The sequence below is a fragment of the Shewanella schlegeliana genome, from assembly GCF_016765635.1.
GTDB classification, from domain to species: domain Bacteria; phylum Pseudomonadota; class Gammaproteobacteria; order Enterobacterales; family Shewanellaceae; genus Shewanella; species Shewanella schlegeliana.
The window spans coordinates 57672-115342 of record NZ_JAESVD010000004.1 but is presented as its reverse complement, the minus strand read 5'-3'; the positions used below and the strand labels follow the sequence as shown (position 1 = coordinate 115342).

The window sequence follows — 57671 nt, the reverse complement described above, 5'->3', positions numbered from 1 at the left end:
TCCAAGGGCGTAAGGTCGGTTATCAAGGCGTGCTGTCTGTCGGGCGGGTGCAAACTCCGGTACTGGGATTAGTGGTGCGCCGCGACGCCGAAATTGCAGAGTTTGTCTCTAAACCTTTCTATGAGGTGTTAGCGCACCTCGCCACCGATAATCAAGAACGTTTTAGCGCAAAATGGCAACCGAGCGAAGCCTGCCAGCCCTATATGGATGAAGAGGGGCGAGTGCTGTCGAAAGGGTTAGCGCAGAACGTCGTCGGCCGTATTAGCGGTCAAGGCGCAAGGGTGGAAAAAGTGGTTGCGCAAGACAAGAAACAGAATGCGCCTTTGCCCTATAGCTTATCGGCACTACAGATCGACGCGGCCAAGCGCTTTGGTATGAGTGCTAAATCTGTGCTCGATACCTGTCAGTCGTTATATGAGAAGCACAAACTTATCACCTATCCCCGCTCAGATAGCCGTTATCTTCCGGTTGAGCAACACGGGTTAGCACCGAGTGTTATTCGTGCGGTGCTGAGTGGTGCGAGCGAATTGGTGTCTGGTTGTGAGCAGCCTAATGCCAAGCTTAAATCTAAGGCGTGGAACGACAAAAAGGTCGATGCGCACCACGCGATCGTCCCCACCGAGAAAACCGCTAATTTATCTAACCTTAGCCAGGCCGAAAAGCAGCTTTATCTGCAGATCGCACGTCAGTACCTGATGCAGTTTTATCCCGCTTATCTTTATAAAGAGACCCAAGTAGAAATCATTATCGCTGGTGGTTTATTTAAGACTAAGGCCAAGCAAGAGGTAGCGTTGGGGTGGAAGCAACTGCTTAAGCAACCAACTAAAGCAGACCAAGAAAAAAGCCAAACATCGCAGTCACAATCCGATGACGATGAACATTTGGCCAATATTCCCGCTCTAATAAAGGGCCAAGTATTGCTCTGCGAGCGAGGAGAACTACTGGAAAAGCAGACTCAGCCACCTAAGCATTTTACCGATGCCACCTTGCTCAGTGCCATGACAGGCATTAGTCGCTATGTTACCGACAGTGAAATCCGAAAAATCTTAAAAGAGACGGATGGCTTAGGCACAGAGGCAACTAGGGCTGGGATCATAGAGCTGCTGTTTAAACGTAACTACTTAACTCGCCAAGGGAAGTCTATTTTGGCCACCGAGGTGGGCAAAGGCTTAATAAACAGCTTACCTCAAAGTGCGACCACCCCCGATATGACTGCACTGTGGGAAAATAACCTCGATGCCATAAGCCGTAAAGAGGCAAAGTATCAAAGTTTTATGGAGCCTTTATTGGCATCACTTCAGCAGTTAATTACACAGGCTGGAGCGCAGTTACCGACGTCGCTACAGGGAGTTAAAGTGCCTGATGGCGGTTTTAAAAAGCGTCGCTATTCGGGCAAGAAGGGGACGTCAGCAACTAATAAAGCATCAACAACTAAAAGAGCAGCCACAGCGAAGAAGCCCGCGGTGCGGAAAAAGGCGAGCGGATAGCGATTCCCATAAACTCAAGCTTAATTCTTGTTTAGTAACTTTCAATTGTTTAACTAAACCCTATGGGGTAGCTTGATACCTAACAGTAGCCATGGGGTTAGACAGATGTTTGAATGGGTTGAGAAAATCTCCTTTAATGAAGCCAGTCCATTGGCCGTACAAGCTCAAGATACTCAGTTTGGCTTTCATCGTAAAAAACCGGCGGTCATGCCCCATAGCCACTGGCACGGGCATATAGAGATTAATTACCTCTTCGACTGCTCGGCAGACTATTTGATTAATGGTCAAGAGATCACCGTGCCAGAGGGGCGGATGATTATCTTCTGGGCCTCCTTTCCCCATCAAATGACGGCTTCCCGTGGTGACGGTGAACTGGTTAATATCTATATCCCGCTGCAATCATTTTTAACTTGGATGTTGCCAAGTCACTTTGTGAGCCAGTTACTGCACGGTGAGGTTATCGTCTCTGACAGTTTATACGCTTGTGATAAAGAGCTGACACAGATCTGGGAAAGCGATATTAAGCGTCAAGCCCCCTTACTAACGAGTCAGGTTATTAATGAGATCCGTGGCCGGATCCGGCGCATGTCCATTGAGGATTACAGTACTTTCGAGTTAGCCAAGCCTGTGACTAAACAAGGAGAGCTACAGGACGATAAGCAGGTCTTCGGTGGCTTAAACCATATTCAAACCATGCTGCGTTATATTGCCGATAATTACGATCAAAAAATCACAATTGAAAATGTTTCAAGCTCAACGGGCTTACATAAAAACTATGCCATGAAGTTATTTAATCGGGTGATGAAGGTGTCGATCAAACAGTACATTAATCAGCTAAGGCTGCAACATGCTCAGGCGCTACTCATTGATACTCAAAGCCCTGTACTCAATATTGCCCTTGAAGCTGGCTTTGGCTCTGTGAGTCGATTTTACGATATTTTTCAGCGTGAATTTTCCATGTCACCACTGGAGTTTAGGCGCAAGGTGATTGGTTAAGGTGATTTTTTAGGAAGGCTTCACGGCTTTTTAGTAAGAGTGCTCGTGACTGTTCATGCTTCAATCAGTTTTAACAACTTTTTGATTAGTTTTAATAACCTGCGAGGACAGTTCTGGGTTATTAGCTAAATAGCTGACTTGAATATCGCCCTATATCACGAGATAACTATGAGAAAACTATTTGCCACCTCGGCCTGTGCCATTGCCATTGCCATTTTATCCGCTTGTTCAAATGACCCCCAAATTGAAAACCAGCTAACTAGTGATGCAGCCCAAGCACAAGAAAATAGCCAGTATTTAAACGGTTTAGCCGATACGCTTAACGACCGTTGGCTGCTTACCGATAACGGTCTAGTTTGGGATGTGAACGATAGCCACCAAGATCATATCGAAATGAGTGGTGAGCAAGCCTCAGCCATTATCTATTATGGTAGCGATGCGGATGGCTCACTTACCCTAAATAGAAAGCTGGTGTGGCCCATGCTGCGCACCATACCTAATGATACTCACGCCAGCCTTATCCATGACTTCCCGCTTTCGGTATCGCCGCGTATTGCTATCAATGGTCAAGCTGTAGAGCAAGAGCTGCTTAAACAGGCGAGTATTGATGGTCGTCTTACGCTGACGAGCCAAATTGGGCAAGGCATTACACTCACGCGCTTGTTATCTGCTAGCACTAGGCAGCCTGTGATGGTTGAGGCACTGACCTTTAGTAATGCTAGTGACAAAACTGTGGCGTTGAGTATAGATGCGCTTGATTACCGCATCGATATCCCAGCCGAGGAAGGGGTATATGGCAGTTATCGAATCGAAGCCAGCAGTGATAAGGTGGGCGAATTTAATCTCGAACCCGATGACAGCCTAACCATCTATGTGGACTTTAAGGCCACTAAAGCGGGCCAGAATCGACAATTTGATGGGGCGAAAGAGATTATACTGCGTGATGAGTATGTGGCGACCCTGAATCAAAATCTACAGCTGATCACGCCCGATGAGAACATCAATAAGATGTTTGAATTTGCCAAGTTACGCAGCGCGGAATCGATTTTTAGAACTAAAGGCGGCTTAATGCATGCTCCGGGCGGCGGACGTTATTACGCTGCTATCTGGGCCAACGATCAGGCGGAATATATCAACCCCTTCTTTCCGTTTCTCGGCAATGATGTTGGTAACGAGTCGGCGATTAATAGTTTCGAACACTTTGCTCGCTTTATGAATGATGAGGGCAAGGCGATTCCATCTTCAATCATCGCCGAAGGCGATGATATCTGGAACGGTGCAGGCGATAGAGGCGACTGCGCGATGATAGCCTATGGCGCTAGCCGTTTTGCACTGGCCTATGGCGATGAAGAGCAGGCGAAGGCGTTATTGCCTTTAATCGATTGGTGTATCGATTTTAGTTACGCCAAGCAAACGGATGAGGGAGTTATTGCATCGGACAGTGATGAGCTGGAGGGACGTTTTCCTGCGGGGGATGTCAACTTAAGCACTAACATGCTGACCTATGGCGCCTTGATCTCGGCGAGCCATTTAAATAACGAGCTTGGGCGTAGTGAGTTAGCTAGAGACTATCAACAGCGCGCCAAGAAGCTGGCTAAAGATATCGAGGCCTATTTTGGTGCCAATGTGCAAGGCTTTGATACCTATCAGTACTATGAAGGGAACGATAAGCTAAGGGCCTGGATTGCGCTGCCATTTTCCTTTGGCGTGTTTGACCGTAAAGATCAAACCCTTGCCGCCGTCCTATCTGAGCATTTATGGAGTGCCGATGGGATCTACAGTGAAGCGGGTAATAAAACCTTTTGGGACCGAGCAACACTGTATGCTTTTAGAGGCATTTTTGCAGCCCAAGAGACAGATACTGCGATGCGTTACTTTAAGTACTACTCTCGTAAGCGTCTGCTAGGTGAGCATGTGCCTTACGCTGTCGAGGCGTGGCCTGAAGGCGATCAGCGTCACCTGTCAGCCGAGAGCGCCCTTTATGCTCGCGTGGTGACCGAAGGCATTTTTGGTATTGAGCCAACGGGCTTCAAGCGTTTCGAGCTGGCGCCCTATCTGCCAGCGACTTGGGACAATATGTGCTTGAAGCATATTCGAGCCTTCGAGAGTAACTTCGATGTTTGTGTGAGCCGCGTAGAAGGCAGTGAGCAGGGTTTTAATGTCACCATAGAACAGGAGCTGGGCGAGCTGCAGCAGTTTAGCTGGGACGGTCAGGCTCCTATCAGTGTCAGCCTTTAAGGTTTGGTAATCGAAGCAGGTTAAGTGGCATTCACTTAACCTGTTTTTTTATGGCTTTGACAGTTAATAGCGGCTTTGCTTGCTCAAGATTGGCTAGGGAAATCAATGAAGACATTATCTTTTAAATCTTTAACACTGGGCTGGATTACTAGGGGCTTAGCTGCTGGTTTAGTTGGTCGTTTAGTTAGTCGTTTAGTTAGCCGCTTCGCTAACGGTTTAGCGTTCGGTTTATTGCTAAGCGCTATTGGAGCCGCCAACGCAGCTGAAATCCAAGGGCCCTATAGCTTAACCTCACCTAATGGAGAGTTAAGCTTAACTGTCAGCGCTCCTGCAGAAAAAGGCGTCCGTTATTCGCTTACCGTATCGGGTAAGCCTGTGCTGAAAGAGTCCGTTGCTGACATCGTGCTTCAAGCTATGAAGTCCAGCTTAAGTGAGGCTAAGGTCATTGATGTTAAACACCTTACTGTTAACCGTGAACTGCAGCCCCATGTTCAGCAAAAATCCAAGCGAGTCCAAGAGCACTATAACCAGCTCACGCTGAGTTTTGATAATCAGCTTGCGCTTAGTTTTAGGCTGTTCGATCAGGGATTAGCCTACCGCTTTACCACCGAGCAAGGCGGCGCATTAGTGGTTAGCAGTGAAACGGTTGCGTTGAACTTTGATGGCGATCATCGGGTGCTCTTTCCCGAAGAAACAAGCTTTATTAGCCATAACGAGCGTCTTTATCTTCCTAAGCGATTAACTGAAATCAGCTCAGAGCAGTTTGCTAGCTTGCCGCTATTAGTGGATGTCGATGATATTAAGTTGGTTATTACTGAGACAGGCTTAAGAGACTATCCCGGCCTCTGGCTTGAGGGCAGTGGTAAGCAAGGATTTAACGCCCGCTTTCCTGCGGTTGTACTCAAGAGCGAGCTTAAGCAAGACTCTGATAGAAATGAGCATATTATTCAGCGCGCCGATTATATTGCCAGCAGAGAGACGATAAGCACATCACCAGCCTCGGCTCTGTTTCCTTGGCGCGTCTTTGCCATCGCGCAAAATGATGCAGAGCTGCTCACCAATGAGTTGTCATATTTGTTGGCCGATGAACTGGCCATCGATGCAAGCTGGGTCAAGCCAGGTCAAGTGGCTTGGGATTGGTGGAATGCTAACAATGTATTTGGGGTCGACTTTAACGCTGGGCTCAACACTCAAACCTATAAGTATTACATCGATTTTGCGGCTAAGTTTGGCATCGAGTACATAGTGTTAGATGAAGGCTGGCATCATTTAGACAGTGTGCTCAATGTTGTTGATGAGATCGATGTAGAGGAGATCATCGCTTATGGTAAGAGCAAAAATGTCGATGTGATCCTCTGGGTGATCTGGAAGACGCTGGATAATGAACTTGAAGTGGCGCTCGACAGGTTTGAGCAGTGGGGCGCTGCAGGGATAAAAGTCGACTTTATGCAGCGAGACGATCAGGCCATGGTCAATTATTACTGGAAGATCGCCAAACTGGCAGCACAGCGTAAACTCTTGGTGGACTTTCATGGCTCATATAAGCCTGCGGGTCTGCGCCGCGCTTACCCTAATGTGATCACTCGAGAAGGTGTGCGGGGGCTTGAGCATAATAAATGGGGTGACTATATCACTGCCGAGCATAACTTAACTCTGCCGTTTATTCGCCAGCTTGCAGGCCCGATGGATTACACCCCAGGCGCCATGGTGAATGCTCAACCTGAGAACTTTAATATTAACTTTAACCGTCCGATGAGCAAGACCACTCGGGCTCACCAACTTGCTATGTATGTGGTGTTTGAAAGCCCACTGCAGATGCTTGCCGACACGCCATCACACTATCTGCGTGAGCATGAGAGCACAGAGTTCATCACCCGTGTGCCAACGGTATGGGATGAGACTCAGGTGCTGTCAGCTAAGATTAGTGACCATATAATGATTGCGAGACGTTCAGGCAATCAATGGTTTATCGGGGTGATGGGTAACTCAAAGCAAAGGGAGTTCACCCTAGATTTGAGTTTTCTTGGCAGCGATAACAAGCTGTATCAGATGCACAGTATTACTGATGGGCCGAATGCACATCGCTATGGCAGTGATTATGCGTCGAAGAGTGAAGTGGTAACGGCTCAAAGCCTGATTAAAATCCAGCTTGCACCAAGCGGTGGTTGGGTGGCACGTTTGAGTCCACACTAACCCCTAAATAGTGCTATGTTAAATAAGAAAGGCAAGCCAATAGGCTTGCCTTTTTACTGCTGGTATCACTACAAGATAAAGGTCTCGACCTTATTATTGAGATTATCGGCTCTATCTTTAAGGATTTGAGCTTGGTTTAAATGCTCCATCGATGATTCGGTGATGTCATCGGTTACATCTTTAATCGCAACGGTATTTTGAGTGATCTCGTTCGTAACTTGTGTCTGTTCCTCGGCTGCAGTGGCAATTTGGCTCGCCATATCCGAAATAACATTCACCGCTTGAGTGATCTCCTCAAGTGCTTGAGCTGCCGCGTTCACATCGACCACGCTGTTACTGGCTAGACCTTGGCTGCTTTGCATCAATAGCACCGCTTTTTGAGTGGTGTTTTGTAGGGTCTCAATCGTGGTATAGATCTCTTGTGTCGAGTCTTGTGTACGACGAGATAGGACTCTCACCTCATCGGCGACCACGGCAAACCCTCGGCCTTGCTCACCAGCGCGAGCCGCTTCGATTGCTGCGTTTAATGCCAACAAATTGGTTTGCTCTGCGATACCTTGAATAGTGGTCAAAATACCTGAAATTGCTTGAGCATGCAGGTTTAGCTCTCCGATGACATCGGTCGCTTCACCGACCTCATTGGCGAGTGAGTTAATGGTGTTACGAGTCTTATCAACCAAGCCTTTGCCCGCTTCGCTACTGGTGGCCGATTGTTGAGCGGCTATCGCGGTATTCTCAGCATTGGCGGCGATCTCATGGGTTGCACTTGCCATCTCGGTAACGGCTGTCGCAACCATAGTCACCTCTTGCTGTTGGCGCTGCAGTTCATTAACCGTGTTTTGGTTAGTGAGTAAACTTTGCTGGGCATCGGCCTCTAGCTCACTGGCCAGTTGACGGATATGGCTGATCAATTGGTGTTGGCTAGCGACAAAGCGATTAAAGCTGCTCGCCAATACACCGACTTCATCATGGCTATCGATTTCAATGCGCTGGGTGAGATCGCCATTTCCATCGGCAATATGAGCTAGTGCTTGGGATACACGGCCAAGTGGGGCTAACAACACCGTTAAGAACCATGAGATGGCTAATATGCTAATGACTAGAGCTAAAGTCGCGAGGCCAACCTGAGTTAGTAATAAGGTAGTTAGCGGCGCCTCAAGGGCGTCTTTATCTAGAACAAAAATGAGCTCCCAGTCGGTATTTGGGATCTCTGTTCCCCACACTAGCTTATCTCGGCCCTCGCTTTGAAAATACAGCGGTAATAGACTTCCTGATTGGCGACTCTTCGTTGCAACCTGAGCATTCAGCTGTGGGTCGATATTTTGAATTGGCCCCATCGACTTAGCGTGATCTTTATAGGCGATAACGGTGCCATCTTTGTGCATCATGATGGCGTAACCCTTCGCCGGTAGCTGCATACTGTTTACACTATCGACAAGACTCGAAATAGATAGATCGCCACCAACGACACCACCCGGGGCGGGCTGCGCCATAGAAACGACTAAAATATCATAGGCAACATCGATATATGGCTTAGTCAAAATTGGACCTTGTTTTGCCATCGCTTGCTGATACCAAGTACGGCTGCGAGGGTCATATCCTGTGCGATCAATACTCGGGTCTGAGTCTAGCATTTGACCAGTTTGAGAACCGAAATAGGATAGCTCAAAAGGCCCAGATAGCTGTGCTTGCTGTAATACATTTAAACTATCGCCATCTATTTTTGCGGCGCTAGCGGCAACAATTCCTTGTCGATCTGCTAACCACTCATCTATTCGTTTAGCTTGTTGTTCACCAAGTTGACGCACCTGATCGACACTGCTTTGCAGTAACAGCTGCTTTTGGCTGGAAAAACTTTGCCATGATAGCAGTCCGATCACGACTGAAAAGGCGAGCACAACGGAGAGAAGAATTTTTTTCTTGAGCGAATATGAATTCATTTGATGTCTTATTTTTTTACAAGTAAGTGATGTTTCGGCTTGTAGGAACGATAGCGACTGTTATTAGATGGGTTAAACTGAAAGTTAACCACTTGTTTGGTGCTATTTTCGCACACTAATTGCTGTTCAAAAAGTGAATAACTCAACAATGTGTAAATAAATTACACATTTAAGCCTGTTAGACGGTTTTTGGACAATAATTAACCAGAGTTAATCGCAGTTACTTAGACAGTGTTTTAACAGTTTCTTTAATATTTGGTAGCGTGTCGGTAATTGGCGGTTACGCTTATGAACTAAGTAAACTTGCTCGGTAACCGCAGTCTTTGGCATGTGAACACTGAGTCTCTCTTTATGGAAAAAACTATCGAATGCGCTCTTAGGAAGGACGGTAAAGCCGAGCCCCATGGAAACGGGCAGCAGAATTTGACTGAGCTGATTAACGTAGCTAGCTGTGGGTAAGGTTTCAATATTTAGCCCGATAAATTCTGGGCTTTCACATTGATCAAAGTACAGCGACAAATAATGGTCAGCGTCAGGGTGTTTGACGATGCCACATCGATTCAGGACATTCGAATCGAGCGGTTTATCTTCATAGTCTTTTGGAAAAATAAGACATAACGGCTCAAGTCCTATCGGTATGCTATGGAATTGGTTGATATTGGGTTTGTGGGTGACCAATCCAAGATCAATTTTGCCATCGGCTATCTCTTCTAAGATCTTATGGTTGGGTGCCGCTTCTAAATGAATTGAAAGTGCAGGGTGGCGTTGTTGTAATTTAAGTAATTCAGGGTAGTACAGCAGTGCTAATGCGCCAGAGCAGGACAGGCTGCATAATCCCGAGTAGGGGTCATCAAAATTTAAATTTTCTATCAGCTTGGCTTCATTGCTTGCAGACTCGATAGCGTACTGATAGACCTGCCGACCTTGCTCGGTAATTTCAAACTGCTTGTTGAATCTTTTAATCAACTCATGACCGCAAGCTTGCTCTAGCTTCTTCACCTGTTGGCTCACGCCGGGTTGAGTCATATGTAACTTTTCAGCGGTTTGGGTAAAGTGCCCGGTATCAATAAGGGTTTTAAAGGTATGTAACCAAATAGGATTGAGCATTGTAGTTCCTTGGATTGACTACCTAAGTTGTTTTAACACCGTGGTGAAGTCCACGATTGGAGATGAACGATTACTCCGTTTAACCTCTTGTCGTGCACTTCAACAATGATAACTGAAAATTATCATAATAAGAAAAATCAATAATTCCTATTTCAGCTTCTCGCTGAGAGTGTTAATACTATCGACAATAAGCCTTTCTTCATCAACAACATATAAGGTCAGTGATGTTACAGTTAACTCCAGCAGCAGACTAAACAGCAATGCTTTAGCCAAGCACCTTTTGTTAAGAAACTTAACTGGATAAGGGAGGCAATTTAGTAAGAATAGTGTTTTTATAGGAGTTAAAAGCACCTTTTCAGGAATGACTCTCGGGCTTAACTAGACGAGCATACGGGTACTCTCCTATGGCTTGAAAATCTTGCTCATGACGCAAAAAATTGACCCAGAGTTTGACCCCAGTGAACATTCTCATCGTAGATATAATCCTCTGACTTCTGAGTGGGTTCTTTTGGCACCTCATCGCGCTAAGCGACCTTGGCTTGGGCAGGTGGAGGCTGCTGAAGCTGCCTCTTCGCCCTCCTATGATGAGGGCTGTTTCTTGTGCGCCGGTAACACTCGCGCCAATGGTGAGGTTAACCCTGATTATCAAGGAACCTTTGTATTTCAAAATGATTTCTCCGCCTTAGTTCCTGATGTCCCAGAGGCCAGCGATAGCGATCCGCTATTTCGTTTTAGCACTGAACGAGGAGAGAGCCGGGTGATCTGTTTTTCTGCCGATCACGCCAAGACGCTGCCTGAGTTGTCTACCACTCAAATTGAGCAAGTGATCAGCACTTGGCGCGATCAGAGTGAAGAGTTAGCCAAGCAGTATGCTTGGGTGCAGATCTTTGAAAATAAGGGCGCAACCATGGGCTGCTCAAATCCTCACCCCCATGGACAAATCTGGGCCCAGAGCCAGTTACCCAGTTTAGTGGCGAAAAAGCAGCAAAACTTGCAGGCATATAGCACACAATACGGAGGCAATCTGCTGGCCGATTACGTGGAAAAGGAGTTCGAGCGTCAGGAGCGCGTAGTGGTCTACAACGATGATTGGCTGGTGGTCGTGCCCTATTGGGCAGGGTGGCCATTTGAGACTCTGTTATTACCACGGTTTGAGATCAAGCGTATGACAGAGCTTAGTGAAGCACAGCAGGTGTCACTGGCAGAGATCTTAAAACAGCTCACAACGTGTTATGACAATCTATTTAACTGCTCTTTTCCCTATTCTATGGGGTGGCAAGGCGCGCCATATGATGCTCTAGAGCACAGTGAATGGCGCTTACATGCTCATTTCTATCCACCATTACTGCGAAGTGCCAGCGTTAAGAAGTTTATGGTGGGCTATGAAATGTTGGCTGAAGCTCAGCGAGATCTCACTCCTGAGCAGGCGGCAGAGCGTCTACGAGGCGCCTGTGGCGCGCACTACAAGCTATTAGAACAGAGACAGGATTAACGGATAAGTACACTGTCAGTAAGGTGTTTAATCGGCCTTGTAAAAGAGGCGACTTTAAACAGCTTTAAGCAAACAGGAATATAAAATAGAGATGTATGTTTGCTTGGTAAAAACAGGCGTTTTTAGTGAGAGGCTTTGCTGCTTTAGTGCGTATCGGTTAGCGCGGCTTATATTGGTTGCAGCTAGGGTCATACTCAAATCCGCTTGCAGCCAACTTTTGTTCTAATAGCTCACTCTCGATATCAAGATCATAAAATAGCGCCTGCCGATCTTTACAGTTTAAACGTAGGTGTTCGTTGGCGATACCGACTAAGATCTCCGCCGGTAGTGTGGCAAGTTTGTCGCTGTTCATAAATGTCCCCTTAAGCTGGCATGGTCATAAAATTCGGCTCGGGTCTAACCTTAGATAACGAATCGATATTAAAAAAGTATGTGCGCTAAACCGAGGAATTTCCAATGTTAGAAGGGAAGGCATTTTAAGACAAAAAAAAGCAAGCCTTAAAAAGGCTTGCGAAAGTGATACAGGTGAGGAACAGATTACATAATGTCCTATCAAGCTTAAGTGTTTCTTAATTAACGTAGCTTTTCCCCGCGATTAATTGTAATTAATCTATCGAGAATATGCTCGCCATCCATACGAATGCCGTTGTGCTCATACTCAGAGGTTAGCCAATACTTTAAGTTACCGACGTTCGCTGCGGTTTCTAGGCTGTACTGCATCTCAACAAACATATCTTCACTGTATATGGCTGCGGCAACTGGGACCCGATTATTAGCAAGTTTGTCGACTTGATATAGGCTTGGCCAGTCCTGTTTCTGAGCAAGGTTCTGAGCTGCTTGCTGCAACGGCTTTAGGTTATTAAACTGCTCGAACATCCATGGGTAGATCATCTCACCCGTGAAAAGAAATGGCTTATCGGCGCTGAAGTTAAATTCTGGATACCGATCTCTCACGCGATGGGCTGCCCAGTTAGATGCCGTTTGTTGACAGTAGATAGACTCATGTAGCAAGGCAAAAATCGGGTTAGTGTTGAAATCAAGTAGTTGACAGAAATGTGCCAAGAAAAGTGGATTAACTTGGATTCCAGATGCCGTTTCGATCAATGCCTGCTCGAGTAGGTAATAGACACTTTCAGGGCCTTGTTCCATACCGATATTAATACCAAGCAATTGCAGCATCTCAACCGTTAGGCGCTCACCTGTGGCAAGGATCACCTCGTTGGCTTGAATATGCTTCACAAGGGAGTCAATTAACTCCCGCGCATCGCTAAAACGGTTAAAGAAGTCGTGGTTTTTCGTGAGTACACGTTTATAAGTCGCTTGATAGACTTCATCGGCGGTGCGAGTCAGCGATGGAATACCGCCAGTGATATAGGCTTCAGCCAAACCTTGTGGGGCATCGTTTAGGTATTTGAGCACGCAGAAGCCGCCAAAACTTTGCCCAAGGATGGTCCATTTCTCATCTTTGGTGAGTTGCTTACGAATAGACTCTGCATCACGAATGATATTGTCGGCCCTAAAGTGACTTAAATATTGAGCCTGCTCTGAGGCCGAAAGGTGCGCCAGGCTGGCATAGCTCACAGGTGTAGAAAGCCCTGTGCCGCGTTGATCGAGTAGTAATACTCGATACTCTTTGAGTGCACGCTTTACCCAGCCGCCACTTGCTGCAGGACGGATGGCACCAAACCCTGGGCCACCTTGGAAAAAAACGATAAAGGGCAGGCTCTTGTCTTGATGTTCAGGGCTTGATAGCTCTCGAGCGAAAACCGTAATCTGCTCGCCATCGGGAGCTTGATAATCCAGCGGTAAGCGAAATTGATGTTTACGGCTCACCATGCCAGCAAATGTCTGTTGGGCTGAGAATTCATAAGTCATTAAGTTGGCCTTTTTTTGATGAGTATGATTTTATTATTAAGTGTTTACTTGAGCAGGGAGTCCTTGTTGCAAGCAAATCAAATTGATTGTATACCAAAAAATATGACCAATGCAGTGTTTATGCTATTGGCAAGATCTCGCTACAGTTCAAGCTTGCTCAGTTGCCAAAATAGTGCAGCTTTTGTGAGCTTTGGGGCAAATTATTGCCAATAATTATTAGTCGAAAGGGTCAACTTCGCGTAGTCTTTAGCTATTCACAGCGTAATATAGAGTCTTAGGTGATTATCGATGAAGTATCAGTTAATACCCGTCACCCCATTTCAGCAAAATTGTAGTTTAATCTGGTGCGAAGAGACCATGAAGGCGGCCGTGGTCGACCCTGGTGGCAACGTTGAGCGGATCCTTGAGCAGGCCAGTAAAAATAACCTGATCATTGAAAAAGTATTACTGACCCACGGCCATATTGACCATGTCGGCGGCGCGAAATTATTAGCCGAACAACTTAATGTGCCGATCGTCGGCCCCCACAAAGCGGATGATTACTGGCTAGATAGCTTGCCAAAACAGAGTCAACACTTTGGTTTTGTTCATTGTGATGCTTTTACGCCGACTCAGTACCTCGAAGAGGGCGATGAAGTGAGCGTGGGTAACCTCGTCTTAAAAGTACTACATTGTCCGGGTCACACCCCTGGTCATGTGGTATTTTTTGCCGAATCGGATAAATTAGCCTGGGTTGGTGATGTGCTGTTTAGAGGCTCTATTGGCAGAACAGATTTCCCACTCTCGAATCATCAAGATTTAATTGACTCGATCACTAAAAAGCTTTGGCCATTAGGTAACGATGTGCAGTTTATCCCTGGTCATGGCCCACTATCGACTTTTGGTGATGAGCGCATACAGAACCCATTTGTTGCCGATCAGTTATTTAGCTAGTCATTACAAAACGGGTCGAGTTCGTTTGAAAATCTAACTTGCAGCACCGCACTTAACGATTGGGCTTAACGATAGCGCTTTATGACAGAAAGTGCGGTGCTGTTTTGTTTTTGAATATGCCACATATTTAAATATGTCACTATATAAGAAAAGAGGTAGTGGCAGTTAAGGTGTGACTTATTTTAGTGGCTTATCTCAGAGACTTTTCTCAGAGACTTAGCACTGTTGATTAACAGCGAAACATTAATTGAAACGTAAACTGCCCACCTGAACTAGATGTCCCTGTACTGAATATCTCATACTAAAGTATATTTTATATCCATCGACTACTTTACTTGTCGTTAGCGATTAATCAGTTTTTTTACTACAAAATTGGCGTTTTTGTGCGCTTTATCGCCAATTGACGTGGATAGTTGGGTATAGATCGTGTTTTTTTACATATAAAAAAGGTAATTTAGCTCACCTGATACTAATTGGCTCACTTCGAGCTGATTGAACGTAAAGAGGTTGGCTATGGAAAATCGTTGGCAGATTGCTATTTCGGCAGGGTTACTTGCAGCTGTATGGGCTGGTGTTGCCGATGCACTTCATCTTGTAACTTGGATAGGCTTTCTAAGCTGTAGCACTTTCTTTGCTCAAACCCACTCGGGTGTAAAGGGTATGCTGATGGCCATGGCAACGAATCTGTCAGGCGTATTCTGGGGCTGGTTAATCATATCCGGTAGTGGCTTCTTCGTGTCACCTTTGATGGGGTACACCTTTACTGGGATCGCAACAGCAGCCATGTGCTTACAAGCGAGCCACCAAAAGTTGGCATTCATTCCCGGTGCCTTTATCGGTTGTTGTATTACTTTTGCCATGGGCGCTGATATCGCAGCGATTATTCCGCCGCTATTGCTGGGTGCCGTGCTGGGCTACAGTATGAGCTTGCTAACAGGGCAACTTATCAATTTAACTCAAAGAATGCAGGGTGCGTCGGTCGCTGAGATAAAAGAATCTTAGTTGCTACGGCTGCTCTGAGTTATTATTAAAAATTATAAAAAATAGCTACCTATGCCCTCAATTTAGCTCTTCATTTAGCCCTCTAGGGGGGGATTTGAGCGGTATGCGTAAGGCCTAAGCCAAGGAAAGATCATAATGAAACAGATTAGTTTTCGTAAAGTCGATGCCGTACTAATCAAACTTAGCTTGAACGGTAAGTTCTGGGTGATTTGTACCATGGTGACACTGATCACTGCTGCTATCGCCACGTTCAATTACAACAATAGCAAATCCCTAATCGAATCTTCCTCTCTAAATCGTGCGCAATCGAGTATTGATGCCTATGCCGCTATCGCGAATGCTCAAGCACTGACAGGAACAGAGCTTGTAGAATTTGCTCAGCATGCAGGACTTAGCGTTACCCAGGGCCCAGTGACTGAAAGGCGCAATAATTCTCTCACAGTGAGCGCTCGAGTTGGTGATAAGGTGCTAACTGCTCAAGTCGATGTAGTCAGTTGGGAGCAAGCAGCGCTCGCCGATGCCAATAAGATGTTGCTACTAGCCTTTATCGGCTTATTACCTCTGTTCCTGCTCAGTTACTGGGTATCGACCTCTCTAGGTGGTGGTCTATGGGACATGTATATGGCCATTAAACGTTTAGCCGATGGTGATTTGAGCCAAAGGCTTAACTTCTTTGGAAAAGATGATTTCAGTCTCATCGCTCGTGAGATTGACCGTAGTGCCGATAATATGAGTGAGATGGTACAAGCCATTTCGCACAATGCGCAAACGCTTAATGAAGCGGCTGATGAGTTTACTCAGCAAGCGGGACGCAGTGAAGAACTCACCGATAATCAACATCAATTTTTGGATACGGTTGCCGTAGCTATGTCGCAAATGACCGCTGCTGTGGAGGAAGTTTCACATAGCGCTGCGAACACCTCTGAACAAACTCAACAAAATGCGACTCAGGCAGCAAATAGCCAGGAGTTAATCGGTGTAGCGATAGAGCGTATCGGTGTGTTGACGGGGAAAATTTCTGAAGCCTCGGTATCGGTTGAAGACTTGTCTCATGCGGCAACGGATATCGGCGCCGTGGTGACGACGATTAATAGTATTTCCGAGCAGACAAATCTATTAGCACTTAACGCGGCAATTGAAGCTGCGAGAGCGGGTGAGCAGGGTAGAGGCTTTGCGGTTGTTGCCGATGAAGTGAGAACACTTGCTAGCCGTACCCAGCTGGCAACGGTTGAGATCCAATCGATGATCGAGGGGCTACAAACGGGCACAGGAAAACTGTCTAATATTACTAATGATATCGTGTCTGAGGCAGACAAAGGGCGAGTAGCGATTGAGTCGGTGGGCCAAGACGTTGCCAGCATGGCACAGTCCATCAGCATCGTATTCGATATGAGCTCGCAAATTGCAGCGTCATCTGAGGAGCAAAGTGTCGCTTCACGTGAAATTGCCACTCAGTTGAATGATATCCGAATTCAGGCTGAAACTATTAAAGAAACCGCGCAGAACTCGGTGAGCTTAGCGGCGAACTTAGCCGGTTCCTCTCAAGGCTTAGAGCAGATCTTAGCTCAATACAAGGTCAGCTAACTTTACACCGAACTTCGGCTTAAGCTCCCGGCTGATTTTCGAGTTAAGTCGATAATAAAAATGCCAGCAATTGCTGGCATTTTTTGTGGCTAACAGTTTCTATTTAGCTAAGCGTGCACCAGTATAAAGGATTGCATGGGCTAGCAAGTTAGTTGAATGTGCTCCAGATCGGTGCATGATCTGACGGTTTTTCGATACCACGCAGATCATAATCTACATCAGATTCAACAAGACGCTCAGCTAATGACTTAGTTGCCAATATCACATCGATGCGCAGACCGCGGTTATCGACAAAGCCTTTACTGCGATAATCAAACCAAGAATAGCGCTCACTACGCTCAGGATGAAGCTCACGGAAAGTGTCGACTAATCCCCAGTCCATCAGGGTTTTTAACCACTCACGCTCTTCCGGTTGGAAGCTACACTTACCGGTTTTAAGCCAGCGTTTAGCATTCGGCTCGCCAATACCGATATCAAGGTCCACTGGAGAGATATTAATATCGCCAATAATCGCGATATCTTCTTCACTGCTGTGATACTCGTTTAGGTATAACATCAAGTCTTTGTAGAACTTGCGCTTAGCAGGATACTTGGTTTCATGGCTGATATTCTCACCCTGAGGGAAATAACCATTAACTACCGTTAGTGTGCGACCATTTTCCTGCATGAAGCTGCCCATGATCATACGACGCTGAGCGTCTTCTTCATCAGTTGGGAAGCCTTTTTGTACCTTGATAGGTTCAGATTTTGATAGCATAGCAACACCATAATGTGCCTTGCCACCATGGTAATGTACCTTATAACCCATAGCTTCAACATCGGCGACTGGGAAGGCTTCATCGTGAACCTTAGTTTCTTGCAGGCCGATAATATCTGGCTGATGGCTATCGATCAGGGCTTGTAGTTGGTGTAGCCTAGCTCGCAATCCGTTGATATTAAATGAAACAATCTTCATTTTTTGGTCCTTTAAAATTTACGGCAATACTAACTTGTAAGGCTTAACGATAACGCTCTCGTACACGCCAGCAGCAATATAAGGGTCTGCATCGGCCCAACACTGAGCGTCTTCAAGCGATGGAAAGTCGGCAACCACTAAAGAGCCGGTAAAGCCCGCTTCACCAGGATTTTCACTGTCAATAGCTGGATGTGGGCCTGCAATTAATAGGCGGCCTTCATCGGCTAAAAGTTGCAGGCGCGCTAGGTGATCTGCACGAACGGATAGACGTTTCTCTAAGCTATTTTCAATATCTTGCGATGAAATCATGTACCACATTATTTTAGCTCCTTACGATCTTCTTCAGACATGTTTTTAAACAGGTAAACCACAGTTAACACGGTATTGACAAGCGTTAGAGCTGTTAAGCCAAATACCTTAAAGTTAACCCAAGTTTCTTGAGATAAACTAAAGGCGACATAGATATTCACTAGGCCGCAGACTACAAAAAAAATGACCCAATACCAGGTGACCCTTGCCCATACTCTATCTTCAACGACAAGCTCTTTGCCTAGCATGCTTTTTAGTAGCGGCTTATTCATTATTTGGCTAACACCGAGGGCAATAGCAAATAGGGCGTAGACGATAGTAACTTTCCACTTAATGAATGAGTCGTCATGTAAGATAAGGGTTAATGAACCAAATACCGTCACCATCACAAAGGTGATGAGGTGCATTTTTTCTAGTTTTTTATAAAGCATGTAGCTAATAACGAGCTGTAGGGCAGTAGCGGCAATTAACGCACCACTAGCAACATAGATATCGAAAAACTTATAGACGGCAAAAAAGATAATCAGAGGCAAAAAGTCGAGCAACTGTTTCATAGGGTCGTGTCAGTTTCAAATTCAAAAAGTGGGGCCGAGTGTAGCATGCAAGCTGAGCTGGCAAAAGTGATAGCCGATGACGGTGACTTGAATCTATAACTGGGTTATGAGGTTTGGTTTGTTGTTAATTTATAGATGCGGCTCTACGTATGTTTTACTTCAAACAGAGAGGTGAATCGCCCTGTATCGCTGAGTATTCAGGGCATGTTGCTTAGTCTGCTAGCCAGTTGTCGATTGCTTGGCGTTTTTGTTGTTTTAGATCCTTTCTTACCTTGTCGGTAATCTCGTCTCTCGGATCCAGCTTATCTTTTGTTTTGTTAAATTTTTTTACGGCATTACCTTCTATTTTCTGTAATCGTTTGTTGGCGTAGTGTCCCTCTTTAACAGAGTCAATATTAGCTTGAGCCTTATCAAGTTTACGCTTGGTTTTTTTGACCTGTTTATTGTATTGCTTCTCTGCTTTATTGATATCCCTATTGAGACGCACCGCGTCCTTAAGTACATTCTGAGCGACAGCGGGTGTGGTGATAGCGATTAGCAACGCTATGATTAGGGTAATGAGTTTATTCATAAAAAAGTATTGGATACCATTGAGTGTGGCGGTGCATTATGGAGTTTGGGTGTAGGCGATTGAATGCACAATTACTCATAGTGATTATAAGCTGTGCGCATGTAACCGGTGAGCTGTACTGATAAATTGCTAAAAACCGGATTAAAATCACCTTTAGTCGGTAAACTCAAGTATCATATGCCCATGAACGATGAAAATATTACAGACGTTAAACTGGTTGACTTGCATAGCCATACGACCGCATCAGATGGTCAATTGACCCCGTCACAACTGATTGAGCGCGCAATAAGCAAAGGCGTGCAAATGTTTGCTATTACCGACCATGACACCATCGACGGTTTAAATGAGGCACATGAGTTTAATCAAGCCCATCAAACGCCGCTCGAGTTGATTAATGGTATTGAGGTCTCTACTCGTTGGAACAATTTCGATATTCATATCGTTGCCCTTAATCTTGATATCAATAATGTCGGCTTGGCCTCATTTTTAGTGAATCAACGTGAGTTACGATCGAGTCGAGCCAAACAGATTGGCGAGCGGCTTGCGAAGGCTGGTATTGAAGGTGCCTATGAAGGGGCAAAAACGTTTGCCGCTGGTGCCGCTATTAGTCGAGGCCACTATGCACGTTGGTTAGCTGAGCAAGGCTACGCGACCACTACAGCCAATGTGTTTAAAAAATATTTAGCTCGAGGTAAGACAGGTTATGTTCCTAATAATTGGGGAGATATGGCCAGCGCTATCGAGGTTATTCATCAAGCGGGTGGAGTCGCAGTGTTAGCGCACCCAAGCGGTTATAAACTCTCTGCCAAGTGGCTCAAACGTTTGGTACGTGAATTTAAAGAGGCTGGCGGTGATGCGATGGAAGTGGTTCTTGGTCAGCAGACTATCGACGATCGGAATAATTTGATCGCCCTAAGTATTAATAATGGGCTGACATGCTCGTTAGGTAGCGATTTTCATTTCCCGAGTAGTTGGATTGAGATCGGTAAAAATATGTTCCAACCCCAAGGAGTGGATTGGGTTTGGCAGTCAGATAAATGGAAGGTAGTACAATGAGTCAGTTCTTTTATGTGCATGAGGAAAACCCTCAAGCACGCTTAATTAGCCAAGCCGTAAATGTGATAAAAAGTGGTGGTGTGATTGTTTATCCTACCGATTCGGGTTATGCGTTAGGCTGCCTGATTGGTGATAAAAATGCCATGAGCAAAATTGCTCGCATCAGACAGATTGAAAATGATCATAACTTTTCGTTGATGTGCCGCGATCAGTCAGAGTTAGCAACTTATGCTCGTGTTGATAATCAAGCCTACCGCTTACTTAAGCAAAATACGCCCGGGCCTTATACTTTTATCTTTATGGCATCGAAAGAGGTACCTAAACGTCTTCAAAATCCGAAGAAGAAGACCATAGGTATTCGTGTTCCTGACAATGTTATCGCACTCGCGCTACTCGAAGCGTTAGGTGAGCCATTGATGTCAACCAGTCTGATTTTACCGGGGCAGGATTTCACCGAATCTGATCCTGAGCATATTCGTGACATCCTAGAGCATCAAGTCGACTTAATTATTCACGGCGGTTATTTAGGTGAAAAGCCAACCACTGTGATTGACTTATCGGATGGCGAGATTGAAGTGATCCGTGAAGGTGCTGGCGATGTAACGCCATTCCTTTAAAGGTTATGGGGTTGTTCAAAATCGTCACAGTTGTCTTTGTTCAAGTCAAATAGTAACGGTAACAGCTTTAGTCGGGCAGCATTGGTACCTAAGTCGCCTCGACTTGCCTTACGCAGCTCAGAAACGAGTGGCTTGAGGTAGCTTAGGTATACGGGTATAATCGCGCGTTTGCGAAAATAGAGGGTATTACGGATGGAGGGCGTTCAGCAAAAATTGCCTTTAGCCGTTGTTCGCGGCGAACCGTTTAAGGTGATGCCGAAAGACCTTTTTATTCCTCCTGAAGCGCTGGAGGTTTTTCTCGAGTCTTTTGAAGGGCCGTTAGATCTTCTCCTTTATTTAATCCGCAAACAGAAACTTGATGTTGTTGACTTACCGATATTTTCTGTGACGCAGCAGTACCTTGAATACGTTAATTTGCTGCAGGGGGCGAAAGTCGAACTTGCCGCAGATTATCTGGTGATGGCAGCCACCTTGGCCGAGATTAAGTCTCGGCTATTACTGCCAAGGCCCGAGGTTGAGCATGAAGATGAAGAAGATCCGCGAGCACAGCTGATCCGTCAGTTGAAAGCTTACGAGGTGATTAAAGAGGCACAGGAAAAGCTGGATGAATTGCCTAGAATGGAGCGTGATCTGTTTCAGGCTAAAGCCATTCCTGCTGATAACATTAAGCCTGAGTTACTGCCTCCAGAGGTATCGCTTACCGAGATTGCTCGAGCATTTTCATCAGTATTAAAGCGTATTGAAGCAACGGAAAATCACCATGTGGTGCGTGAAGTGTTATCGACGCGCGAACGCATGGCACAGATTTTAGCTAGGCTCAATGCCGAGACCTACTTACCGTTTGAAGCTCTGTTTGATTTTGAAGAGGGGCGAAGTGGGGTGGTAGTGAGTTTCTTGGCCTTGATGGAGCTAGTCAAGGAGTTACTGGTTGAGCTTGTACAAGCTGAGCCGTTTTCAACTATACATGTTAGGGCGTACTGATTGTCTCAGATAAATCCAGATCAGCTTAAACAGTTAATTGAGGCTAGCCTATTTGTGTTAGCCAAGCCGATGACGATAAAAGCATTGAAAGAGACGGTTTTGTCTAACTTTAATGTGTCACGGGCTAAGATTAAGGCATGTATTGAAGAGTTACAGCTCGATTATGAAAACCGAGGTGTACAATTAGTTAAAGTGGCGGGGGGCTATCGATTTCAGACATTGGCTGAATTGAGTCCGTTTTTACAACCGCTATGGCAGGAGAAAGCACCGAAATATTCGCGTGCGACTCTAGAAACCCTGGCGGTGATTGCCTACCGCCAACCAGTCACCCGAGGTGACATTGAGTTTGTTCGTGGGGTTGCGATTAGCAGCCACATTATTAAGAGTTTAAACGATAGAAACTGGATTAAAGTGGTTGGGCATAAAGAGGTTCCGGGTAGACCGGCGCTTTATGCGACCACTAACGAGTTTCTAGCTTATTTTGGTATTGATAGCATTGCGGACCTTCCGCCTCTTTCCGATGCCAAATCATTGGATGCGTTGTTCCGCGTTGAGAGCGGCGTGACCGAAAAAACAGAAGAGTCTACTAATGAGTGAAAAATTGCAGAAAGTCTTGGCCCGTGCAGGCCATGGCTCCCGTCGTGAGATGGAGGCATGGATTGCTGCAGGCCGAGTTAGTGTTGACGGTGAAATTGCAAGCTTAGGCGATCGTGTCGAGACTGACGCTAAAATTCGTATTGATGGGCGTGCAGTTTCTATTCGTTCTGAAGAAGAAGTGGTTTGTCGAGTGATCGCCTACCATAAGCCAGAGGGTGAGATCTGTAGTCGTAAAGACCCAGAAGGACGTCCAACGGTATTTGACCGTCTACCTAAGACTCGCGATTCTCGCTGGGTTGCCGTAGGACGATTGGATATTAACACCTCTGGTCTATTACTATTTACCTCTGACGGTGAATTAGCAAACCGCTTGATGCATCCATCAAATGAAGTTGAGCGTGAATACGCGGTACGTACGTTTGGTGAAGTGACTGATGGCTGTATTCAACGTTTACGTATGGGTGTGACCCTAGAAGACGGTCCAGCGCACTTTGATAAAGTTAAAGCTGCGGGTGGCGAAGGTATGAACAAATGGTGGCACGTCAGCTTAGCTGAAGGTCGTAACCGTGAAGTTCGCCGTCTTTGGGAATCTCAAGAAGTACAAGTAAGCCGCCTTATCCGTATTCGTTACGGTATGATTGAGCTACCTAAATCTCTGCCCCGTGGTGGTTGGATTGAGCTGCCAATTGAGCAGGTTAACTACTTACGTCAAACTGCTGGTATGGATGAGGAGACTCGTTCTCTTCTTGGCACTGACAAACACAGTGTTGCTCGTAATAAAGTACGTAGCGCAAAGATTAAGCGTGCTGTACATAAGCATAAAGTTGCTTCGGGTAGACCAAAGCCATCGCGTCAGCGTAGCTAATTGCTAACTCGCTTGTCGATTAAATCTTATCGTTTAAAAGATGGGTATTAAAAAGGCCGCGAATTGCGGCCTTTTTTGTTTTTAAACTGGTTGTTTTTAGTTGAACCCAGATAAGAGAGGTTTACTGAGCGTTTAGCTGTTGACCATTGATCTCTTTAGAGTCTTCACCCATAAGGTATAAGTAAGTCGCCATAATCTCATCAGGCGCCTTTAGTGTCTGTGGGTTTTCAGCTGGGTAAGCGTTGGCACGCATACCCGTGCGGGTTGCACCCGGATTAATGCTATTTACACGTACATTGGTCTGTGCATACTCATCGGCAAGTGATTGCATCATGCCTTCGGTAGCAAATTTAGAGATAGCGTATTCACCCCAGTACGCGCGCCCTTGACGACCGACACTGCTAGATGTAAATAGTAATGAAGCGCTTGGTGACTTACGCATCACTGGCAGCAGTGCCTTGGTTAGCATGATCTCGGCAATCACATTTACCTGCATCACTTCTTCAACTGTGTTCATCGTCATATGTTCAAATGGACCTAACACTCCGAGCACACTAGCGTTGTGAAGTAAGCCGTCTAATTGGCCAAACTGCTCTTCAATAGTGTCGGCCATGTCTTTATAGTTCTGCTCTGTCGCCCCTTTAAGATCAAGAGGGACAATTGCTGGTGTTGGGTAACCTGCTTGTTCAATTTGGTCATATACAGCTTCTAGTTTTTTTACTGTCTTGCCTAATAAGATAACTGTCGCGCCATGTTTTGCAAAAGCGATTGCCGCGGCCTTACCGATGCCGTCTCCTGCGCCAGTGACTAAAATGGTCTTGTCTTTTAGTAGATCTTTTGCTGCTTGATATTCCAACATGAGTTAATACTTCCTCAGAGCGCAAACGCCCGTCACTTCTAGAGTCGCTGATATGATAAACAGCTGTTTTAAACAAACGATTAATCCTTGCCAGCTCAATTAGTGGTCGAATGTGACAAAATTGTAGCTAAGTCAATAATTTTACGTTAACTTGAACTCAGTTAAGGACTAACAATAAGTCCTATAGGTCATACTTTGCTGACTATTGTGACCAATTTCTAAGTGAAAACAAAATTATTACAACAAGATTTGGGGAAAAAAGATGAAAAAACTCTTTTTGGGCGTAGCAATCACCTCTGCATTGGGGTTAACCGCTTGTAGTGAAGACAGTTATAATGAATTAGTGGATAAAACTGAGCCACTGGTCCCTCAATCTGTTATCGTTTTCGATCCTGGGAATGGTGATTTACCCTTACCCAATGATATTCTCTTTAGTGGTACCAATGACGGTACGATTAATATTCCTCAAAGTGATGATCCTACTGCGCCAAGTGAAGCGAATGGTGACTACACGGATCCGACAATCGCACTTGGGGCGTTAGATGGTTGGTCGACTACGGCGCCAATTTCTATCGATGTGGCACCCGCTACCGATAACGATGGCGTTGAACTGACATTAAGCAAAGCATCGGTTGAACAGCCTGGCGCTGTGAAGATGTTTGAGGCCACTGTAGGTGGCGGCTTATCATCGGATCCTGAGTGTAAAGCTGCACCAGATATTACAGCCTGTAAGGTTGGCGCTGAGCTGCAGTTTGGTGTGGATTTCGTGACGACCACATCCGGAAACAGCATCGTTATTGTTCCATTAAAGCCACTTAAGGCAAATCAATCCTATATCTATGCCACCACTGATTTGATTCAAGACTCTGCTGGTCGCTCAATTGCCCCATCTTCAACTTATGGCTTATTAAAGCTTGATATCGAAACTAAGCCACTTGAAACACCCGAGCAGTTAGCGCTGCAAGCGGCAGTAAATAGCTATGAGAAAGGCTTGACTGGAGCGGGGGTCGATACTGACTCGCTTAGCTATTCAGGCTTGTTCACGACTCAGTCGGTCGCCGATGTCTACGAAGTCTCTAAACTCTTGATTGCTGGCCAACCTGGTTATATGCCTGAATTCGTACAAATGCCTACCGATAGTGGCTATACACTGGCTCAAGCTCTGATGATGCCTGAAGGGCATCCGGCTTACGAAGGGGCAAGTAAGGTTAATGTTTGGTCTGCTGCGATAAAGTTACCCGTTTACGGTGATTGTTCATCAGTAGCTTGTTTAGATGCTGACGGCAACCCAAGCATTAATGGGATCTGGTCTGCAGCCTATGACAGCCCTGTGTCTGTGTTAACTGCACTTGAAAGCGGGACATTGAGTCAAGAGAGCTATTTTAGCCAGGCAATTGCAAATGGGATTGATGATCCGATAGCAGCGCTGAGTGACCCAGCTCAATTAGCGGGTAAACACTGGATGTTAGACGATGGCACTGCTACCGATAAAGCGAGACACTTAACTAAGTTTAACCCAGTCCCTGAGATCAGAAATTACGAAATCGTACCCGTTCAAATGACAGTGCCTAACTTTGTACCCGCTCCAGCAGCAGGTTGGCCGGTGACTATTGCTATGCATGGTCTAGGTGGTGGTAAGGAGATGGCCTTTGCCTATGCTGGCACTTATGGTGAACTTGGTATTGCGACGATTGCTATCGATATGCCACTTCACGGTGCGCGCTCGTTTGGTAAAGACTTGCTTGTACCTGGAGCCTATACTGTTTCGGCAACAGATCCTGCTTATGGTGACGTTATTGGCGATGATGTCCTATTCTCACTGGGCGATCCATTAGCCTTTATCAATATCGGCAGTACGTTAACCGTACGTGATAACTTCCGTCAGGCAACATTCGATCACCTAGCACTTCGCGCCGCGTTTACCGGTTATGCTGGCAAGCTAATGGAGCTGGGGGCGCCTCAACTGTTTGACGTAAACCAAGTCAGTGCTCAAGGCTTAAGCTTAGGGGCAATTGTGGGAACTAACTTTGCCACTTATGCCAGTACTGGGCTTACACACCCATCTGGAGCAGACTTAAGCCATGTCTATAAACTTAATGCTACCTCACTGGTTGCCCCATCGGGTGGTTTTGCGGGTACCTTTGTTGGTTCGGCTACTTTTGGCCCTATGCTGTTTGAAAACATAGTGGCTACAGAAGCCTTTATGGCGCTTGTTGAAGAGGCTAATGAAGAGCACGGCTTTTTACCCGATACGCCGGAATATGAGGCATTAGTTAAGTCGGTGTATGATGCATTCCTACCGACCTTTGCATTTGCGGTTCAAACGGCAGTCGATAGTGCCGACCCTATTAACCATGCTGCTATGCTTAAAGCCACTGGATTGCCACTGCATCTTATCGAGGTTGTTGGCGATGGTGCTAATAGTCTTCCTGATCAGGTGCTGCCAAATCGAGTTCCTGGATATCCAACTGCGGGCACAGAACCTTTGATTGAGAACCTAGGGCTAGCTTGTGTAGATAGCACAACAGTTGGTTCTGGAGCGGTTCGCTTCTCTAAGGGGCATCATAGTTCGCTTATCGATCCATCACCAGTCGATGGCGTGACAGACGGGTTCGAGGACGTCGCAACGGTAGAGATGCAAACTCAGGCGGCTTTCTTCTCATACAGTGCAGGTCTTCCGGAGGTGGATAGCCCGACTATCTTCCTAGGCCTAGTGACTGGAGAGGCTGCACAATATGTAGTGGCGCCCTGTGCTCAATAGTACTTATAATCAAATTTAGAACTGTTTAAAAAAAGACCCAGCGAAAGCTGGGTTTTTTATTGCCATGTTTTATTGGCAAATAGGCTGGTAGAATAGCCGCCAAATTGAAAAGATAGATGGTCTAGCTGGAGAATATTTTGGAATTCCTGTACGAATACGGTTTGTTTTTGGCCAAAGCAATTACTATCGTTGTTGCGATTATTGCAGTTGTGATTGTGGTGCTTGCGTCTTCGATGAAGCAAAAGGCTGAAAAGGGTGAGCTTAAGCTAACTAATCTAAGTGATAACCTTAAGTCATTGAAGCATGACTTGAAGGAAGAGTTACTATCTAAAAAAGCATTTAAGGCTTATGAGAAGCAGTTAAAAGCTGATGAGAAAGCCAAAGAGAAAGAGCAAAAAGATCAAGTAGAAGATACTGAGCCTAAAGTTTTTGTTGTTGATTTTAAAGGTAGTATCGATGCTAATGAAGTGGCATCTCTGCGTGAAGAGATCAGCGCAATCTTAGCCATTGCAGATAAGGGTGATGAGGTCATCGTCAACGTCGAAAGTGGCGGTGGCATGGTGCATGGTTATGGCTTGGCTTCTAGTCAACTAGACCGTCTAAGACAAGCTGAGATCCCACTGAGCATCTGTGTCGATAAAGTTGCTGCCAGTGGCGGTTATATGATGGCCTGCGTGGCGAATAAAATTTATTCGGCCCCTTTTGCTATCGTTGGTTCAATCGGCGTTGTTGCTCAAGTACCTAACTTTAATCGATTATTGAAAAAGCACGATATCGATTATGAACAGCACACAGCAGGTGATTTTAAACGTACGCTAACTATCTTCGGTGAAAACACCGATGAAGGGCGAGTGAAGTTCCAAAAAGAACTGGAAGAGACCCATGTGCTCTTTAAAGAATTTATCGCCAAGTACAGACCTGAGTTAGATATTGCCAAAGTTGCAACAGGTGAGCATTGGTACGGTCAACAAGCTATTGAATTAGGGCTAGTTGATGAGATCTCAACCAGTGATGATGTGATTATGAAGCTGGCAAATGAGCGTACCGTGATTAAGGTGCAATATCAGCTTAAAAAGAAGCTTTCAGACAAGATAGCCCATGGCGCATCTTTGTCTTTCAATGCAATCTTCAATAAGTTTGCAGAAAAGAATCAACCGCTTAAATAGCAATATACCTTGCTAGTTTATTACTAAAACCTGCCTAGAGCAGGTTTTTTTTAAGCTTTAATTAATATAAGTCTGTTAATTCTTATTTAGATCCGTTAAAAATATTGATACAAATCAATTTTTAAAGAGTTAAATGGATCAGCCCTGTAGCTATAAACCTCATATTCGGGTAGGAGATCAGTCTTATCCAGCTTACGAGCTAAAGAATCTGTTTCGTTACTTGAAGCAGAACTTTAGCAATGAGGTTGCCGAGCGTCTCTATAGCGATATAGGTATAGGTGAATCGGAACTGATGCAGAGTCAGTTTGTCTACGTGTGGCAGGTTGATTATGCAATGAACTATCTGCGTCAACTTAGCCCCGATCTTGAAATCGCCGCCAAAGCCGCATCAAGTTATAAAGTTGCTCAGCTTGATGTGTTGTTACCCCACCTCGCTAAATTTAACACCTTAGGTGAGTGTTTGCAGTTTGCTATTTCTCACCCCGAATTAGTGGGGAGCTTTTCTGATAACCTATTAAGAAATGACGATGGACGCTTGTATGTCAGGTGGTTAAATACCAATAAAGTCGATATCGAGCGTTACAGTTTTCAATTTCAGCACAGTATTTGCTCCCTGTTAGCTTTTGCTAAAGAGCTTACTGGAGAGAATATTCGAGTATCTCATATTGCCTTAGCTGAACCCGTTAGAGTTGTTGAATTTTTATCTGCGCAGTCTGGGGCTGATATCTCATTTGATAGTGAGTTTTTTGAGTGGTCGATTGAGCACCGATATTTAGCGCTACCTGTAACTTACTCATTCGAGCAAGCCGTAGCAAACCAAAGGACTGAGACTTCGCACTCCTATATATCACAGGTCTTGACGATACTAAGAGAGCTGGCCCCTGAATTACCTAGCATGGACGCGATGGCCGATAGGCAAAGTATCAGTGCGAGAACATTGCGCCGAAGATTAGCTTCGGCAAATACCAGTTATCAAAAGCTGGTGGATCAGGTGCGCTGTCAGATGGCAATAGATCTGATTTTAACCAGTGATTACTCTATAGATGAAATCTCTGATCTGATGGGCTTTGGCGATGTGAGTCATTTTAGACAAAGCTTTAAACATTGGATTGGCCACCCTCCTGGGCACTTTCACCGCCTTAACAGCCCTTTAATTCGCGGCGACTAAAGGGCATCATTTACTCTATTGTTGGCAGTTACCCAGCTCTGGTGGCATTTGGTCAATCCACTGTTCTATGAGGGCCACAGCATCTGTGTGGGCGATACTACGGCCTATCGGCGGCATTCTGTCTTTGGGCTCATTGAGCTCCTGTCTGTAAACAAGAATCGAGTGTTCACCATCACTAGGGATGATGTCATACGACAGCCCCTTCGCACCGCCATCCCAACCAGGTGGCTGCTTACAAATGCCATATTCAAAGCTGGTATGATCCACATAAAACCCCAGTCTTAATCCGGATATGCTGGCGAAACCTTGTGGGTTATGGCAGTGGGCGCAATTAATATCTAGATAGCCTTTGGCTCTAGCTGTTAATGGCGCAGACTCATCAAAAATATCATAGGCCTTGCCAACTTGAGTAAGCTCGGGGAGGCCGTTAAGTAATCCTAGTTGCTGCCACAGTTGTAATTGATTGAGCTCGCTTCCTTGGTGAACAACTGGGCGATTAAGTAGGTGGGCTTTTAACCCTATCGGTTCGATGCGACTGTTGTCGGCACTGGTTTGATGACACAGCTTACATTCCGCTCTACTTGGAACGTGGTAATCGAAGCTTTGGCGCTCACCTTGGTGATTTAAGCTATGAGCGACATCCTTACCTGCTACTTGCAGCACTGCCTCGCCGTCTTGCCAGGTATAGGGCAGGGTCGTCCAGCCTGTTTCTCTATGGATCAGCAATCGGGTTTCTACTAATACCTCGTTATTAGCACCGGTGACTTGGGTATCGAAAGGTAAAGAGAAACTTTTGACTAAGACCGTTCCTACTGGCATATCGAAGGTACCCGTAGCATCATAGCGAACGGCTTTACCTTCAGGTATGAAGATGAAGCGGTGTTTACTGGCATAGTTAGTGAAAAGTTGAGTCGATAGTTGATAGGGGAGCCCTGGGGCGATAGGAGAGCCTGTCGGAATACTGGGGTCGACAAACAGGCCATATTGCGCCAAGAAGTCACAGTCTTCATTCATGAGTGCGTCCCAGTTAACCTCACTGGTATTAGCTTCACAGGCAGAGCTTGGAGCTGGGTCTGGTGTGGGATTGGGAGTGACGCTCGGTGTTTCTGGTTGTATGGCCACTTCGGCTGAATCATCAGAGCCGCCGCAGCTAATTAAAGGCATTAGCAGGGTAAGTAGAATTAGTTTACGCATACACCACCTACGATAGTTTGTTTCGGGGTTAGAAAAAAGGCCGGGAGGTTCCCGGCCTTTGTATCGATGAGCGCTTGGCTAAATAACTGCTAAATAATTAGATTGGCTACCACATCATCACATCATTATTTAGCGCAGCTTGCTAGTTAGAGCAGCTTGCTTGAGGCAGACGTTTAATCCACTCATTGATAAGGGCTACCCCCTCTGCATGAGATAGACTGCGTCCAATTTCTGGCATTCTGTCACCAGGATCATTCGATGCCATTCTGAAGTGAAGAATCGACTCCTCTGGACTGCCTGGCACAATATCAAAACCAAGTGATCCACCACCATAAGCAACAGGCGACTTACAAGTACCGTGTGATAGGCCAGCATCTTCATCGTAAGCTCTCCAATACTCAAGCTTTAAGCCGGTGTTTGAAGCGTTACCTTCAGGGCGGTGGCAGTGGGCACAGTTAATGTCTAGATAACCCTTAGCTGTTGTCATCAGCTCTGCATCAGACATAGCAGCTAGATTAACTTCATCGCCATCGTTAAAGGCTGGAACAGCATCAACGTTAGCCAACTCGGGGACACCCTGCAATATGCCAGCTGCTTGCCACTTGAGTAGCTGATTCATGGCACCATCGCTATAGGTGTAATCTTTATTGAGGTTACGCGCTTTAGGGCCAATAGGGGCGAACTTAGCAGGGCTGTCAGCGTTGGCCTTTAACTGGTGACACTGTTTACACTGGTTCATGCTAGGCACAACATAGTCAAACTCCATGTCTTCGCCATTATGCATAACACTCTTGCCTTGAATCGCTCCCGCTTTGGCTAACACGGCGTCAGATTTTGCGGCATTCCATACATATGGCAGTGCTGTCCAACCCGTTGCGCGTTTAATCAATAGGCGCGTTTCAACCAGCTCTTCGTTAGCGATGCCACGCTTGCTGGTGTCAGCAGGTAGGGCGAAAGACTTAACGATGACACTACCAACTGGGAATTCAAACGATTCATCTTCTGAGTAGTTGGCTTTCTTACCCTCAGGCACGAATACATAACGGTATTTACTCGAATAATCGGTGAATAGCTGGGTATTCATATCGTAAGGCATACCGCCTGAATTAGGCGCGTCAGTTGGGTTCTTCATATCGGCGAACAGGTTGTAGTCTGACAGGTTAGGGCAGTTCGCTTTTAGCAGAGCGTCCCAAGAGGCATTTGAACCTTCCGCCTTACATAGACTGAGATCCCCATCGCCATCAAGGCCACCTTCATCATCGCCAATGCTGCCACCGCCACCAACGAGGTTACCGCCGTCACAGCCTTCTGTTTCGTCATCAACACCACAACCGAAGATCTGTTCACCAAATGTCACGGTATGAACAGGAAGGCTCACCTGTTGGCAATCCATAATATCGGCTTGAGTCTTCTCGAGTAAGAACTCGGGACTGGCCATATCGGTATTGTCATTAGCGTATAAACGACCAAATGACACATCGCCGTTGTTGCTGGCACAGATGTTATCACTACCATCTGCTGCAAAAGGGAGTTCCTGCAAACCTAGATAAGCTGCGGTACCGTTATTGGAGAGCAACTCACCTAAACCATCGTAGAGCACACCAGGGAATTGACCGTGGGTAAACAGGTAACCTTTGATGATATCATCAATAAGATAACCGTTTGGTTTCTGGCCATAGCCTTCAATCACATTATCGTGCAGATAGATATTACGCGGCGTTGGGCGCCAGCCGTCTTCGATAGGTTGGCCCGGTTGACCGTAGTTAGCGACAAAGGTTGAGATATCGGGCTCGGCGATAAAGAAGCTTGAGATCGTCACACCCATGGTATCGTGGTTAGTTACCTGGTTGTTGAAGATCTCGACATCATCGGTAGAGAGAATAATCATACCGGTTCCTGGTGGAACGATATGTACACCTGCGGGGTTAGCAGAGGCGTTAGCAAAGTTCTTGGTATTGTTGTCGTAGACTTTGTTATTAAAGATACGAACACTCGAGCCGTATCTGTGGTTGCCGATGGGGAGGTCGAATACCAAAATACCACCGGTATTGCCCATGGCTTCGTTGTCATACACGTCGGCATATTTTGAGTTTTCAATCTCAATACCCGCAACGTTTTCTTTGGCAATATTTCGGCGTACCACTATGTATTGAGACTGACCGACATAAATACCTGCATCGGCGCTACCACGCACATAAGTGTCCTCAATAAGAATGTTCTCACACTCAACAGGGTAGAGACCGTACGCTCCATTACCTTCATCTAACTCACCTTCCCAAACTGTAGCGAGTCGACGTAGGATAATACCATTGGTGTTTTTAAGCTTAATACCATTGTTTTTAGCTTCATTCACCGACAAGTCTTGAATGATAATATTGAGCGCATTCTGAACAAAGATACCATCGCCTGAGTTAGCCTTGGAGAAGTCTAGAACCGTCTCTTCCATGCCATAACCCATGATAGTCACGTTTTTTGCGTAACTGCCATCGCCATCGACATCACCGTCAAAGAGCAGTGTTGACTCGATCTCAAAGTTACCCTTGGGTAGCACGATAACGTCACCGCTTTGTGCGTTAATTAAGGCCTCTTGAATACGGATGGTTAGGTTTTCACCGTCTTCAACCATGATGGCACCATCAGGGAAACTAGGGCCTGGTTCTGGTGTCGGTGTGACGACTGCAGTGTCCTCTTCGACTACGTTGGGTTCGTCATCGTCTGATGAACAAGCTCCTAGGCTTATTGCTACAGCACTGGCAATCAAGGTTGGCATAAGCCATGAAGGTTTCTTGTTGAGCATAGCGTCTCCAAATTTATTTTTATTATGCGACTACTAGATTGCACTGGCGTACAAGATAAGCAATGTGAAATGTGGACAACAAATTATTAGCATTGCAGTATCAATTATTCTTTGATAGGAGGTTAAACGCTTAAACAAGGCTTACTGCTTGAAATTTAATGTGAACAAAGTCACATTTAAACGGGGGTATGAAATTAGTTCTTTTGAGAAATAGACTAAAATTTTACCGAACTGTAGCGGGTTAATTCATGGTTTCGATGAACTGTGACAATTTACAATAGCTAAGGTTAATATAAAAAAATCGCAGTTTTTGATTTGAAAAGCAAGATTAAGCAGTTGTTAACTATAAAATTTGATTTTGTATGAGAAATCATTCCCGCTACGATAGATAACGGGAATGATTGAAAAGAGCTTTCAAGTTAAAAGCGCTTGCCTAAAGGTCGATACCAAAGCCAACGATGAACTGATAATCGTCCTGCTTAGGGGTAAAGCCGTTTGCATCTGGCTGTGGGTTATTGATGCGATCCCATACGAACGATAGGTCGAGGTCGAATATGCTGGTTAATTCTATCTCAAGTGTGGCAATAGCATGGTGGGTATAACCACCTGACTTCTCATTACCATACTGAATTCGATATAGCGTATTGAAGTCGATATCACTGGTGATCTCGGTGTCATAAACCGTTTCTATCACCATTGCGGCACTGCCATCGTCAAGCTCTTCACCATCTGCAACTTCATCGAATCGAGTGTAAGTATATGCAGGACCGCCACTGATACTCCATTCGGTTTTTGAGTTATCAATGATGTTATAACCGAGACCCGAACCGAGAGTGACTCTGTAATCGATATTTGAGAAGGGGTCTTTGTAGATTTCAGCAAACACTGGTCTTAGGTAGAACTGCTTGGAGATAAACCAGTCAAAGTTTGTGTTGATACGGTGATTATTAATGCGGTTTTCACCATCGGTTTTTGAGTAGTTACCGATATAATCCAGATTGAAGCGTGACTCTGTCGTCCGGCGCATGGTTTTAGCTAAGGCACTGTAATCAATCTGGTCTGTATTACCACTGCGAAAGTTAGCACCTAAGGTTATCTTACTTGACCAGTAGTTAGCTTCAGATTGATCGCCTGCAATAATGGTCATAATTTGGGAGTTATCAAATTCTTCACCATTAATATAAGACTTACCATTTTCAACTAATAAATGACCCGTTTTGGTGCTTAGATCGGTAAAGCCTATACTGACGATACCGCTACTTTGTAGCACTTTCACATCTTCCCAGTCGATAAACACGGTATCAAGTTCATCACTCTCAAACTCTAGTTTGTCATCATAAAGGTTTTTAATCTCACCCTTTAACAGCTCTAATGAGGTCAGTTGCAACCAGTCATACTTGCTATCGACGGGAGGATAAACCTGTTCAGGCTTTAACGATTGCTCCTTTGGAGCAAGAGGGCTAACTTGTGTAGTAGGCTCTGCTGAAGTTGCAGAGGTGGAGCAGATGGCAGCAAAACAAGCCGCCGCGATAACTGAATAGCGCATATGGGTTTCCATTTAACTCTCCCTGAAATGGTATAAATACCCCTGTGGCTGGCTTTATTATACAAATGGCCAGCTTATTTAAGGCAAAAAATTACTGTTTAGGGTTCAACTAAAAACTAGGTCGTGCAATGATTTGTGGATGATTATAAGGCCTGCTCAAACCATGGCAACATAAACTCTGCTATTGCTGGTTGTGCTTTTTGATTGGGGTGGATGCCATCTCGCTGCATTAAGGAGGGGTCTATGGCAATCTGCTCCATAAAAAATGGCATCAGAGTCACTTCGTGCTCAGTCGCTAGCTCTTTATAGACGCTACTTATTTGTGACGCATACCTTGGTCCATAATTAGGAGGGACCATGATTTCGCTGAGCAAGACTTTTACCTCTTGCTCCTTTGCCAGCTCGATAATTTTTGTAAGATTGTTTTTCAACTGCTTAGGTGGAAAACCTCGTAAACCATCATTACCACCAAGCTCGACTAACAACAGCTTAGGCTGCGTGGAGTCAAGCAGTGCGGGGAGTCGGCGCAGTCCTCCTGCAGAGGTTTCACCGCTTACTGAACCATTGATGATGCTATGCTCTGGCATTTTTTCACGTAATAATTGTACCCATCCCTGATCTTCGGGCATGCCATAACTTGCACTTAGGCTATCACCTAGGATTAATATAGGGGCAGCACTCAGTGGAAAACTACTGAAAATTAATAATAAGGCTAAGCCGCCGAGTCGGTTCTTTAAGCCTAAGAAGGATCCTATGTCTGAAAATAGCGCCATAACGGTAAGCCACCTAGTTAAATCTGTTATTACTCAAGAGGGAGAACTGACTATCCTCAACGGCATCAATATGGATGTCAAGCACGGCGAGAGTGTGGCTATTCTTGGCCCATCGGGATCCGGTAAGTCAACCCTGCTTGGCTTGCTTGCAGCATTAGATTCACCCACTAGCGGTTCGATAAAACTCGATGGTGTTGCTCTAGAAGAGCTTAATGAAGAGAGTAAGGCATCCCTACGTAAACAGAAAGTCAGCTTTATTTTTCAGTCTTTTATGCTGGTCGATACTCTAAATGCACTTGAAAATGTGATGTTACCAGCTGAGCTTGCCGGCGTTACTAAGGCCAAAGAGAAGGCCGAGGCGATGCTAGAGCGAGTGGGGTTAAGTCATCGATTAACTCATTTCCCCAATCAGCTATCCGGTGGTGAGCAACAGAGGGTTGCCATTGCTAGAGCCTTTATTTGCGAGCCTAAGGTGCTGTTTGCCGATGAGCCGACGGGGAATCTAGACTCGGCCAATAGCGATAAGATTGCCGACATGCTGTTTGAGCTTAACCGTGAGAGCGACACAACCTTAGTGCTAGTGACCCATGATATGGAGTTAGCCAGTCGTTGTCAGCGACAATTCATCATGGATTCAGGCTGTTTAAGTGAAAAGCCAAGCGAACAGATGAGCGCTATTAAAGGAGCAGAAGAGGCAAGCGCATGGAGTTAAGTTTAGCCTGGCGGCTGTTTAAACGGGAGCTTTCCCAAGGGCAGCTACTGCTGATTATCTTGGCCATTACCTTGGCGGTATTATCGGTAACGGGTCTTGCCAGTGTCAGCGAGCGCTTGCAGATGGCGATTAATGGTCAGGCATCAAAGTTTATCGCCGCCGACCGCATTATCGATTCACCGGCTAAAATTGATCCGCAAATATTAACTTTGGCTGATAAGTTAGGTTTAGCTCGCGTTGGCAGCATGCAATTCAACTCCATGGTGTACGCTGGTGATGCATTTCAGTTAGTTACCGTTAGAGCGGTTGAGCAGGGTTACCCCTTAAAAGGTGATATTGAACTCAGCAGTGGCAAAGCCAACGGATTACCTCTGGCTGACAACATCTGGTTTGAAACGCGACTCGGTGGTCTATTAGGTTATCCTGAGCAGATAGAACTGGGTAATGCTAACTTTAATTTATCCAAGGAAATTATTCGCTTGCCTGATGCAGGCTTTAACCCATTTGCGTCATCCCCTGTGGTGTTAATGCGCATCGAAGATGTTGCTAAGACGCAAGTTATCCAACCGGGCAGCCGAGTGACCTATCGCTATCAGTTTACTGGCGATACGAGCCAATTAACCGCATTTGAAGCGCAAGCAAAGCCTCTGCTCAATACCAGTCAGCGTTGGGTTGATGTGCAATCGGGTGACTCGCCAATTGCGGGGGCAGTTAAACGTGCCGAGCGCTTTTTACTGTTAGCCAGCTTATTAGGTATAGCGCTCGCCTGTGCGGCCATCGGTATCGCGGCGCAGCGATACTGTCAGCGCCATTATGATGTGGTGGCAATGCTGAAAACCTTTGGCGCGTCGGCGAAGCAGATAAGAGTATTATTTGGCACACATCTGCTGCTGGTTACCACCGTGGGGGTACTGCTTGGTTTGCTCGGTGGTTTTGCTTTAGACAGAGGAATTACGGCATTTCTACCGATAGAAATTGCCGCTTATACCCCACCAGTTGGTCGGCCAATCATGTTAGGTATAGCGACAGGCTTTATTAGTGCCTTTATGTTCTCCGCTTATCCACTCATGCGTCTATTGGCGATTCCACCTCTTCGAGTGTTACAGCGTCAGCTTGAAGGCTTGCAGCTGGGGATGTGGCTACACCTTATTTTAAGCTTAGGTGCGATGGCGCTGCTGGGATATCTCTACTCTCAAAGCTTAGCACTAACCTTAACTGTTGTGGCTGCAGTATTGCTGTTGGGCACCTTACTGAGTGTGCTGGGCTTTTTTATGATCCGTTTAGGTCATAGTGTTGGCATGAAAACCACCAATCCGCTGCAGCTGGCGCTCGCAGGACTCAGACGCAGAGCCAAGCAAAATGCGGTGCAGCTTGTTGGTTTCAGTAGCGCCTTGGTATTGTTATTAACGATTCTGGCGCTTAGACAAGATTTGTTGCAGGAGTGGCAGAAACAACTCCCCGAAAACTCACCTAATTACTTCTTAGTCAATATAGCGCCAGAAGAGACACAAACCATTAGTGATTTCTTGGCGCCTCACCTTAAATCGTCACCCATTATCTATCCAGTGGTGCGCGGTCGTCTAACTGAGATTAATGGCGAGGAGTTAATCTCTAACGCGCAAAAGCAAGAGGGGAGTGAAGGGAGAGTTGGGATCTCTCGTGAGCTCAACTTAACCTATCAATCGAGCTTGCCACCCAATAATGAGATCTTGGAGGGTGAATTTAATCAAGATACATTCGATGTATCGGTGGAATCTGGTGTTGCCGAACGGTTAGGCTTATCCATAGGTGACAGCTTAACTTACACCATAGATCATCAACCGCTCACGGTTAAGGTGACCAGCATTCGTGCGGTGCACTGGGAAACACTGCAGCCGAATTTCTTTATGATCTTTACCGAGCAAGCGTTAGCGCCCTTTGCCTATACCTCGATGTCGAGTTTTCACTTAGAGGACTCTCAACGTGGGCTTATTCTGGATTTGATCAAGCAGTTTCCTACCGTATCTATTATCGATGTTGGTGCCATGGTGAGCCAGCTTAGGCAGATAATCGATCAGGTCTCTCTGTCGCTGTCTCTAGTGTTAGTCTTAGTGTTACTGGCGAGTGCCTTAGTGATGATAGCGCAAACAGAAGCGGGGATGGCGACGAGGCAAAGAGAGCTTGCTGTACTGCGTACCTTTGGCGCTTCGGGATGGTTATTGCGAGCTGCAACCGGACTTGAGTTCGCACTGCTTGGAACCATAGCGGGCATATTGGCGGTGGTTGTCGCCGAGTTCACGCTTTACCTGTTAAAGACTCAGGTGTTTGAGCTGAATGTCTACATGCATTGGCCGTGGTGGGGGATAGCGCCGCTATGTGGTGGTTTAATTGTGGCGTTGCTTGGCATTTGGCGCTGCAGGCAGCTACTGAATAAGTCGTGTGGTGAGCTACTTAAAGGCCATTAAAGTGGATTAAACTGCTATGTAAAGGGATAGCTTAGCTATCCCTTTTTTATTGCTTATGATACAGGTAAGTTGCCGGAAAAAGACTAGGTCAGCAGCTGATTGAGGGCGCCTTTAAGTTCAGGGTATTGGAATACAAAACCTGAGTCTAAGGTGCGCTTGGGCATGACATATTGACCTTCAATTAATAGGCAAGACATCTCCCCCAGAATAAGCCTTAACACGAAGGCTGGCATAGGAATAAAGGCGGGACGATTTAATGCATGACCAAGAGCTTGGCTAAACTCTTTGTTACTTACAGGCTCGGGGCCACAGCCGTTATAGATGCCGCTGCAATCAGGATTATTGAGCAGATGAATAAAAAGCTGGATCAGATCTGATTGATGGATCCAGCTCATGCCTTGTTTTCCATCAGCAATAGGCCCGCCAAGCCCCAATTTAAATGCGGGTAACATTTTAGCCAAGGCGCCGCCAGTGCCACCGAGAACGAGCCCTATTCGGATTATACAGACGCGAGTCTGAGCACTGCTTGCTTTTAATGCACCATCTTCCCAGCGGTGACATACCTGATGAGTAAATTCGGCTAAATTGGCATTGCTGACTTGATAGCTCTCATCGACAGGGACTTGGCCCTGATTGCCGTAATACCCCACCGCTGAGGCACTAATAAAGGTATGAGGTGGAGTGGTACTCGTATCGGTAAGCTTGGTTAGTTGTTCGGTTATACTCCAGCGGCTTTGGCAAATGTCGAGTTTTTTCTGGCCGCTCCAGAGCTTTGCTGCAATAGGCTCACCCGCCAGATTGATAATGGCATCGAAGTTATCTAAGTCTTTGAGTTCATCTAATGAACCTAAATAGTGATGCTTTGCGCCCAGTATGATGGCCGAGCGCTGGGGATCTCGACTGAGAATGGTTAATTGGTGTAGAGGTTCTAAGGCTTTGACCAGTTGCTTACCGATAAAACCACTGGCGCCAGTCATTAATATTTTCATAGGCTGATTAAATAGCTTAAAAGGTATAACTGTATGTACGTTAGATTATAGCCGTTAGATTGACTATTTTTGGTAACAGAGTTCAAGAGAGACCGAATCAGCAAAGCGTAGTGCGTGTGGCTTGTCAATTTCAACCTTAGCAAAGTCGACCCAATCATGCTCACTGGCAATCGCTAAAACTTGGCTGGTGAGATTTTCCAGTAAAGAAAAGCGGTTGTTTTCAACTAAAGCAATGATCTTTTTCGTAATCGTGCGATAATTCAGGGCATCATCCATATTGTCACTGTTTCTGGCTTTGTCCGCGCAGTAGTGGATCACAGTGTTTATTGTGACATCTTGCTTATTTTGTATTTCGTCTTCTTTGATCCCTATATAGGTGCGTAGCCTAAGGTTTTTAATTCGGATCACGGCGATTTCTGGTTTCATAACTAACGATGTCCTTATAATGTATGTTAGAAGCAGTTTATATAACCCTATCAATATTATAGTGAATCAAGAAGGATTTTATTGTAATGAGACGATTTGAGAGTCAAGGCGTAGCATTTAAAGGCTTTGCTATTTCGGCGTTTATCGTTGTTATTTTAGCGGGCATTAAGGCGGCGAGCCCGATTGTGGTGCCTTTTGTGCTGTCGGTATTTATCGCCGTTATCTGTAATCCGATGATCAGCTGGATGACTCGCCATCGTGCACCACGTGGTTTAGCTGTGCTGCTGTTGATGGTCTTTATCGTGATGATGGGACTATGGTTAGCCTCGGTGGTTGGCACCTCGATTAATGAGTTCTCCAAACAGTTGCCATTTTATCGAGACCAATTGATCGACCAGTTCTCTTGGGTCGTTGAGAAACTCGCCGCGTTTAATATTCAGATCTCTAAAGAGCAGATCTTAGCTTATTTTGACCCAGGTGTCGCACTGTCGATGACCACAAATATGCTATCAGGCGTGGGTAGTGTCATGGCGAACCTGTTCTTAATCATCTTGACCGTGGTGTTTATGTTGTTTGAGTCCAATGGTTTTTCGACCAAGATGCACTTAGCGTTAGATGATCCTGATATGCGCTTAAAGCAGGTTGATCGTTTTTTAAATTCGGTAAACCAATATATGGTGATCAAGACACTAGTCAGCCTAGGAACAGGCTTGATTATCGGCGTCGGTTTGTATTTTATCGGCGTAGATTATGCCTTGTTATGGGGTGTTATCGCATTCCTGTTTAACTATATTCCAAATATCGGTTCGATTATTGCGGCTATCCCCTCTGTACTACTGGCGTTTATTCAATTAGGCCCTGGTGCTGCTGGTGGTGTCGCACTACTGTATTTAGGCACGAACACCATTATGGGGAATGCTGTTGAGCCAAGGTATATGGGCAAAGGCTTAGGCCTATCGACCCTAGTGGTGTTTTTATCATTAATTTTCTGGGGCTGGTTATTAGGCTCTGTGGGGATGCTGTTATCGGTGCCGCTGACCATGATTGTAAAGATTGCACTAGAGTCTAGCTCAGGTGGTCGTTGGCTAGCGGTTTTGCTTGGGGATGATGTCTCTGAAGCACAGCTGCAAGTGGCTAAAGCAACCGCGCCTGTTCAGGTAGAAAGCGCTGAGTTAGACAAGTCTCTGCGAGAAAACTCTCAGTTAGATAACTCGCCATTAGAAAGTGCACAATTAGAGAATTCAGAGTTAAAGAATAGAGAAAAGTGAGTTTGATGCAGTTATTTATTGAAGCAATAAAGCAAGTTGAGTTATCAGAAGATGTCGGACGGCTATTTCATGGTCGAGGAGGGCGTTTTCAAGGCTGTGAACATCTTTGTCTCGATTGGTTCTCGCCTGTATTGCTGTTAACCAGTTTTAAAGTATTAGAAAGCGATGAGCTAGACTGCTTATCTGCAGCTATTGAACAACGCTGGATTGAGCTAAAGGGCGATGAGCCCCTTAATCTTGTGTTTCAATACCGCCGTGGTGGTGAAACTCACACAGAAATTCTTAAAGGTGAGGTGCCAGAGAAGCATATCGTCACTGAGAACGGTGCTTGTTTTCAAGTGCATCTGTTGCGCGGTCAAAACCATGGTTTGTTTCTCGATATGCGCAATGGCCGTCAATGGGTACGTGAACACAGTGCACACAAGAAAGTATTAAATCTGTTTGCTTATACTTGTGGTTTCTCTATAGCTGCGCTGCAGGGAAAGGCGGATGAAGTGGTTAACATCGATATGAGTAAAGGCGCATTGTCGATTGGTAAGCAAAATCATCTACTCAATGATTTCAAAGTCGGCGCGCGTTTTCTTGGTCATGATATCTTCAAGTCATGGGGTAAGCTCACTAAGCTCGGTCCTTATGACTTAATCATCGCCGATCCACCGAGTAACCAAAAGGGCAGCTTTGTTGCCACTAAAGACTATGCTCGTTTGTTGAAAAGATTACCTGAGCTACTAAGTGAAGATGGCGATATGCTGCTTTGCTTAAATGCACCAGAATTGAGTATCGAGTTTTTAATGGAACAGGTAGAAGAGTACAGCCCAAGCTTAGTGTTTTGTGAGCAGCTTGAGAATCCAACTGTATTTGAAGATGTCGATCCTAACAAAGCATTAAAAGTTCTGCGCTATCGAAAGCGCTAGTCTATTTGTAGACATAGAGCTTAAAGGCCAAACCATTAGTTTGGCCTTTTTTATGGCTTCTCATGCCCCTGAGGTGCTTAAGCTTGGCCACAGAGCGCCACCTATTTATGCGATAAGCTGCATGCTTGTATATTTTTTCGATACATTAAAGTTGCTGTTAAGCTCATTTTTGAATTAAAAACTGAAAGACTTTCATGTGTTATGACGTAATCTGCCATGTTTTAAGGGGTTTTTGTAATTTTTAGCTGTTTTTATCGAGTGATTTTGAAAGTTTTCTGTAAGTTGGTAGGTGAAGCTGTTATACTCGCCCCATAAAGACAATGCATAATTGGCATGTTTTTAAAAAAGGCAAAATGTCACACTATTGATGACATGCCTTTGTACCCTACACCTTAATCAAAGATCCGGAGTCGTTATGGAATTTCAGGAATATGAAGGCGCATATTACCAACTACAAGACGAGATGTTAGAGTCTCTACCAGTTGAGATGGATGAAGAAGCGTTTTTAGATTAAGGAAAATCGCTTAAAGCGAGTTACTGAGCTTTAATAGTAAAATAGCAACCATTCGGTTGCTATTTTTTGTTTGGGCGGAGCCAATACGGCAGTGATAATCAGCAAGCAGTTAGCCATTCACTTGACGTTTTTCTGGCATGATCTCAACGATAATCCAGTTACCATTGCGTTTATGTAGCCTTAAAGTTCTATCATCAATCCACGGCTGCCCACCTCGGAGTCCTTTTATTTTCACAATGACAGTGACATCGTCGGTAAATTTGCGAAAGAAATCGATATCCACTTCATCAACTTCTAATTCCACCTCTGTCATCGATAAGTTCAATACATAGCGCTGCACTGAAGAGGCAATATAATAGTGACTTAGGATCTCTTTTAGAGAAGCATCAACATAGAGTTTGGCTTTTTCTACATCTCTATCAACGTAAATAGCATTTAAAAATCCTAGAGAGGTTAACTCTGGGCTGCGCAGGGAAGCCTTCTCTGAATTGTTAATATCGCCGCTATGCTCTTGTGAGGGGCTGCAAGCTACAATAGAGAACAGTGCAGCGATAAGTAGAAGAGGTTTAATCATAATCTCAGGGGTAAAGAGTTTTGTGCAGTATCACGATTCTTAGGCGTTAACGCAAGATTTTCATTTTGATCTAATGAAAAGCTTGACCTGAGTAAAGATCTAAGGCATATCTGTATGAATGACTTAATTAGGTTATCCACAGAATCTGTGGACAAGTATGTTGAAGACTATTTTTAACTTGTCTAACTTATTAATATGTAAGCATTAAATCGGCTGGTTGTTTTTTGACTCATTACCTTGTAACTCTGTTTTCCTCTCAAATCGATAGTCCTAATCTCATCTGTTTTGCACCCTGTAAAGATCTAGCGATCGTTTTTTCATCACGTGTTGATAAGTTACCTTAAACACGCAGATACCGTGTTTTCATACATAGCAGAGCTTTGTAAGTTAAAAAGTGGTTAGAGTGAGCTAACTCTAATACTTTTCCTAGATCTTATCATAGGTATCGACATAGAAAGTAAGGGTTAAGTTGGCTGGCTTAGATGTTTTTTGCTTTTGGCTATATTAGTCATTTCAATATGAGTTAATGGAATTATTTAAATCTATTACGTGATATTAATATGCTTTCAATTTATCAATTTTAATATCTTTGGGTATTGCTTCACATAATCTTATAACTGCTTTGTTTTTACGCTCTATATAAGTTATTAAAATAGCTGTATGGTTAGGAAACGAAGGGCTGTTATGATTAATAATACACAACAAACATATACCTTCGAACCATGTTGTGAACTAAATAATGTAGCAAAAGAGTTAGGTTTTCTATCTGCGCTATATTTTGTCGATTTCGAACCCGGTTCATTTACTACGGATAGTAAACGTGGTGTACAAGGTGGATATAAGAAGTTAAATGCAATTATTTGTTCGGATCAAATAATTAAGCAATATTGTGATGAGTATTGGCGTAGATATGTGGCTGATGACCCTTATTTTTTGGCATCAAAGAAAAGCCATTTTTATCTATGGCCTTATGAGTCTGGGCATTTGCCACAACCCAAAATCCTACAGATGATGCAGGGTTTTGGTTATGGTAGTAAGCTATCGATTTGCTTCCCGTTATATAGTAATCAGTTAATAAAAGGCTGGTTTATATTACTTTCAGAACGAGGTGAACAGGCAAATAAAGAGTGGTTTTTGCAAAATCAACCACAGATAGAGCGGCGTTTGAAGGAGTTTCATCTTGAAGCTGTGGATCTATGCTCTGAACAGGTGTTTCCTTATCAAGATCTCGGGGTCGTATCGAAGAAGGGGCGCTGTGTTCTATCTTTAATTGCTGAAGGTTATACCCGCACTCAAGTTTCAGAGAAATTGTTTATCTCTGAGCGAGGTGTGGATTATCATATTGATAAATTAAAATGCACATTCGATTGTAGTAATGTTACTTCATTAATTGCTAAGTCAGTCAGACTAAAAGTAATTTAATTAACAATAGGTGGAAGTTAATGATTTATTAGCTTTCATCTATGCTGTATTAATCCCATCTTTTATATGTGGCTTATGTATATCGTTATCGATTTATAATAGATAACAAAGCAAACCTATTATTTTTTATAGTCACTGTGATATCTCATAGTTATTTAATGCCGTATATGTATAACTTAGCATTAGTCACGCCCATAAGTATTTTAAGTAGTTTGTCACAAGTTCATCAGCCTGTTTAGGCTCTATGAGATCTCCTAAATCCTCGCAATAAAATCTTGTTTAGTATGCATGTTGTTCTCTGCTTGAGAAACAACAATAAGCGTTATATTAAAACGTCGGAGATGAATGATGAAATTTAGAAAGCTTGGCTTAGCATCGCTCTTTAGTGTGATGTTCGGCTCTTTGGTCGTGGGTTGTGGTAGTGATTCCGATGATAATTCTGATAGTGGTGGTACGGTAAGTCCACCTGATGTGTCCCAAGATCATCCGCATCCACATGTTTTTGGTAAAGTGCAAAATAGCAACTTGGAAAAGGCATCCTTCTCCCTTTATTGGGGGATACCTAAGCCTGTACCGACAGATTTACCTATTCAAATCACCGGTGCTGAGGTGATTGATTGGCTTGACCGTAATTATGGTGGTGAAGCGATCATTAACCAACATAAGAAGGTATGGAAAAGAGGAAACTTTTCAACATTTGATGTTGCAGCTTATGCTGCAGACGAGATGTCTGAGCGTGTTTGCCATCAATGGAAGGGCACCAAAGATTGTGACTTAGAGTTTTCTTTTACATGGAATCCTGAGCGGCAAACTCATGATTTGGTTGTTAACGGCGAAAAGAACTGGAATCATAGCTATTGGTATTGGTCAGGTGATGACGGTGACCATGGTGGTGTACAGAATCTAGAATATTTCGGTCAAATCCGAATGGATGAAACGAGATCTGATGACAAGATCAACATAGGTATTCATCCGGTCGGTGATTTAGATAAGCATATTGCGGCACAAAAAGCTGAAGTTGCTCGCTTAGAGGCTAACGGCGGACAGGTTATCATCCCACTTATTAATGTCCAAACCAAGTGGCGTAACGACCCTAATGTTGATTTCCACCAGTGGTATATCATCAGCCAAGAGTGTCCTGGTAATCCATCAAACTATTGTTTCTCACCTGACGAAAGTTTAGCGATGATTGATGCTAATGGTAAGCCAATGTCACACATGGGAAAGGTCGATGAAGAGGGTAAGTTCAGTAGTTGTGGCATTACGGGCGGGAAGTGTAATGACAAGCGCTATGACTACACTATTAAAAATCTGAAAGTGAAGGCTCATAATATTCGTCCTGATATTTATTATGATGGTGTGATCACCATGGCGGACGTACTGTTATCACTTAATGATCATGAAGATCATAACGGTAAGCACAGTGGCACGATGAACTTTTGGCCTATCTTAGCAACGGAGTCTAATCCAGAAAGCTTTGCGTTTGAATCTTTAGATGGACTTTATGCTTCGGGTAATCACGGCTGGTTATTTGATTGGGGTGAAGTGAATAACTCGCATTTCTACTTCAATTCGCCACACATAATGCCAGATAAGGTGGTACTTGTTAGCCCAGAGCTGATTAAGTGGCGATATGCTTCTTTCTATGATTCATATGGCGAGTGGCAGAAGTTCATGGCGTACGATTTGAACGATCCCTATAAAAACACCCGTCACAAAGTGAAGACTGCCCAGTGGCCACTCGAGGCGAGTCACTTTGGCTGGAAAGTCGCCGATTGTGCCCAATGTCATACTACAGCGGATATGGATTTTGAGTGTACTAAGCAACTAAAAGAGCCTGGTTTACTTGAGCCAGCTAAGTGTGCCGAGTGTCATGGTGCGAATGGTGCTAGTGATGGCCACCTAGAAAAAGCGATGTGTGTGCGTTGTCATATCGATCTAGTTGGCCATGGTGATGCACTTACTAATAAGCAGGTTCACCCCTTTGGCGAGTTTGGTAGTGGTTTAAGCAAGACAATGTCTGATCCATACTCATGTGTGAGCTGTCACCAGAACGAGAAAGATGTATTAGTTGGCGGTAAGTAAGCATTAAAACTTACTAGAAAGGGAGCGTGTTGAGAAATGCATGCTCCTTTTTATTAGATGTATTTAAAGTCGTACGCATATTTCTGAACGTTGCGACAATTTGCCTTATATGAAAGTGGCTAACGTAGCTTTTACTGCGCCAAAACACACCATAGCGGCTGCTTATTGATATAAGCGGCTTAATGTTCTTAGGGTGTGATAGTGGATTTCTTTAATTAGAATAGTTACTTATGCCTGTCGTCACTCTGCGAGTAAATTGCTTAAAGTAAAATGGTATTTTCAAGGTTCATCGTTTCATCTAAATCGAATGCTGGGGGTCATCACCATTTTGGGAAGTGATTTTGCTTTACTGTGCTTTGACGATAAATTCATCTATTATCGATTAATCGAACAGAAAGGAGATCTTATGACGCGTCGCGTATATGTTTTAGCGCAATTTAAACCAAAGCCTGGTAAAGAAGCGGAACTATTTGAAGTTTTAAAAGCGTTAGAACCAGATTCATATCGAGAGCAGGGCTGTATTCAATATATGTTGACTCGCCAAATCGATCATCCGAGTGCGACACGCAATGAATACCCGATTGTGTTCAACGAGATCTGGGAGAATGCCGACGCGTGGGCGGCACATGGAACCAGAAAGCAAATACAGCACTTCTTTGAAACTCAAGTCCAAGCTGAAAGCGGGTTAGTAGAAGATGCCATTGTCACGGCTTATAGCGATGAAGGTTACCATTATGATAGTCCAGTCTATGAGTAAGCGGACTCATTTGCGATAGATACAAAAAAGCCTGCAGATGCAGGCTTTTTTACGGATTTAGCTAAAAGCTAATTAAGCTTGTTCGTTTTGAGCAGCTTGAATCGCAGTTAGTGCGATGGTGTAAACGATATCGTCAACTAATGCACCACGAGATAGATCGTTTACTGGCTTACGCATGCCTTGAAGCATTGGGCCAATAGAGATCAGATCTGCACTACGCTGTACCGCTTTGTATGTCGTGTTACCCGTGTTTAGATCTGGGAATACGAATACAGTTGCTTGACCAGCAACTGGGCTGTCAGGCGCTTTTGAGCGAGCAACGTTTGGCATAACAGCAGCATCGTACTGTAGTGGGCCGTCGATCATAAGATCTGGACGCTTCTCTTTCGCGATACGAGTCGCTTCACGTACTTTATCAACGTCAGAACCCGTACCTGAGCTCCCAGTTGAGTAGCTGATCATCGCTACGCGTGGCTCAATACCGAATGCAATTGCAGATTCTGCAGATTGGATTGCGATATCGGCTAACTGCTCAGCATTTGGATCTGGGTTAATCGCACAGTCACCGTAGATGTAAACTTGATCTGGCATCAACATGAAGAAGATTGAAGATACAAGGCTTGAACCTGGAGCCGTTTTGATGAGCTGTAGTGGCGGACGAATGGTGTTTGCAGTGGTGTTTACTGCGCCCGATACGATACCGTCAACTTCGCCTTGAGCTAGCATCATAGTACCTAGTACCATGTTGTCTTCTAGCTGCTCTTTAGCAACAACTTCAGTTAGACCTTTACCGCGACGTAGTTCAACCATCGCCTCAACATAACGGCTACGTGATGTTTCTGGGTCTACAATTTCAACGCCTTCGCCTAATACAACGCCTTGCTGACTTGCAATACGTTCAATCTCTTCACGGTTACCTAGAAGTACGCAACGAGCGATACCACGTTCAGCACAGATAGCTGCTGCTTCGATGGTTCTTGGCTCATCGCCTTCAGGTAGAACAACAGTTTTACGCGCTGCACGTGCAAGTTCTGTTAGCTTGTAACGGAATGCAGGTGGCGACAGACGGTGTTCACGTGGTGAATTCTTGGTGATGCTTTCTACCCAGCTTTGATCGATGTGGCTAGCAACAAATTCTTGTACTTGTTCAATACGCACAGCATCATCAACAGGCACTTCGTGATCGAAACGCTGGATGTTTAGGGCTGTTTGCCAAGTGTTAGTATCGATTAGGAATACTGGTAGACCGGTTTCGAATGCTTGCTCACAAAGCTCCATGATCTGTGGCTCTGGCTCATAACCACCCGTTAGCAATAATGCGCCGACTTTTACGCCGTTCATTGATGCAAGACAGGCTGATACGATAACGTCAGAGCGGTCGCCTGAAGTCACTAGTAGTGAGTCAGTTTTAATATGGGTAACCATATTTGGAATGCTGCGAGCACAGAAAGTCACTTTACGCATACGGCGAGTGTTCATCTCACCTGCGTTGATGATCTTAGCGCTTAAGTGCTTAGCAAGATCTGATGCACGTGGTGCAACAAGATCTAGGTTGTAAGGCACGCTACCTAAAATACGTAGTGGACTCTTACCAGGAAGTTGGAACATGCTTGCCGCATCTGGACGTTGGATATCGTCGTGGTCAAATACTTCAGACAAGTCTGGACGTGCACGGCCTTCGTCATCAACAGGTGCGCCAATTTTATTGACGATAGCACCGATTAGACGTTTGTTTTCACTACCACCCCAAGAGTTATGAGAAATCTCTAGGCGATTCATCAATGCAGTTGGGCTTTCGTTGCCTGGAGTCGCAACAAAAATGATATCTGCATCAAGTGCTTTAGCGATAGCATGGTTTACATCGTCAGAGAATGGGTGATTACGAGTCTGAACCAAACCTTCAACAATCAAGGTTTCAGTATCATCAGCACACTCAGTTGCACGAGCAATGATCTGTTCCATTAACACGTCAGTTTGGTCAGCACGAATAAGCTTTTCTGCGTGTTCCATCTCGAAAGGCTCGAGAGGATTAACCGTTGGAGACTTGCTCAGAATCGTTGTTGAACGTTCTGGGCCAGTATCAGTTGGGCGTTGCTGGGCGATAGGCTTGAAAAAACGTACTTTAACGCCGTGACGCTCTAGTGCACGAACCATACCTAGGCTAATAGAAGTTAAACCAACTCCTGTACCTACTGGAATGAGCATGATGTTACGAGACATAATGACCTCTTAAAACTCGATGATGTCATACATTGTATGACTAAAAAATAAACTGCGCTAACAGCAGCTAATACTAGGTATTAGCTGCATTTATGTTAAGCGTCAGTTACTTGATCAACTCGATTGCGTCTTGTGCAATAACCCACTCTTCGTTAGTAGGGATTACCAAAGCAACAGTACCTTCATCAGTAGTGATCTGGCCACCGTTACCAAAACGAGCAGCAGCGTTACGCTCTTTGTCTACGTTGAAGTTGAAGATAGCTAGTGAGTTAAGTACTTTCTCACGGATTAGATCTGAGTTTTCACCGATACCACCAGTGAATACTACTGCGTCAAGACGCTCTAGTGGCACAGTGTAAGAAGCGATGTACTTAGCTAGACGGTAGCAGAAGATCTCTAGTGCTAGAGTCGCGCCTTTATGGCCACTGCCAAAGCCTTCTTCGATGCCACGACAATCGTTAGTTAGTTCAGAAATACCTAGCAGACCACTTTGCTTGTTAAGTACAGATTCAACTTCATCTAGTGTGTAACCTAAACGGTTAACTAGGTGGAAGATAACTGAAGGATCAACGTCACCACAACGTGTACCCATTACCAAACCTTCTAGTGGAGTAAGACCCATAGAAGTATCAACACTCTTACCGCCTTTAATAGCAGTAACAGATGCGCCGTTACCTAAGTGAGCACAAATGATGTTGGTATCGGCTTCGTCTTTACCTAGTGTAGCAGCAGCTTCGCGGCTGATGAATAGGTGACTAGTACCGTGCATGCCATAGCGACGGATAGCATTTTCGCGGTATAGCTTGTATGGAAGCGCATAGATGTACGCTTTTTCTGGCATAGACTGGTGGAACGCAGTATCAAACACAGCTACTTGTGGTAGTGATGGGAATGAAGCTTGCGCAGCACGAATACCGATCAAGTGAGCAGGGTTGTGAAGTGGTGCTAGAGTAGCGCAATCTTCGATACCGTGAATAACTGATTCGTCAATAATTACTGAGTGAGTGAATTTCTCACCGCCGTGTACAACACGGTGACCAACTGCTTGGATCTCTGCTGCGATTTCTGGGTGAGCACCTAGAATGTCGTTAACAATGTATTCAACGGCTTCTCTGTGAGCGGTGAAAGCACCTAGGCTAGCTTCACTCTTTTGGCCGTTAACTTTCCATTTGATTCTTGAGTCTTCAAGACCAAAACACTCAGCTAGACCTGAAATTTGATCATCGCCAGTTAGTGCATCAATTACTGCAAACTTTAGAGATGAACTACCACAGTTAAGCACCAATACCAGTTTGTTTGACATGTTTAAACCTTTCGCAATAGATGGTGAAGCCTTTTGACTCACCGGATAACAAAACTTCATATGGCAACTATAGCCGAAGTCGTAAAGTATGCTCTTTAAAAGAGCAAAATCGTGTCATACTCAGTGCTAGCCCTTGGGGCAGACTGAGTGTTTATGCTAAAGTTAGGCTGTTAATTTTATTTATAGGTGCCATCGTTGAGCATTCAAGTTCTCAAAACATTGGGCGAGGGTCGACGTTATATGAAGACCTGGCCTATGGTTCGACAACTCAGTTATTACTTTCCTGAGTACCGCGTTATGCGAGCCACTAAACTTGCATTGCCGTTAATGCCACTACTGGCGATTTTGGCTGCGTCGAGTCAGTTGTATCTGCATGGCTGGAGCTATCTGCCCCAGGCGATAACCATCGCTTTGTTCTTTATCAGCTTGCCTATTCAAGGCTTACTCTGGCTTGGTTGGCGTTCTCGCCATCCTTTACCACTCTCATTACTTGACTGGGGTAACCAGTTATCGACTAAATTAATGCAATTGGGCGTTAATTGTCGGCCCCTTGGCGCTAAAGCGTGTTATTTCGATATGGCACTGATATTAAAAGCGGCCTTCGAACGATTAGATGCCAGTTACTGGGAAGAACTTTAGCTTAGGCTATAAGCATTACAACGCGGTTAATAAACCGCGTTAATTCCCATGTCAGTAAAGACTTTCTTAATTTGTTCCATGGTTTCAGTGCTGGGTGGTGAGATATTATTTAACTCATAATCCACGCCCATCGCTTCCCATTTGTGCTTACCTAGCTCGTGGTAGGGGAGTAACTCGACCTTTTCCACGTTAGTCATAGGTTTTATAAATTCGGCTAGCGCTTGTGCTGATGGGATATCGTCGGTATATCCGCCAACAACCACATATCGAATCCATGTTTTTTGTCCACGCTTATGCAGGTGCTCTGCAAACTGCAGCGTGCGCTGGTTACTGACATTGGTAAGAACGATATGCTTTGCATCATCAATCTGTTTGATATCCAGTAACACTAAATCTGTGTTATCGAGTAATTCATCGATAATCGGTGTGTGCTTTCTAACAAAGCCATTGGTATCAAGACAGGTATGAATACCTTCTTTCTTACAGGCTTTAAAAAGTTCGGCAACGAATTCAGCTTGTATAATAGCCTCTCCGCCGCTCGCGGTTACACCACCGCCACTGGCTTCAAGAAAAGGTCGATAACCGATGATTTGACTCATCAGGTCATCGACTTTCATTTCTTTACCACCGTGTAAGTCCCAAGTGTCGCGGTTATGACAGTAGAGACAGCGCATTAAGCAGCCTTGCATAAAGGTTATAAACCGGATGCCGGGCCCATCTACTGTTCCGAAGGATTCAATTGAATGAATACGACCGATAACTGCCATTTTTACTCCTGTGAGGCTGATGAACGCTTAGCGTTACATCAGCCGAATCGACACTTGATTAAACTTACAGACCTTTAGTGAAGGTACGTGTGATAACGTCTTGCTGCTGCTCTGGTGTTAGCGAGTTAAAGCGTACTGCGTAACCAGAAACACGGATAGTTAGCTGTGGGTACTTATCTGGGTTAACCACTGCATCTTCAAGCATTTCGCGGTTCATAACGTTAACGTTTAAGTGTTGACCACCTTCACGGTTATCGTTGTGAGCGAAGTAACCATCCATAAGTGCTGCTAGGTTAGCCTTACGTGCATCATCATCTTTACCTAGTGCGTTAGGTACGATAGAGAAGGTGTAAGAGATACCGTCTTGTGCGTGAGCAAATGGTAGTTTAGCTACTGATGTTAAAGAAGCAATTGCGCCTTTCTCATCACGACCGTGCATTGGGTTAGCACCTGGAGCGAATGGAGCGCCTGCGCGACGACCGTCAGGTGTGTTACCTGTCTTCTTACCGTAAACAACGTTAGAAGTAATAGTAAGAATAGACTGAGTTGGGATCGCATCACGGTACATCTTCATCTTGCGGATCTTCGCCATGAAGCGCTCAACCAATTCAGTTGCGATATCGTCAACACGTGGGTCGTTGTTACCGAACTTTGGATAGTCGCCTTCGATGTCGAAGTCTACAGCAATGCCGTTTTCATCACGGATTGGCTTAACTGTTGCGTACTTAATCGCAGCTAGTGAGTCAGCAGTGATAGAAAGACCTGCGATACCACACGCCATAGTACGACGTACGTCTCTGTCATGAAGCGCCATTAGAGCTGATTCATAAGAGTACTTGTCGTGCATGAAGTGGATAGCGTTTAGTGCAGACACATACTGTGTAGCAAGCCAGTCCATCATAGTGTCTAAACGACCCATAACGTCATCGTAGTTCAGAACTTCGTCTGTGATTGGAGCAGACTTAGGACCGATTTGAGCGTTAAGTTTTTCGTCAACACCACCGTTGATAGCGTAAAGCATTGTCTTGGCAAGGTTTGCACGCGCGCCGAAGAACTGCATGTGCTTACCAACAACCATTGGGCTTACACAACAAGCGATAGCGTAATCATCAGACTCGAAGTCTGGACGCATTAGGTCATCGTTTTCGTACTGGATAGAGCTAGTATCGATAGATACTTTAGCCGCGTACTTCTTGAAGTTTAGCGGTAGCTGCTCAGACCATAGAACCGTGATGTTTGGCTCTGGGCTAGGACCCATGTTGTACAATGTGTGTAGGAAACGGAAGCTAGACTTAGTAACAAGCGTACGACCGTCAAGACCCATACCAGCGATAGACTCAGTAGCCCAGATTGGGTCGCCAGAGAATAGCTCATCGTATTCTGGAGTACGTAGGAAACGAACCATACGTAGCTTCATTACGAAATGGTCAACCATTTCTTGAGCTTGTTGTTCAGTGATCACGCCATTCTTGATGTCGCGTTCAATGAAGATATCTAGGAAGCTAGAAGTACGACCTAAAGACATAGCCGCACCATTTTGGCTCTTAACAGCAGCTAGGTAGCCGAAGTAAGTCCACTGGATAGCTTCTTGAGCGTTAGTCGCAGGTAGAGAGATGTCGAAGCCGTAGCTTGCTGCCATCTTCTTCATTTGACCAAGTGCTTTGTGCTGCTCTGCAATTTCTTCACGAAGTTGCATAGTGTAAGACAAGTTTTCGCCAGTTTCGAAATCAGACTGAAGAGAAGTAAATTGAGCAAACTTGTCTTGCATTAGGTAGTCGATACCGTATAGCGCAACACGACGGTAGTCACCAATGATACGACCACGGCCGTAGGCATCTGGTAAACCAGTCAATACGCCAGACTTACGACAACGCATGATTTCTGGAGTGTAGATATCGAACACACCTTGGTTGTGCGTCTTACGTAGCTCTGAGTATACGTACTTAACCTCAGCGTCTAGTTCACGGCCGTATGCAGCGCAAGAACCTTCAACCATACGAATACCACCGTTTGGCAACATAGCGCGCTTAAGCGGTGCTTCTGTTTGTAGACCAACGATAGTTTCTAGATCTTTAGTGATGTAACCGGCTTCGTGAGAAGTGATAGTTGATACACGTTTGGTATCAAAATCAACTGGTGCGTGAGTGCTGTTCTCTTGCTTAATACCAACCATAACTTTGTCCCAAAGTTCGGTTGTTGCTTCAGTAGCACCAGCTAGGAAAGACTCGTCGCCTTCATAAGGAGTGTAGTTTTTTTGAATAAAGTCACGCACATTGACTTCAGTTTTCCAATCGCCAGCGGTGAAACCTTCCCACGCGGCTGCAAACTGTTCAGTTTTTTCGGTCATCGTACTATTACCTTCTGTTTGAGATAAGGTTATTGGGTATCGATATAGGCTCAAAAACGAGGCGTGCGATACACCAATAGTTAAGTCTTAAAAAGTCCCCTCAAAATAAATTTGCTGAGGAAACTGGTTCCGAGTTTTATGCCCCGGAATGTTCTGTCCATTTGATACCGATATGAAAAATGATCCGTTTACGATGAATATCGGTTATCGGTAAATTGGTAAGACCAATTTACCGTGTGTATATTAACATAAGCCGAGATAAGCTGCATCTTAATACGCCTAGTTTGGCCTGCTAATTTTAAAAACTGTTGTCCATGCATCAGTTTTTAACCAAAACAATGTTTGGCCCCAACACTAAAATCAGATTTTGGCACAGCGATAGCTAAATAAAATTGCAACATTTAAACATTTGACCAAACTTACCAACAATCACGCCATGATGGGGTGTTGGCTGTTTTATGGCAACGTGCTTTCTATGATGCAGTTTACCTATCATAGGTAAAAATGATGTTAGTGTTAGAAAGCGAGAAGAGTCATTCTTCTCGCTATTTCTCTTATAAAAGAGCTGGGATACCTGGGATCATACCCACTGCAAGCATAGCAGCTAAACAGATCACAAAGGCAAGACCAGGAATAACGATACGGTCAACCACAGATAGTGTTTTAGCACGCTCTTCGTCACCGATCAGTCCGTTATTGTCTAGGAACATAGTTAATGCCCAAGCCAGAACTGGGTTGGCAACAAAAGCAGCAAAAATACAGATACCGGCAGACTGACTGCTCTTAGTGTCCTTCACCATCTGCATTCCCGCTTCTAATAGAGGCAAGAATACGCCAACAAGTAGTGCGATAGACATTACTGGCTGCCATACTGCGATATCCATTGGATAGCCAATAATAGCGACGATGATACACAGGGTACCCAGTAAGATTGCACCAGCTGGGATTGGACGTTTCGCCGTTGCAGCAGGGATCATATAAGTTCCCCAAGATGAAGTAATGTTACCACCACCCACAGCTGTACCGACGATTTGACGTAGTGAACAGGTCGTCATAGTGTCATCAACGTCCATTAATACCTTTTCTGCGCCTTTAGGGTAGTTAAGCTCTTGGAAAATACGGTGGCCTAAGAAGTCTGGAGACCACATAGCAACTGCCAAGATCGCAAAAGGTAGAGAAGCAATGAAGTGCTCTAGGTTAGGTAAGCCTAACTGCCAACCATGTTCCGTAGATCCCCACCAGTACACTGGGTTTAGGTTTGGAATGCCAGGCTCTGTTACAAATTGTAGATCTAGGCCAGCACCTAAGCCGAATGCCATCGCTACTGCTGCAATAGAGCATAGTGGAATGGCTAACCAACGCTTACCAATCTTTGCTAAAATGGCATATAAGACCACATTGGCAAGCAAGATAAAGAAGGCGACATAACCTAAGCTGTAATCAAGGTTGTGTTTAGACTGCAAGTTACCAGCCCAATCAAATAGAGAGCTAATTTGACCTTCAGCACCCATAAAGCCAAGGAAGACTAATAGGCCGCCTGCAACCCCGCTGCTGGTCAGGTTGACTAAGCGAGAACCACCTTTCACATAGCTTAATATGAGACCAAACACACCCAATAAGATCGCAAGCGCTAATGGATGTGCACCTGCTAAGGCAATCGCACCGATAAGTGGGATCATCGGACCATGGTTACCAGCTAAGTTAGCTTTTGGGTTAAAAAAGCCTGAGCTGAGGATACAGAATAGTAGTGCTGGAATCAGCATTTCAACACGAACAACCTGAGTCGCAAATTCCGCGCCTAGGTTAACATGCTCCCATCTTTCGCTTAGACCTGCAGCCCATGCAGCCATAACGGCTGAGTACATTACGGTAATACCGATTGTACCTGCGATAGCTGGGACGAAATCTTCCCATTCAAAACGGAAATCACGACCGGGAAGGTTTAGGCCCCAACGTCTAGGCTTCATGATTTTTAGTTCATTGTCTAAGTACTCTTCACGAGTTTCAAACTCAGACGCTGGACGGTGAAGCTCTCGATAAGATTTTGTCGAGTCTTCCATTTGTTCGTTTTTCACTGTTTCTGACATAGTTTCTCATTCTCCGAGAAGAACATAGTGATTCATCTAATTCGATGACAACTTTTAGTGGTCCTTGAGTATTAACTTGAGTATTAGGAGCTCACGTAGCTGCACTATTTACTGAGTTAACTTAGCTGCACGATTTGACAAAACAGGAATCCTAGTTTTGGCTACTATACAGTTGTCTTCCTTTACAATTTTAATTTTATCCAATTGGTAAGACCAATTTACCTCTCAAATATTAACACATAGCAGTGTCGTCTTCATTAAGTATCAATATTCTTGAATGAGGTGATTAAGCTATTTGAGATCCAGTTAACAACTTATACAGGGATCGCTAAACAAATAAGGACGCGGCATATATATTGCGTTAATTCTTGATCACAGTTCTTGCATATTAGTGAAACGTGTTGCGCAAACTGTTCATTACTTGCGCTTTGACGCACATCTTATTGTAGTGTGATCGAGAATTGATCGTTGATTATTTATTTTGTGCAGTTGATCTCGTTATTTGGCTTGGGCCACTTGATGAGATAGATATCTGGCTTGGTTTTACCATTTTTTTGTTCGGTTGGGTTCAGGCTTCAAAAATACTG

The 57671-nt window shown here is 44.9% G+C and carries 45 protein-coding genes (1 of these 45 only partly in view); 24 read left to right on the top strand and 21 right to left on the bottom strand.

Going from position 1 to position 57671, the window contains the following annotated elements; all coding sequences use genetic code 11:
- The 4 genes from JMA39_RS08285 to JMA39_RS08270 form a co-directional block, all read left to right on the top strand.
- Positions 1-1487, top strand: partial view of a DNA topoisomerase III gene (locus tag JMA39_RS08285; RefSeq protein ID WP_202721413.1) — the 3' portion only. The gene continues 544 nt to the left of window position 1, outside the view; only the last 1487 of its 2031 coding nucleotides appear in the window; its start codon lies off the left edge, out of view; it ends in the stop codon at positions 1485-1487.
- Positions 1488-1592: 105 nt separating this feature from the next.
- Positions 1593-2483, top strand: coding sequence for a helix-turn-helix domain-containing protein (locus JMA39_RS08280; protein ID WP_202721412.1), 891 nt, complete (start codon positions 1593-1595; stop codon positions 2481-2483).
- Positions 2484-2651: 168 nt separating this feature from the next.
- Positions 2652-4721 (top strand): hypothetical protein, encoded by a 2070-nt coding sequence (locus JMA39_RS08275; RefSeq protein ID WP_202721411.1) that lies wholly within the window; start codon positions 2652-2654, stop codon positions 4719-4721.
- A 105-nt stretch (positions 4722-4826) separates the two neighbouring features.
- Positions 4827-6914: a glycoside hydrolase family 97 protein gene (locus JMA39_RS08270; RefSeq protein WP_202721410.1), complete on the top strand. Its 2088-nt coding sequence runs from the start codon at positions 4827-4829 to the stop codon at positions 6912-6914.
- Between the two features lie 68 nt (positions 6915-6982).
- Here JMA39_RS08270 and JMA39_RS08265 read toward each other — a convergent pair whose 3' ends face one another.
- Both JMA39_RS08265 and JMA39_RS08260 read right to left on the bottom strand, forming a co-directional pair.
- The gene (locus JMA39_RS08265) at positions 6983-8854 is read right to left on the bottom strand and encodes a methyl-accepting chemotaxis protein (RefSeq protein ID WP_202721409.1); all 1872 of its coding nucleotides are present in this window, start codon (positions 8852-8854) and stop codon (positions 6983-6985) included.
- 210 nt (positions 8855-9064) lie between these two features.
- Positions 9065-9961 (bottom strand): LysR family transcriptional regulator, encoded by an 897-nt coding sequence (locus tag JMA39_RS08260; RefSeq protein ID WP_202721408.1) that lies wholly within the window; start codon positions 9959-9961, stop codon positions 9065-9067.
- Positions 9962-10385: 424 nt separating this feature from the next.
- On the opposite strand from JMA39_RS08260, the gene JMA39_RS08255 reads away from it, so the two are divergent.
- The gene (locus JMA39_RS08255; RefSeq protein WP_202721407.1) at positions 10386-11453 is read left to right on the top strand and encodes a UDP-glucose--hexose-1-phosphate uridylyltransferase; all 1068 of its coding nucleotides are present in this window, start codon (positions 10386-10388) and stop codon (positions 11451-11453) included.
- Positions 11454-11610: 157 nt separating this feature from the next.
- Here JMA39_RS08255 and JMA39_RS08250 read toward each other — a convergent pair whose 3' ends face one another.
- Both JMA39_RS08250 and JMA39_RS08245 read right to left on the bottom strand, forming a co-directional pair.
- Positions 11611-11805 (bottom strand): DUF4250 domain-containing protein, encoded by a 195-nt coding sequence (locus tag JMA39_RS08250; protein WP_202721406.1) that lies wholly within the window; start codon positions 11803-11805, stop codon positions 11611-11613.
- Between the two features lie 221 nt (positions 11806-12026).
- On the bottom strand, positions 12027-13328 hold the full coding sequence (locus tag JMA39_RS08245) for an alpha/beta fold hydrolase (RefSeq protein ID WP_202721405.1): 1302 nt from the start codon (positions 13326-13328) through the stop codon (positions 12027-12029).
- A 288-nt stretch (positions 13329-13616) separates the two neighbouring features.
- Here JMA39_RS08245 and JMA39_RS08240 point away from each other — a divergent pair, with 288 nt between their 5' ends.
- From JMA39_RS08240 to JMA39_RS08230, 3 genes are all read left to right on the top strand, one after another.
- Positions 13617-14261 carry an MBL fold metallo-hydrolase gene (locus tag JMA39_RS08240; protein WP_202721404.1) on the top strand — a complete coding sequence of 215 codons (645 nt, stop codon included), beginning with the start codon at positions 13617-13619 and terminating at the stop codon, positions 14259-14261.
- Positions 14262-14774: 513 nt separating this feature from the next.
- Positions 14775-15263, top strand: coding sequence for a DUF1097 domain-containing protein (locus JMA39_RS08235; RefSeq protein ID WP_202721403.1), 489 nt, complete (start codon positions 14775-14777; stop codon positions 15261-15263).
- 135 nt (positions 15264-15398) lie between these two features.
- Positions 15399-16847: a methyl-accepting chemotaxis protein gene (locus JMA39_RS08230; protein WP_202721402.1), complete on the top strand. Its 1449-nt coding sequence runs from the start codon at positions 15399-15401 to the stop codon at positions 16845-16847.
- Positions 16848-16995: 148 nt separating this feature from the next.
- Here the strand turns inward: JMA39_RS08230 and xthA are convergent, their stop codons facing one another.
- From xthA to JMA39_RS08210, 4 genes are all read right to left on the bottom strand, one after another.
- Entirely contained in the window at positions 16996-17802 is an 807-nt protein-coding gene (gene xthA, locus JMA39_RS08225) for an exodeoxyribonuclease III (protein WP_202721401.1), read from the bottom strand.
- Between the two features lie 18 nt (positions 17803-17820).
- Positions 17821-18120, bottom strand: coding sequence for a YciI family protein (locus tag JMA39_RS08220; RefSeq protein ID WP_202721400.1), 300 nt, complete (start codon positions 18118-18120; stop codon positions 17821-17823).
- Positions 18120-18665, bottom strand: coding sequence for a septation protein A (locus JMA39_RS08215; RefSeq protein WP_202721399.1), 546 nt, complete (start codon positions 18663-18665; stop codon positions 18120-18122). Before JMA39_RS08215 ends, JMA39_RS08220 begins: the two co-directional genes overlap by 1 nt.
- 211 nt (positions 18666-18876) lie before the next feature.
- Positions 18877-19236 carry a hypothetical protein gene (locus JMA39_RS08210; RefSeq protein WP_202721398.1) on the bottom strand — a complete coding sequence of 120 codons (360 nt, stop codon included), beginning with the start codon at positions 19234-19236 and terminating at the stop codon, positions 18877-18879.
- 177 nt (positions 19237-19413) lie between these two features.
- Between JMA39_RS08210 and rnm the strand changes: the two genes are divergently transcribed.
- The 5 genes from rnm (at position 19414) to rluB (ending at position 23352) form a co-directional block, all read left to right on the top strand.
- The gene (rnm, locus tag JMA39_RS08205) at positions 19414-20292 is read left to right on the top strand and encodes an RNase RNM (protein WP_373316320.1); all 879 of its coding nucleotides are present in this window, start codon (positions 19414-19416) and stop codon (positions 20290-20292) included.
- Positions 20289-20909, top strand: coding sequence for an L-threonylcarbamoyladenylate synthase (locus JMA39_RS08200; RefSeq protein ID WP_202721396.1), 621 nt, complete (start codon positions 20289-20291; stop codon positions 20907-20909). Before rnm ends, JMA39_RS08200 begins: the two co-directional genes overlap by 4 nt.
- Before the next feature lie 192 nt (positions 20910-21101).
- Complete coding sequence (locus JMA39_RS08195) at positions 21102-21890, top strand: segregation and condensation protein A (protein ID WP_202721395.1); 789 nt, start codon at positions 21102-21104, stop codon at positions 21888-21890.
- Entirely contained in the window at positions 21891-22487 is a 597-nt protein-coding gene (scpB, locus tag JMA39_RS08190; RefSeq protein ID WP_202721394.1) for an SMC-Scp complex subunit ScpB, read from the top strand.
- Positions 22480-23352, top strand: coding sequence for a 23S rRNA pseudouridine(2605) synthase RluB (gene rluB / locus JMA39_RS08185; RefSeq protein ID WP_202721393.1), 873 nt, complete (start codon positions 22480-22482; stop codon positions 23350-23352). The genes scpB and rluB overlap by 8 nt, the downstream gene beginning before the upstream one ends.
- A gap of 121 nt (positions 23353-23473) precedes the next feature.
- On the opposite strand, the gene JMA39_RS08180 is transcribed toward rluB, so the two are convergent.
- Complete coding sequence (locus JMA39_RS08180) at positions 23474-24211, bottom strand: YciK family oxidoreductase (protein ID WP_202721392.1); 738 nt, start codon at positions 24209-24211, stop codon at positions 23474-23476.
- 262 nt (positions 24212-24473) lie between these two features.
- Here JMA39_RS08180 and JMA39_RS08175 point away from each other — a divergent pair, with 262 nt between their 5' ends.
- From JMA39_RS08175 to JMA39_RS08165, 3 genes are all read left to right on the top strand, one after another.
- Positions 24474-26972, top strand: a complete 2499-nt coding sequence (locus tag JMA39_RS08175; protein ID WP_202721391.1) for a VolA/Pla-1 family phospholipase — start codon at positions 24474-24476, stop codon at positions 26970-26972.
- Between the two features lie 137 nt (positions 26973-27109).
- Positions 27110-28138: a protease SohB gene (sohB, locus tag JMA39_RS08170; protein ID WP_202721390.1), complete on the top strand. Its 1029-nt coding sequence runs from the start codon at positions 27110-27112 to the stop codon at positions 28136-28138.
- Positions 28139-28271: 133 nt separating this feature from the next.
- The gene (locus JMA39_RS08165) at positions 28272-29306 is read left to right on the top strand and encodes a helix-turn-helix transcriptional regulator (RefSeq protein ID WP_202721389.1); all 1035 of its coding nucleotides are present in this window, start codon (positions 28272-28274) and stop codon (positions 29304-29306) included.
- Positions 29307-29321: 15 nt separating this feature from the next.
- Here the strand turns inward: JMA39_RS08165 and JMA39_RS08160 are convergent, their stop codons facing one another.
- The 4 genes from JMA39_RS08160 to JMA39_RS08145 all read right to left on the bottom strand — a co-directional run bounded on the left by JMA39_RS08160 (position 29322) and on the right by JMA39_RS08145 (position 35616).
- A complete protein-coding gene (locus tag JMA39_RS08160) occupies positions 29322-30500 on the bottom strand; it encodes an SO2930 family diheme c-type cytochrome (protein WP_202721388.1) in 1179 nt (392 codons plus the stop codon).
- A 142-nt stretch (positions 30501-30642) separates the two neighbouring features.
- Positions 30643-33297, bottom strand: a complete 2655-nt coding sequence (locus JMA39_RS08155) for a parallel beta-helix domain-containing protein (protein WP_202721387.1) — start codon at positions 33295-33297, stop codon at positions 30643-30645.
- Positions 33298-33730: 433 nt separating this feature from the next.
- Positions 33731-34855 (bottom strand): DUF481 domain-containing protein, encoded by a 1125-nt coding sequence (locus tag JMA39_RS08150; RefSeq protein ID WP_202721386.1) that lies wholly within the window; start codon positions 34853-34855, stop codon positions 33731-33733.
- Between the two features lie 131 nt (positions 34856-34986).
- Positions 34987-35616 carry an arylesterase gene (locus JMA39_RS08145; protein ID WP_237732737.1) on the bottom strand — a complete coding sequence of 210 codons (630 nt, stop codon included), beginning with the start codon at positions 35614-35616 and terminating at the stop codon, positions 34987-34989.
- On the opposite strand from JMA39_RS08145, the gene JMA39_RS08140 reads away from it, so the two are divergent.
- Entirely contained in the window at positions 35597-36328 is a 732-nt protein-coding gene (locus JMA39_RS08140; protein ID WP_202721385.1) for an ABC transporter ATP-binding protein, read from the top strand. The genes JMA39_RS08145 and JMA39_RS08140 overlap by 20 nt on opposite strands.
- Positions 36319-38772, top strand: coding sequence for an ABC transporter permease (locus tag JMA39_RS08135; RefSeq protein ID WP_202721384.1), 2454 nt, complete (start codon positions 36319-36321; stop codon positions 38770-38772). Before JMA39_RS08140 ends, JMA39_RS08135 begins: the two co-directional genes overlap by 10 nt.
- An 83-nt stretch (positions 38773-38855) precedes the next feature.
- Here JMA39_RS08135 and JMA39_RS08130 read toward each other — a convergent pair whose 3' ends face one another.
- Together JMA39_RS08130 and folX are read right to left on the bottom strand one after the other, a co-directional pair.
- Positions 38856-39761: a TIGR01777 family oxidoreductase gene (locus JMA39_RS08130; RefSeq protein WP_202721383.1), complete on the bottom strand. Its 906-nt coding sequence runs from the start codon at positions 39759-39761 to the stop codon at positions 38856-38858.
- 63 nt (positions 39762-39824) lie between these two features.
- Entirely contained in the window at positions 39825-40187 is a 363-nt protein-coding gene (gene folX / locus JMA39_RS08125; RefSeq protein WP_202721382.1) for a dihydroneopterin triphosphate 2'-epimerase, read from the bottom strand.
- Positions 40188-40273: 86 nt separating this feature from the next.
- Between folX and JMA39_RS08120 the strand changes: the two genes are divergently transcribed.
- Both JMA39_RS08120 and JMA39_RS08115 read left to right on the top strand, forming a co-directional pair.
- Positions 40274-41455: an AI-2E family transporter gene (locus tag JMA39_RS08120; protein WP_202721381.1), complete on the top strand. Its 1182-nt coding sequence runs from the start codon at positions 40274-40276 to the stop codon at positions 41453-41455.
- Between the two features lie 5 nt (positions 41456-41460).
- Positions 41461-42369, top strand: coding sequence for a class I SAM-dependent methyltransferase (locus tag JMA39_RS08115; protein WP_202721380.1), 909 nt, complete (start codon positions 41461-41463; stop codon positions 42367-42369).
- 623 nt (positions 42370-42992) lie between these two features.
- Here the strand turns inward: JMA39_RS08115 and JMA39_RS08110 are convergent.
- Positions 42993-43454, bottom strand: a complete 462-nt coding sequence (locus tag JMA39_RS08110; RefSeq protein WP_373316321.1) for a hypothetical protein — start codon at positions 43452-43454, stop codon at positions 42993-42995.
- 687 nt (positions 43455-44141) lie between these two features.
- On the opposite strand from JMA39_RS08110, the gene JMA39_RS08105 reads away from it, so the two are divergent.
- From JMA39_RS08105 to JMA39_RS08095, 3 genes are all read left to right on the top strand, one after another.
- On the top strand, positions 44142-44879 hold the full coding sequence (locus JMA39_RS08105; RefSeq protein ID WP_202721378.1) for a LuxR C-terminal-related transcriptional regulator: 738 nt from the start codon (positions 44142-44144) through the stop codon (positions 44877-44879).
- A gap of 345 nt (positions 44880-45224) precedes the next feature.
- The gene (locus tag JMA39_RS08100; protein WP_202721377.1) at positions 45225-46964 is read left to right on the top strand and encodes a cytochrome c3 family protein; all 1740 of its coding nucleotides are present in this window, start codon (positions 45225-45227) and stop codon (positions 46962-46964) included.
- A 406-nt stretch (positions 46965-47370) separates the two neighbouring features.
- Entirely contained in the window at positions 47371-47721 is a 351-nt protein-coding gene (locus JMA39_RS08095; RefSeq protein WP_202721376.1) for a putative quinol monooxygenase, read from the top strand.
- A 72-nt stretch (positions 47722-47793) separates the two neighbouring features.
- On the opposite strand, the gene pta is transcribed toward JMA39_RS08095, so the two are convergent.
- Positions 47794-49941 carry a phosphate acetyltransferase gene (pta, locus tag JMA39_RS08090; RefSeq protein ID WP_202721375.1) on the bottom strand — a complete coding sequence of 716 codons (2148 nt, stop codon included), beginning with the start codon at positions 49939-49941 and terminating at the stop codon, positions 47794-47796.
- Between the two features lie 106 nt (positions 49942-50047).
- Positions 50048-51244, bottom strand: coding sequence for an acetate kinase (gene ackA / locus JMA39_RS08085; protein WP_202721374.1), 1197 nt, complete (start codon positions 51242-51244; stop codon positions 50048-50050).
- A gap of 195 nt (positions 51245-51439) precedes the next feature.
- Here ackA and yfbV point away from each other — a divergent pair, with 195 nt between their 5' ends.
- Positions 51440-51883 (top strand): terminus macrodomain insulation protein YfbV, encoded by a 444-nt coding sequence (gene yfbV, locus JMA39_RS08080; RefSeq protein ID WP_202721373.1) that lies wholly within the window; start codon positions 51440-51442, stop codon positions 51881-51883.
- A gap of 26 nt (positions 51884-51909) precedes the next feature.
- On the opposite strand, the gene pflA is transcribed toward yfbV, so the two are convergent.
- The 3 genes from pflA to JMA39_RS08065 all read right to left on the bottom strand — a co-directional run bounded on the left by pflA (position 51910) and on the right by JMA39_RS08065 (position 57084).
- Entirely contained in the window at positions 51910-52650 is a 741-nt protein-coding gene (gene pflA, locus JMA39_RS08075) for a pyruvate formate lyase 1-activating protein (RefSeq protein ID WP_202721372.1), read from the bottom strand.
- A 64-nt stretch (positions 52651-52714) separates the two neighbouring features.
- On the bottom strand, positions 52715-54997 hold the full coding sequence (pflB, locus tag JMA39_RS08070) for a formate C-acetyltransferase (protein ID WP_202721371.1): 2283 nt from the start codon (positions 54995-54997) through the stop codon (positions 52715-52717).
- 554 nt (positions 54998-55551) lie between these two features.
- Complete coding sequence (locus JMA39_RS08065) at positions 55552-57084, bottom strand: DUF3360 family protein (RefSeq protein ID WP_202721370.1); 1533 nt, start codon at positions 57082-57084, stop codon at positions 55552-55554.
- Positions 57085-57671 lie beyond the last annotated feature (587 nt).

Excerpts from the sequence above, each read along its gene's own strand:
- JMA39_RS08280 (WP_202721412.1), top strand. The coding sequence starts at position 1,593 with ATGTTTGAATGGGTTGAGAAAATCTCCTTTAATGAAGCCAGTCCATTG.
- JMA39_RS08275 (WP_202721411.1), top strand. The coding sequence starts at position 2,652 with ATGAGAAAACTATTTGCCACCTCGGCCTGTGCCATTGCCATTGCCATT.
- JMA39_RS08270 (WP_202721410.1), top strand. The coding sequence starts at position 4,827 with ATGAAGACATTATCTTTTAAATCTTTAACACTGGGCTGGATTACTAGG.
- JMA39_RS08265 (WP_202721409.1), bottom strand. The coding sequence starts at position 8,854 with ATGAATTCATATTCGCTCAAGAAAAAAATTCTTCTCTCCGTTGTGCTC.
- JMA39_RS08260 (WP_202721408.1), bottom strand. The coding sequence starts at position 9,961 with ATGCTCAATCCTATTTGGTTACATACCTTTAAAACCCTTATTGATACC.
- JMA39_RS08255 (WP_202721407.1), top strand. The coding sequence starts at position 10,386 with ATGACGCAAAAAATTGACCCAGAGTTTGACCCCAGTGAACATTCTCAT.
- JMA39_RS08250 (WP_202721406.1), bottom strand. The coding sequence starts at position 11,805 with ATGAACAGCGACAAACTTGCCACACTACCGGCGGAGATCTTAGTCGGT.
- JMA39_RS08245 (WP_202721405.1), bottom strand. The coding sequence starts at position 13,328 with ATGACTTATGAATTCTCAGCCCAACAGACATTTGCTGGCATGGTGAGC.
- JMA39_RS08240 (WP_202721404.1), top strand. The coding sequence starts at position 13,617 with ATGAAGTATCAGTTAATACCCGTCACCCCATTTCAGCAAAATTGTAGT.
- JMA39_RS08235 (WP_202721403.1), top strand. The coding sequence starts at position 14,775 with ATGGAAAATCGTTGGCAGATTGCTATTTCGGCAGGGTTACTTGCAGCT.
- JMA39_RS08230 (WP_202721402.1), top strand. The coding sequence starts at position 15,399 with ATGAAACAGATTAGTTTTCGTAAAGTCGATGCCGTACTAATCAAACTT.
- xthA (WP_202721401.1), bottom strand. The coding sequence starts at position 17,802 with ATGAAGATTGTTTCATTTAATATCAACGGATTGCGAGCTAGGCTACAC.
- JMA39_RS08220 (WP_202721400.1), bottom strand. The coding sequence starts at position 18,120 with ATGTGGTACATGATTTCATCGCAAGATATTGAAAATAGCTTAGAGAAA.
- JMA39_RS08215 (WP_202721399.1), bottom strand. The coding sequence starts at position 18,665 with ATGAAACAGTTGCTCGACTTTTTGCCTCTGATTATCTTTTTTGCCGTC.
- JMA39_RS08210 (WP_202721398.1), bottom strand. The coding sequence starts at position 19,236 with ATGAATAAACTCATTACCCTAATCATAGCGTTGCTAATCGCTATCACC.
- rnm (WP_373316320.1), top strand. The coding sequence starts at position 19,414 with ATGCCCATGAACGATGAAAATATTACAGACGTTAAACTGGTTGACTTG.
- JMA39_RS08200 (WP_202721396.1), top strand. The coding sequence starts at position 20,289 with ATGAGTCAGTTCTTTTATGTGCATGAGGAAAACCCTCAAGCACGCTTA.
- JMA39_RS08195 (WP_202721395.1), top strand. The coding sequence starts at position 21,102 with ATGGAGGGCGTTCAGCAAAAATTGCCTTTAGCCGTTGTTCGCGGCGAA.
- rluB (WP_202721393.1), top strand. The coding sequence starts at position 22,480 with ATGAGTGAAAAATTGCAGAAAGTCTTGGCCCGTGCAGGCCATGGCTCC.
- JMA39_RS08180 (WP_202721392.1), bottom strand. The coding sequence starts at position 24,211 with ATGTTGGAATATCAAGCAGCAAAAGATCTACTAAAAGACAAGACCATT.
- JMA39_RS08175 (WP_202721391.1), top strand. The coding sequence starts at position 24,474 with ATGAAAAAACTCTTTTTGGGCGTAGCAATCACCTCTGCATTGGGGTTA.
- JMA39_RS08165 (WP_202721389.1), top strand. The coding sequence starts at position 28,272 with ATGGATCAGCCCTGTAGCTATAAACCTCATATTCGGGTAGGAGATCAG.
- JMA39_RS08160 (WP_202721388.1), bottom strand. The coding sequence starts at position 30,500 with ATGCGTAAACTAATTCTACTTACCCTGCTAATGCCTTTAATTAGCTGC.
- JMA39_RS08155 (WP_202721387.1), bottom strand. The coding sequence starts at position 33,297 with ATGCTCAACAAGAAACCTTCATGGCTTATGCCAACCTTGATTGCCAGT.
- JMA39_RS08150 (WP_202721386.1), bottom strand. The coding sequence starts at position 34,855 with ATGGAAACCCATATGCGCTATTCAGTTATCGCGGCGGCTTGTTTTGCT.
- JMA39_RS08140 (WP_202721385.1), top strand. The coding sequence starts at position 35,597 with ATGTCTGAAAATAGCGCCATAACGGTAAGCCACCTAGTTAAATCTGTT.
- JMA39_RS08145 (WP_237732737.1), bottom strand. The coding sequence starts at position 35,616 with ATGGCGCTATTTTCAGACATAGGATCCTTCTTAGGCTTAAAGAACCGA.
- JMA39_RS08135 (WP_202721384.1), top strand. The coding sequence starts at position 36,319 with ATGGAGTTAAGTTTAGCCTGGCGGCTGTTTAAACGGGAGCTTTCCCAA.
- JMA39_RS08130 (WP_202721383.1), bottom strand. The coding sequence starts at position 39,761 with ATGAAAATATTAATGACTGGCGCCAGTGGTTTTATCGGTAAGCAACTG.
- folX (WP_202721382.1), bottom strand. The coding sequence starts at position 40,187 with ATGAAACCAGAAATCGCCGTGATCCGAATTAAAAACCTTAGGCTACGC.
- JMA39_RS08120 (WP_202721381.1), top strand. The coding sequence starts at position 40,274 with ATGAGACGATTTGAGAGTCAAGGCGTAGCATTTAAAGGCTTTGCTATT.
- JMA39_RS08115 (WP_202721380.1), top strand. The coding sequence starts at position 41,461 with ATGCAGTTATTTATTGAAGCAATAAAGCAAGTTGAGTTATCAGAAGAT.
- JMA39_RS08105 (WP_202721378.1), top strand. The coding sequence starts at position 44,142 with ATGATTAATAATACACAACAAACATATACCTTCGAACCATGTTGTGAA.
- JMA39_RS08100 (WP_202721377.1), top strand. The coding sequence starts at position 45,225 with ATGATGAAATTTAGAAAGCTTGGCTTAGCATCGCTCTTTAGTGTGATG.
- JMA39_RS08095 (WP_202721376.1), top strand. The coding sequence starts at position 47,371 with ATGACGCGTCGCGTATATGTTTTAGCGCAATTTAAACCAAAGCCTGGT.
- pta (WP_202721375.1), bottom strand. The coding sequence starts at position 49,941 with ATGTCTCGTAACATCATGCTCATTCCAGTAGGTACAGGAGTTGGTTTA.
- ackA (WP_202721374.1), bottom strand. The coding sequence starts at position 51,244 with ATGTCAAACAAACTGGTATTGGTGCTTAACTGTGGTAGTTCATCTCTA.
- pflA (WP_202721372.1), bottom strand. The coding sequence starts at position 52,650 with ATGGCAGTTATCGGTCGTATTCATTCAATTGAATCCTTCGGAACAGTA.
- pflB (WP_202721371.1), bottom strand. The coding sequence starts at position 54,997 with ATGACCGAAAAAACTGAACAGTTTGCAGCCGCGTGGGAAGGTTTCACC.
- JMA39_RS08065 (WP_202721370.1), bottom strand. The coding sequence starts at position 57,084 with ATGTCAGAAACAGTGAAAAACGAACAAATGGAAGACTCGACAAAATCT.